The sequence below is a fragment of the Streptomyces tuirus genome (genome assembly GCF_014701095.1).
In the GTDB taxonomy this organism is placed as follows: domain Bacteria; phylum Actinomycetota; class Actinomycetes; order Streptomycetales; family Streptomycetaceae; genus Streptomyces; species Streptomyces tuirus.
On sequence record NZ_AP023439.1, the window covers coordinates 4,170,486 to 4,226,361 of the forward strand.

Sequence of the window (55,876 nt, forward strand, 5' to 3'; positions counted from 1 at the left end):
TGGGGCGGTGAACCGCCCGTGTCCGCCCAGGCCTCTCTGCACAACCACATCACCCGGTTGCGACGGCTGCTCGACGATCCCGGGCGGCTGCGCACCGTGCCCCCCGGGTATGTGCTGCGGATCGAGGAGGGCGAGCTGGACGTCCATGTCTTCGACGCCCACGTCTCCGAGGCACGGGCCGCGCACACCGGCCGGGACTGGCGGCGGGTCGTGCGCGAGTGCGCCGGCGCACTCGCCCTGTGGCGGGGCGCGCCGCTCGCCGGGCTGCCGCCCGAGGTGGGCGGTTACGCCTTCGCGCAGCGGCTGTGCGAGGCCCGGCTGCTGCTCCTGGAGTGGCGCTACGACGCCGAGTTGGCGCTGGGCGGCCCGCGGCTGCACGAGCTGGTGCCGGAGCTGGCGGCGTTGACCGGCGAATATCCGCTGCGGGAGGCGTACCACCGGCAGCTGATGCTCACCCTGCACCGCACCGGCCGCCAGGCCGAGGCCCTGGCCGTCCACCGCGAACTGCGCACCCGCCTCGTCGGCCGCCTCGGCATCGAGCCCGGGCCCGGGGTTCGGGAGGCACACGTGGAGGTACTCCGGGGAGCCGCGGGCGAAGGGGACTCCAAAGGGAACCCCAAGGGGGACTCCACGGGTTCGAGGGACTCCAAGGGGGACTCCACGGGTTCGAGGAACTCGAAGGGCGGCTCGGGCAAACCAGGCAGGCCGAACCCCTCACCCGCCCAACTCCCGCCGCCTCCACCCCATTTCATCGGCCGTACCGCCGTACGCGACGCCCTGCACCGCACGCTCACCGCACCCGATCCCCATCCCACCGCCGTCATCAGCGGCATGGCCGGTGTCGGCAAGAGTGCCCTCGCGCTGCACGTCGCCCATCAGCTGGCGAAACGTTTCCCCGATGGCCAGCTCCACCTCGCCCTGCACGGTGCCACCCCGGGCGTGGCCCCCCTCACCCCTGCCCAGGCCCTCACCACCCTGCTGCGTGACCTCGGCATCGAGCCCTGCCGGATCCCCGAAGAGCCGGAGGCCGCCGCCGCGTTGCTGCGTTCACTGCTCGCGCCGACCCGCACGCTCCTGGTGCTGGACGGCGCCTCGAGTGCCGCGCAGATACGGCCGCTGCTGCCGGGCGGTGCCGGCTGCGGGGTGATCGTCACCAGCCGTTCGCCGTTGACCGCCCTCGACGGTGCGGCCCGGTTCCCGCTCGCCCCGCTGTCGGACGACGACAGTGCCGAACTCCTGCGCACAGCTTCGCGACGCGACGGCCTGCACGGCACGGACGCCGCCCGGCTCCTCGTCGAACTCACCGGCCGGCTCCCGCTCGCCCTGCGGGTCGTCGCCGCGCGGCTCGCCGCCCGCCGGGCCCTGACCCCCGACGCCCTCGCCGGACAACTGGCCGCCGCGGACAGCCGGTTGCACCACCTGGAGTACGACGACCTGAGCGTCCGCCGCTCCCTGGCCGTCGCGCACGACGCGCTCGCCGCCTCCGAGCGCGAGGCCGACCGGGACGCGGCCCGCACCCTGGGCCATATCGGCGCGCTCGACCTGCCCACGTACGGCGCCCCCCTGCTCGCCCGGCTCGCGGGCACGGGCGAGCAGCGCACCGAGGCCGCCCTGGACCGCCTCCTCGACGTGGCCCTGCTGGAGGAGACGACCTTCGGCCGCTACGCACCGCACGACCTGGTCCGCGACTTCGCCCGTGAGCGGGCCGGAGAGCAGGACACCGCCGGTACCGCCGAGACCGCGCTGCACTGGTACGCCGCCGTCGCCGAGCGCGTCCTCGCCGCGATCGTGGAACCCGGCCCCGACCGGGACAACCGCCGCCGGCCCACCCCGAGCCGGCCGGGCGGCCATGCGGCCCACGTCGACACCGTCGCCTCCTTCGCCGGTGCCGAAGAGGCCTTCGCCTGGGGGGACGGGGAGCTGGAGAACGTCGTCGCACTGGCCGCGCGGTACGCGGACGACCCCTCGGAGCAGCGCGCGGGCTTGGTCTGCACGCTCGTCCGGCTGATCTTCCCGTACGCACATCGCCGGGGGCGGGTCGCCGAGATGGAGGTGCTCGGGCAGGCCGGCCTGCGGGTGGCCCGGCGACTCGGTGACGCGGCGGCCGAGGCCTACGCACTGGTCGACCTCGCCGGGCTGCACCTCCTGACCGGGCGGCACAACGACGCCCTTGCTCTCAACGACAGCGCGCTCGCCATCTGGCGGCGGCTCGACCACCCTTCCTGCATCCGTCGCTGCCTCGACAACCGCGGACTGCTGCTGGACGGGCTCGGCCGGCGCACCGAGGCGGGCGAAGCGCTGGAGCGTAGCCTGGAGTACGCACGGCGGCTGGACGACCCGTACGGTGAAGCCGTCACCCACGGCCACCTCGGCAACCTCGTCGAGCGCACCGACCCGCGGGCCGCCATCGAGCGGCACCGGCGTTCACTCGCCCTCGGGGAGGAGATCGGCGCCGTGATCGTGCGGCACTCCGCGCACTGCAACATCGGGCACGCGCATCTGCGGCTCGGTCAGCCGGCCGCCGCGCTGCCGCACTTCGAGGAGAGCCTGCGCATTCTCGGCGAGCACGGCGACTGGCACGGCGAGTCCCGGACCCGGCTCGGGCTGGTCCGGGCCCTGCGGCTGCTGGGGCGCGCCGGGCGGGCCGCCCGCGAGTGCGCCGAACTGCTCGGCCGGGCGGAGGCCCGCGCCGACCGCTACACCGGGGCTCTCGCCCGTCACCAGCACGGGCTGCTGCTGCGCGAGCGCGGGCACATCGGCGAGGCGCGCGAGGAGTGGAGCTCCGCGCTGGCGGCCCTGGAGGGCACGGACGACCAGGCGGTGGTCAGGGAGGCGGTGGTGAGGGAGCTGCGTGAGCTCCTGGCGCGTCCCGTTTGATCATTGAAGTGCGTGCGAGTCCGGTCTGGTCACTTGGCGTGCGTGCGTGCGGGTTCCGTCTGGTCACTTGGCGGGCGGGCGCGCCCCGTCTGGTCACTCGGCGTCTGCGCGCGTCCCGTCTGATCACTTGGCGTCCGCGTAGCACTCCACCACCGCCGTCGTGAAAGGGAACCGCACGGGGGTGTCCCCGAAGGTCAGCCGGCCGGCCAGGTCCGCCGCCTCGCGGATCGCCGCCACGACCGCCTCCGTCTCCTCCTCGGGGCAGTGCACGATCACCTCGTCGTGCTGGAAGAAGACCAGCTCGGCCGCCAGCTCCGCGCAGGTCTTGCGCAGCGCGGCGAGCAGGAGCAACGCCCAGTCGGCGGCGCTGCCCTGGACGACGAAGTTGCGGGCGAAGCGGCCGCGGGCGCGGGCGTTGGTGGACGCGTACCCGGGCACCCACTGCCCGCTGTCCGACTGGTCGTCCTCCCCGGAGCCGGAAGGCACGGGGGCCGTCGGGATGCCGGCCTCCTCGCTCGCGTCGTCCGTCCCCCGGGCCGCCGGCGGGCAGGTCCGGCCGAGCCAGGTCCGTACGAGCCGGCCCTCCTCACCGGCCCGGGCCGCGTCGTCGACGTACGCCACCGCCCTGGGGAAACGACGCCGAAGCGCGGCGAGGTTCTTCAGGCCGTCACCGGAGGTCTGGCCGTAGACCGCGCCGAGCACGGCGAGTTTGGCCTGGGAGCGGTCGCCGGAGAAGGCGCGGTCGGAGACGGACTGGTACAGGTCGGTTTCCCGGCCGGCCACCTCCATCAGCCCGGGGTCGCGGGAGATCGCCGCGAGGACGCGCGGCTCCATCTGGTCGGCGTCGGCGACGACGAGCCGCCAGCCCGGGTCGGCGACGACGGCCCGCCGGATCACCTTGGGGATCTGGAGCCCGCCTCCGCCGTTGGTGACCCAGCGCCCGGTCACGGTCCCGCCCGCGAGGAACTCCGGCCGGAAGCGGCCCTCGCGGACCCAGTCCTGGAGCCAGGACCAGCCGTGGGCGACCCAGATGCGGTACAGCTTCTTGTACTCGATCAGGGGTTCCACGGCGGGGTGGTCGACCGACTGGAGCTCCCAGCGGCGGGTCGAGGAGACCTTGATGCCGGCCTGGGAGAAGGCCTTGACCACGTCGGCGGGCAGGTCCGGGCGGACGCGTCTGCCGAACGCGGCGGACACCTCGTCGGCCAGCTCGGCGAGGCGCCGCGGCTCGCCGCCGCCCGCGTACCGCTCGCCCAGCAGGTCCTGCAGCAACGCGCGGTGCACGTCGGCGCTCCAGGGCAGCCCGGTGCGGTTCAGCTCGGCGGCCACCAGCATGCCCGCCGACTCGGCGGCCGTCAGCAGCCGCATGCGGTCGGGGTGCTCGGCCCTCGCATGCCGCCGTTGCTGCTCGGCGTAGACCGCGAGGAGGTCCGGCAGCGGCAGATGGACGCCCTGGGGCTCGAACAGCGAGGACTGGGAGCCCGGTTCGGCGGAGCGCTGTGGTGGGTCGGACGGCACGGGGCCGCCGCGCAGCCGGGCCAGGGCGGCCGCGGCCGAGCGCGGTTCCCCGTACCGCCCCTCGTGGCCGAGGAGGAGGGTCTCGGCGGCCTCGATGTCGTAGCACCGCTCGGCTCGCACCCCCGTGGCGAGCAGGCGCGGGTAGACCTCGGCGGTGGACCGCCACACCCACCGCGTGACGCCGGGACGGCTCCGGACGGCCTCGGCGGGGTCGGTCTCCCGCCGCACCGGGCCGGCGGGCAGCCCGTCCGGACCGAGGGGGGCGACGTCCACGCCACCGTCCTCGGCCGGAGCGAGTGCCCACCGGTCGGCCATGCTGCGAGTGTGCCAGGGGGGTCTGACAACGCCCTGCCGGTGCAGGCCCGACGTCAGGACTCGTCCAGTACCTCCTTCTGCGCCTGCACGATCTTCTTCAGCGCCGCCGCGACGTACCGCTCGGTCTGCTCCTTGGCGATGCCGAGGCCGCTGAGGACGCCCTCGCCGTTCTCGTGCTCCAGCAGCGCGAGCAGGATGTGCTCGGTGCCGATGTAGTTGTGGCCCAGGCGCAGGGCCTCGCGGAAGGTGAGCTCCAGCACCTTCTTGGCGGCCTGGCCGTACGGCACCAGCTCCGGGACCTCGTCGACGGCGGGCGGGAGCGCCGCCGTCGCCGCCTCACGGACCGTGTCGAGCGGCACGCCCTGTTCGACGATGGCCTTGGCGGCGAGGCCCCCGGGCTCGGCCAGCAGTCCGAGGACGAGGTGCTCGGGCACGCCCTCGGCGTTGCGCGCGGTCCTGGCCTCGCTGTGGGCGGTCATGACCACGTTCCGGGCGGGCAGGGTGTAGCGGCTGAAGCCCTGGCTGAGGTCGAGGTCGGCCGACTCCTTCGGCACGAACCGCTTCTGGGCGGCCTGCCGGGTGACGCCCATGGACTTGCCGATGTCGGTCCAGGACGCGCCGGAGCGCCGGGCCTGGTCGACGAAGTGGCCGATCAGGTGGTCGGCCACGTCGCCGAGGTGGTCCGCGGCGATCACCGCGTCCTGGAGCTGGTCCAGCGGCTCCTCGTGGACCTTCTTGATGGCCGCGATGAGGTCGTCGAGACGGATGGATGACGTCGGGTCGGGGTTCGTCATGTGTCAACCGTAGGTTGCGCCCCTAGGGGTGTCAACCGCGAGTTGACACTCGGTCGCGGCTACTTCGGTGAGGTCGCCACCAGACGCAGGGCGAGCCCGGTGAAGACCGTCCCGGAGACGATGTTCAGCCAGCGGTTCACCCGCGCACTGCGCCGCAGGAACAGGGACAGCCGCCCCGAGGCCAGACCCACGCTGCCGTCCCAGAGGAAGCCCATCACCACGAGCGTGACGCCGAGCAGCAGCAACTGGCCCTGAACGTGCCCGAGCGCGGGGTCCACGAACTGCGGCAGGAACGCCACGTTGAAGAGGATCACCTTGGGGTTCAGCAGATTGGTGATCGCGCCCTGCCAGAACGCCCGTCGCATCCCCGGCCCCACCGCCCCGGTCTCCTCCTCTCCCGGCACCGACCGGTCGCGGAACGCCTTCACCGCCAGGTAGAGCAGATATGCGGCACCCGCCCAGCGCAGCACGTGATACAGCGTCGGCAGCGCCGTGAACAGGGCCGACAGGCCCAGGGCCGCCGCGACCGAGTGCACGAGCATCGCGCACGCCACCCCGAACGCGGCCATCACCCCGGCGGCGGGCCCACCCCGCCCGCCCATCGCCACGATGAACATCATGTCGGGGCCGGGGGTGACGCAGAGCGCGAAGGCGGCGACGAGGAACGCCGCGTACAGAGACATGTCCACCATGCGAACCATGCTCGAAGCCGCGCCGCGCGGGGGCGAGCGAATTCCGGGGAGTGAGACGGGCGGGACGTGAGGCGGGCGGGACGTCCCGTTGTACGGGCATGAGGCGTACGGGCGCCCGTGCCGGGCCGGGCGCGGTGAGGTCGGGGGCCGGGCGAGGTCAGGTCGGGTGGGGCGGCGTGGCACCATCGGCCCGTGAGTACGTCCACCACCGTCGACCGCGCGTTCGAAGCTGCCCTCTACGAGACCGGCGAGACCGCCCTCGACACCGGCGCGTCCCTGCTCGCCTCCGACCCGGCGGCGGACGCCGAACTCGACCGGCGCGGGGAGGAGTTCGTCGCGGCGGCCTGGCGGCGCGGCTGGCAGCCCGCCGACGTCGTACGGATCGTGCGGCGCGAGCTGGACGACGTCCACGTACTCCTCGTGGCCGCGCTGATCCGCGCGCAGGCACCCGGCGACGGACCCCGGGGCCGCCGCTGGAACGCGCAGCTCGCGGAACTCCCCGCCGACACCCCGCCCCGCACCGACCGCTTCTCGTACGCCACCGCCGTGCTGGAGCTGTACCGCCTGCTGCTGCGGCTGCCCGCCCTCGAGGCGCTGGAGGAGGCGCCCGGGGAGGCACGGACCGAGTCCCGCATGCTCACCCGCATCCGCGCCCTGCTCGCCAAGGCCGAGGCCACCGGGTTCCCGGAGGAGGCGGAGGCGCTCAGCGCCAAGGCGCAGGAGCTGATGGCCCGGCACAGCGTCGACGAGGCGCTGCTCGCGGCGCGGGCGCCCTCCCCGGACACCCCCGGGGCCTGCCGGATCGGGGTGGAACCGCCGTACGAGCAGGCCAAGGCGGTGCTGCTGGACGCCGTCGCCGGCGCCAACCACTGCCGGGCGGTGTGGAACGAACCCCTCGGCTTCTCGACCGTCGTCGGCTTCGAAACCGACCTGGAGGCGGTCGAACTCCTCTACACCTCACTCCTGGTGCAGGCCACGACCGCGATGACGAAGGCGGAGGCCGCGCTGGGGGCGCCCCCTGCTCGAGCGCAGCCGAGAGCTCGGGGGAGGGCGGGCGGCCGCAAGCGCACCAAGACGTTCCGGCAGTCCTTCCTCGCGGCCTACGCCCACCACATCGGCACCCGCCTGGCCGCGGCCGCCGAGACCCAGGCGACCGACGACCTGCTCCCGGTGCTCGCCTCCCGCGAGGTCGCCGTCACCGGGCGGCTGGACCGGATGTTCCCGGAGACGACCACGACCCGGCTGCGCGGGGTGCGGGACGCGGCCGGCTGGACCGAGGGCGCGCAGGCGGCGGACCGGGCCCAGGTCCGGCACCGGCCGCCGCTGCACTGACCTGCCGTCGGTGCCGTCAGTCGCCCGACGTCTCGAAGCCGCTCACCGACGGCTTCTGGTCATCCGCCCAGGAGACCGCGCCGTACGACCACGTCAGTTCGTGCGGCGTCCTGGTGTCGCCGGGCAGGGTGAAGGACGCCTTGCGCACGGCGAGGCTCTCCGGGGAGCCCGTCTCGGCCCGGACGTAGGTGATCGTGAAGGACGTGGTTCCGCTCTTCCCGAGGGTCAGCGACTGGGCCTTCGCGCCCTCGTCCGGGGAGACGGAGGTCGTCTTGTCGTCGGCCTGCAGGTCGACGCCGGGGAAGCCCTTCAGCGTGCACTGCGCGCCCTTGTTGGTGAGCGTCACGGTGACGGTGCCGGTGTCGCCGGCGGCCGGGGCGGCGGCGGCGCCGACCTCCACGCCCATGTCACCGAGCGCGCAGGCCGAGTCGCTCGGCCGGTCCGCGTTCTTGACGTCGTCGCCACCGGCTGTGTCGTCGCTGCAGCCGGTCAGCAGGACCGTCGCGGCGAGGGCGGTGGCCAGGGTGAGGGGGTAGGTGCGCATGAGGTCCTCTGGACGTGTCGAACGAAAGCGGCATCGGGCCCCTGGATCATCACGCACGCGCCTGCCGAGGAGGCACGCACCCCCATCGATTCCCCCGAACGCCGGACGGGCCCTGAAGCCCCGGCTATTCTCCGCCCGCGGCCGGGCCCCTGGGCTCGGGTGATTCTCCGGCCGCGGACGGGCCTCTGGTCTCGCGGTGTTTCTCCGGCCGCGGGCGGGCCTCTGGGCTCGCGGTGATTTGCCGGGTGCGGGCGGGCTCCTGGTCTCGTGGTGATTGTCCGGACGCGGACGGGCCCCTGGGCCCAGGTGACTCCCGAATGCGAACGGGCCCTGCGCCCCCGGTGACTCCCGAACACCGACGAGCCCCTGACTGAGCCCCCGGTGACGTCCCGAGCACCCGACCGTCCCCGCTGCCCCCAGTCGATCCGCGGCCCGTCCGTACCCCGTCGGGTGTTCAGCCGAGGGCCGTCGGGTGTCAACCGAGGCCGCCGTCGGGCGTCAACCGAGGGCCGTCGGGTGTAACCCGAGGCCGCCGTCGGATGTCAGCCGAGGCTCGCCGTCGGCAGTCCCGTCGGGAGCTTGCCGCCCTCGGCCTTTCGGTAGGTCTCCGCGCCGAGACCGCCCTCCCACGTGACCTTCAGGCTGCTCGCGTTCACGGAGTCGACCATGCCGGTCGCCCGGTCCTTGGAGCCGTCCGTGCACTTCAGGCGGATCATGCGCATCCCGGACTCCTCGTCCGCCGTGCCGCTGCACACGCTCCCGCCGGTGCCGAACAGTGCCGCCTGCTTGCCGGTGATCACCAGGGCCACGGCCTTGCCGTCGGTCGTAGCGAGCCAGCTGCCCGCCAGTTCACCGCCGGCCGAGTCCCCGGAACCGGAACCCGGACCGGAGTCGCCGCCCGTGCCGGCGGACGCCGAGGCCGACGGGGCGGCCGGGCCGGAGGCCGCATCGTCGCCCGAACCGCCGTCGCTGCTGCACGCGCTCAGCGCGAGCGCGCCCGCGAGCCCCGCGGCCGCCGCCGCGACGCGCACGGCGCCGGAGCGGCGCGAGAAGATCACCGAAGTCACTGCAAGCCCCCAAGCTGTAGCCGACCGACCGACCGACCGACGACGACCGACCGACCGAACGGCACCCGGCCAGCCTCATGGCCGGAACGATCGCAGCAAGCTACCAGGGCCCGTCAAGGGCCCCCGGGGCCGCCTCTCACCAGGACGACTTGCGCACCCCGGGCAGATACCCCGCGTGCGCCTGCTCCCGCAGACTCACCCGGGACAGCCCGAACGCCCGGAAGTAGCCGCGCGGCCGGCCGTCGACGCCGTCGCGGTTGCGTACGCGCGTGGCGCTCGCGTCGCGCGGCTGCCTGCGCAGCTCCGCCTGCGCGGCGAGCCGTTCGGCCTCCGTCGAGGAGGGGCGCCGGATGATCTCCTTCAGTTCGGCCCGCCGGGCGGCGTACCGCGCGACGACCTCCTGGCGCCTGTCGTTCTTCGCGATCTTGCTCTTCTTGGCCATCAGACCCTCACTCCCCGGGCGCGGATCCGGGCGACGGCCGCCTCGATACCGATCGTGTCGACGGTCTTGATCCCCCTGACGCTGAGCCGGAGCCGTACGTACCGGCCCTCGCTCGGCAGCCAGTAGCGCTTGGACTGGATGTTGGGGTCGAACCGGCGCGACGTGCGCCGGTGGGAGTGCGAGATGCGGTTGCCGAAGCCCGGCCGGGTGCCGGTCAGCATGCAGTGCGCGGACATGGGTGGTGACGTACCTCTCTGCTCAGCCAGTGGAAATGGATGTCGTTTTCAGTATCATAGCGGCATGGCACGCAACGAACTCCGTCCGGTCATCAAGCTCCGGTCCACCGCCGGGACCGGCTTCACCTACGTGACCCGCAAGAACCGCCGCAACGACCCGGACCGCATGACCCTGCGCAAGTTCGACCCGGTCGCCGGCCGCCACGTCGACTTCCGAGAGGAGCGCTGACCATGCGCCATGGAATCCACCCGGAGTACGGCCCCGTCGTCTTCCGCGACCGCGCCGCGAACTACGCCTTCCTCACCCGCTCGACCCTGTCCGCCACGGCGGGCGAGAAGACCGTCGAGTGGGAGGACGGCACCACCTACCCGGTCGTCGACGTCGAGATCTCCGACGTGAGCCACCCCTTCTACACCGGCACGGCCCGCGTGCTGGACACCGCCGGCCGTGTGGAGCGCTTCGAGCGCCGGTACGGAAAGAAGGGCTGATTCCATGGCTGACCCCGTGGCTGTCCCTCCCGGCCTCCCCGTCGTGATCGTCGGCGGGCTGCACGCCGACGCCCGCAGGGCGGCCGTCGCCCGGCTGCTCGCCGACGTCCCCGGCAGTGTCGTCCTCCACCACGACCTGGCGACGGCCGCCGCGGGCACGGTCGTACGGACCATCAGGGACGCCTCCGGCATCCTCGACGCGGGGGAGGCGCCGCTGGTCAACGACTGCGCGTGCTGCGCCCTGCGCGAGGACCTGGTGCCGGAGCTGGAGCGGCTGCGGGACGCCGGCGGCACCCGGCTCGCCGTCGTCGAGCTGTGGGACTCGGTCGAGCCCAAGGCCATGGCCGAGGTCGTCACCGCGGGCGGGCTCACCGTCACCGGCGTGATCACCGCCGTCGACCCGGCCCTGGTCCTGCCGTACCTGGGCAACGGCGACGACCTGGCCGACGGCGGTCTCGCCGCGGCCGCCACCGACCAGCGCACCGTCGCCGACACCTTCGCGCGCCAGCTGGAGTACGCCCCCGTCCTCGCGATCGCCGATTCGGGCGCCGATTCGGGCGCCGACTCCCCGGAGGCCGACGACGAGGACCGCGAGCTGCTCAAGCAGCTGCACCCGACGGCCCGCCAGGTCCCGATCGGCCGGGGAGCCCCCGCGGGCCCGGTCGGCGACGGTCTGACGGTGCCGACCCCGCGTCTGCGCCCGCTCTCCCCGCTGGCCCAAGCCGCCCTGGCCGGCTTCGACGTCGAGGCGGCCGCCGCCGCCCAGCACCCGGCCTGCGCCCTGCTGCCCGCCGAGGCCGACGCGCACGGCGTCTCCACCCTGGTCTGGAACCGGCGCCGCCCCTTCCACCCGGAACGGCTGTACGCCGCACTGGAGGACCTGACCTGCGCGGCAGCCCGCAGCCGGGGCCGCTTCTGGCTCGCCGACAAGCCCGACACGCTGTTCCACTGGGACGCGGCGGGCGGCGCCCTGTGCGTGGAGAGCGCGGGCCCGTGGCTGGCCTCCCTGCCGGACGCGGCCTGGGAGATGGTCCCGCCGGTGCGCCGGGCCGCCGCCGCGCTGGACTGGGACGCCGAGCACGGCGACCGCTGCCAGCACCTGGTCTTCACCTCGCCCGGCCTCGACCGGGACGGCCTGGAGCGGTTGCTGGAGTCCTGCCTGCTGACCGACGCCGAGTACGCCGCCGGGCCCGACGCCTGGCAGCGGCTGCCGCACGCCTTCGACACCCTCCTGGAGGTCTGACCCCCCATGCCGCGCAAGCCCGACCGCAAGCCCGCCAAGGACCGGCCCAACCCCCTGGACCGGGCCGGGATCACGTACATCGACTACAAGGACACCGAGCTGCTGCGCACGTTCATCTCCGACCGCGGCAAGATCCGCAGCCGCCGGGTCACCCGGGTCTCGTCCCAGCAGCAGCGGCAGCTGGCCAAGGCGATCAAGAACGCACGCGAGATGGCGCTGCTGCCGTACGCCACCCGCTGAGCGGGTCCGGATCGGGTGAGGTTCCCCACGCTTGACGGGTGGGGAACCTCCCGCTCATGACGTGACGTGACGGGGCCGGTGGCCACGGCCGGCAGACGGCCGCGGCAGGGTCGCGACGGGCCGTCGGGACCGGGCCGGACGCAGGTCGGGCCTGCCGGACGGCGGTTACCGCCCGGGGCGGTTCGGGAGACGCGCCGCGTGGGTCGTGCGGGGCCGGACGCCGAGCGAGTGTCCGGCGATGGTCGGAGCACCGCACCGGCACAGAGGACGACCCATCCCTCCTGCGACCGGCGCATTTCTCCCCGTCCTCGCAGGCCGGAGCGGTGTTCCGGATGCCGGTCGGCAGGTCGAACGGCCGTCCCGCGGCCCCGCGCCTCAGCTCCCGCTTCTCCGGCACGGCCCCGCCGCGGCCACCCCGCACCGCCGCCGAGCGGATGTTCCGCCTCCACCGAACCTCCCCGAATCCGGCGACTTCCTCGCAGGCCGACGGGAACGACAGGCGGAGCCGGGCCGTCAGACAATCGAGAACTTCGGTCGAGCGGGTGTCCATGCTGTAACCGCGGGACCACCCCGCGTGCACGTGCATCTGCCCATGCATCTGCACATGAACAGAGCTATGATCCGGGTCAGTTGACCACTGCACCAATGGCCACACCAGCCAGTGCACCACCGGGGAGCGACCTGTGGATCACGACGTGTACAACGGTATGGCGGCCGCCGGGCTGCACGGTGTGGCCTGGCAGAAGAGCCGGCACAGCAACTCGCAGGGCTCATGCGTGGAGTTCGCCCGGCTGCCGGGCGGTGACGTGGCCGTGCGCAACTCGCGCTTCCCCGACGGGCCCGCGCTGGTCTACACCCGTGCGGAGATCGAAGCGATGCTGCTGGGCGTGAAGGACGGCGAGTTCGACCACCTGGTGGGCGGCTGACCATCCGCCGGGCCCCGGAGAAAACAGGGCAATCGGCACTCAACGCGCGGTGACGCGCGTAGAACCGCGACGCGAGGAAGCGTCGCGGTTTCTCATTCGCCGGCCGGCCGTGAACCGGTCCGCGGCAGCCGGAACAGCGCCCAGACCACCTTTCCGTCGAGCGCGCCCGCGAGGGGATGCCAGCCCCAGCTGTCGCTGAAGGAGTCGACGAGGAACAGCCCGCGGCCCGACTCGGCCGAGAAGTCGCCGGTCTCCCGGGCGACCGGGCTGTCATGACTGGGGTCGCGCACCGCGCACACCAGTCGCTCGGTCCACCGCATCAGGTGCAGCCGCACGGCGGCTTCACGGCCGCCGGCGCATCCGTTGCCGGCCGGGAGGCCGTGCCGCAGTGCGTTGGTGACGAGTTCCGAGACCACCAGGCAGACGTCGTCGAACCGCTCGCCCATGTCCCACTGGTCCAGGGTTCTGCGGGTGAACTTCCGTGCCTCGCGCACCGCTTCGTAGCGAGCGGGCAGAGCGCAGGAGGCGGCGTCGGACACGGCCGCGGGATCCAGCGGCGGAAGGCCCTGCCGTAACGGCTCGAGCATGGTCGATCCATTCGTCCCCATGCGAGGCACTCCCGGGAATTCGCGGTCGGTGCGATGCAGCGGTGGTGCGGGACCATGGTTTCGGATGCGTACAGCAGATGCAAGGGCAGATGCACGTGCACGTGACCGGAATGCGATGTCCCGTACCGCTTGTTGGTCAATTTTTCCGTCATCTTCGTGTCCGGCTTTGGCCGTTCACTTGCCTTCTTCTTGCTCCCGCGCGCGAGCGTCGACCGTCTCGATTCCGTTTCCGTAACCGGACGAGTACTGCTCGAAGTGCTTTAGTGGCAGACTGCGGCCCTTGAAGACGTTGGGGAGGCTGGCGAACGTGAGCGCGGGAGAGCCGGGATCGGTGGTGCGGCGCATGCTGCTCGGATCACAACTCAGGCGACTGCGTGAGGCGCGGGGCATCACGCGCGAGGCGGCGGGCTATTCGATCCGCGCCTCCGAGTCGAAGATCAGCCGCATGGAGCTGGGCCGGGTGAGCTTCAAGTCCAGAGACGTCGAGGACCTGCTCACCCTGTACGGCATCACGGACGAACAGGAACGCGCCTCCCTGCTGTCGCTGGCGAAGGAGGCCAACGTCGCCGGATGGTGGCACAGTTACTCGGACGTGCTGCCCAGCTGGTTCCCGACCTACGTCGGCCTGGAGGGCGCGGCCTCGCTGATCCGGGCGTACGAGGTGCAGTTCGTGCACGGACTGCTGCAGACCGAGGCGTACGCCCACGCGGTGGTCCGGCGGGGCATGCAGGGCGCGAGCGAGGCCGACGTCGAGCGCCGGGTCGCGCTGCGTCTGGAGCGGCAGAAGTACCTCGTCGACGAGCGCGCGCCCGACTTCCACATCATCCTGGACGAGGCCGCCCTGCGCCGCCCGTACGGCGACCGCGAGGTGATGCGGGGCCAGCTCCAGCACCTCATCGAGGTCTCCGAGCGGCCCAACGTGCGCCTCCAGGTGGTGCCGTTCAGCCTCGGCGGCCACTCCGGCGAGAGTGGCGCGTTCACGATCCTCAGCTTCCCGGAGTCCGACCTGTCGGACGTCGTCTACCTGGAGCAGCTCACCAGCGCGCTCTACCTGGACAAGGCCGAGGACGTCGCCCAGTACGAGAAGGCGCTCAAGGAGCTCCAGAGTGACAGCCCGGGCCCCTCGGAGAGCCGCGACCTCCTGCGGGGGCTTCTCCAGCTCTCCTGAAGTACCCCTCCAACTTGCCTGCGAGACAAGTACGATGACGTGTGATCAGATCGTGAAGGCGCGATCAGGGGTCTGCTTAGGGATCGAGGGATCACATTGTCGTCGTCCTGCTTCACCGACCTTGCACAGCAGTACATCGACGGTGAGTGGCGCCCGGGTACCGGTTCCTGGGACATCATCGACTTCAACCCGTACGACGACGAGAAGCTCGCGTCGATCACCATAGCCACGGCCGACGAGGTCGATCAGGCGTACCGGGCGGCGGCCCGCGCCCAGAAGCAGTGGGCCGCGACCAACCCCTACGCCCGCCGGGCGGTCTTCGAGAAGGCGCTGCGCCTGATCGAGGAGCGCGAGGCCGAGATCTCCGAGGCCATCATCGCCGAGCTCGGCGGCACCCGCCTGAAGGCCGCCTTCGAGCTGCACCTCGCCAAGGAGTTCCTGCGCGAGGCGGTCCACCTGTCACTGGCCCCCGAGGGCCGGATCCTCCCCTCGCCGGTGGACGGCAAGGAGAACCGCGTCTACCGGGTGCCGGTCGGTGTCGTGGGCGTGATCAGCCCCTTCAACTTCCCGTTCCTGCTGTCGATCAAGTCCGTCGCCCCGGCGCTCGCGCTCGGCAACGCCGTGGTGCTCAAGCCGCACCAGAACACCCCGATCGTGGGCGGTTCCCTGGTCGCGAAGCTCTTCGAGGACGCGGGGCTGCCCGGCGGGCTGCTGAACGTCGTCATCACCGACATCGCGGAGATCGGCGACGCCTTCATCGAGCACCCGGTCCCCAAGGTCATCTCCTTCACCGGTTCCGACGCGGTCGGCCGGCACGTGGCGACCGTCTGCGCCGGGCTGTTCAAGCGCTCCGTCCTCGAACTGGGCGGCAACAGCGCGCTGGTGGTCCTCGACGACGCCGACATCGACTACGCCGTCGACGCGGCGGTCTTCAGCCGGTACGTCCACCAGGGCCAGGTCTGCATGGCCGCCAACCGGATCCTCGTGGACCGGTCGGTCGCGGACGAGTTCACCGAGAAGTTCGTCGCCAAGGTCAAGACCCTCAAGGCGGGCGACCCGCGCGACCCGGAGACCGTCATCGGCCCGGTCATCAACTCCTCGCAGGCGGACGCCCTCTCCGGCGTGGTCGAGCAGGCACTCGCCGAGGGCGCCACCGCCCTGGTGCGCGGCGGGCGGACCGACAACCTCGTCGAGCCGTCCGTGCTGACGGACGTCCCCGCCGACTCGGCGCTGCTCAGGCAGGAGGTCTTCGGGCCGGTCGCGTTCCTGGTCCCGTTCGACGGCGAGGAGGAGGCCGTGCGCCTCGTCAACGACACCCCGTACGGCCTGAGCGGCGCCGTGCACACCGGGAACGTCGAGCGGGGTGTGGCGTTCGCCAAGCAGATCGACACGGGCATGTTCCACGTGAACGACGGCACCGTCCACGACGAGCCGATCGTCCCCTTCGGCGGTGAGAAGCACTCGGGCATCGGCCGGCTCAACGGCGACACGATGCTGGACTCGTTCACCACGACCAAGTGGATCTCGGTGCAGCACGGCCGGAGCGGATTCCCGTTCTAGAGGGTGTTGGAGGGTTCCGAGGCCTTCGTCATCCGGCGGAACCTGTGCGCCCCCGGGCCCTTGCGGACAGAACCTGGCCGCAAGGGTCCGTAGCTTTGCCGGTGTCGGGGGAGAGGCCCCCGGGTCTGGCGAAAGGCGGCGGGTCATGGTCACTCACGTTCCGGCGGAGGCACACGGCGATGAGCGCGGGGCGCTCCTGTCCTTCATCGCCGAGCAGCGCGGCGGTGTCCGCCGGGCGGTCCTCGGGCTGACGGACGAGCAGGCCTCGTCGCGGCCGAGTGCGAGTGAGCTGTCCCTCGCCGGGCTGGTCAAGCACGTCGCCGAGGTCGAGCAGATGTGGATCTCCCTGGCCAAGGGCGAGCCGCCGGCCGTCGTGCGGGACCAGAGCAACTGGCACGAGTGCTTCCGGCTGGTCGAGGGCGAGACGGTCGCATCGCAGCTGGCGTACTGGGAGAAGGTCGCCGCCGAGACGGAGGCGTACATCCGCTCGGTGCCGAGCCTCGACGACACCTTCGCGCTGCCGGCGCAGCCCTGGTTCCCGCCGGACGGCCGGGTCTCGCACCGCTGGCTCTGCCTGCACCTCATCCGCGAGACGGCCCGGCACTCCGGTCACGCCGACATCGTCCGCGAGTCCCTGGACGGCAGGACCGCCTTCGAGCTGGTGGCCGAGGAGCAGCGGGCGGTGGCCGAGGCGTAGTGGGCGGGGGCGGAGGCATAGCCTTGGCCGCATGTCAACGATCCGCCTCCTCGTGCTCGGCGCGGTCCGTATGCACGGGCGGGCCCACGGCTACCAGGTGCGCAACGACCTGGAGTACTGGGGCGCGCACGAGTGGTCCACGGCCAAGCCCGGCTCGATCTACCACGCGCTGAAGCAGATGGCGAAGCAGGGGCTGCTGCACGCGCACGAGATCGCCCCGTCCACGGCGGGCGGCCCGCCGCGCACGGAGTACGAGATCACCGGGCAGGGCACCGAGGAGTACTTCCGGCTGCTGCGCGAGGCGCTGGTCACCTACGACCAGCGCGGGGACATGAAGACGGCCGCCGTCGGCTTCGTCGTCGACCTGCCGCGGGCCGAGGCGGTCGCGCTGCTGAAGGAGCGGACCCTGCGGATCGAGCAGTGGCGGGCCGCCGTCCTGGAGCACTACGTGCCCGAGGAGGGGCCGGGGCAGCTCGGGCACATCGGCGAGATCATGAACATGTGGGTCCACACGGCCGACTCCGAGGCCGAGTGGACCCGCGGTCTCATCGAGCGCATCGAGGGCGGCGCCTACACCTTCGCCGACGAGGGCGACCCGTTCGTCGGTGTTCTGGCCGAGGACGAGGAGAACCCGTACGCGACGGGGGAGCGGCATCCCGGGGACGCTCACTAATCAAGTTTGACGAATAGCTCGGCCGGGTTTACGTTTGAGCCTGTAGTCAAGTTTGACTAGCGAGGGAGACTCAGTGGCCGACACGGCGATCACCGTCGAAGGCGCGGAGAAGGCGTACGGCGACAAGAAGGCGCTCGACGGGCTCGACCTCACGGTCGCGCGCGGCACGGTGCACGGGGTGCTCGGCCCGAACGGCGCCGGCAAGACCACCCTGGTGAGGGTCCTGTCCACCCTGCTGCGGCCCGACGCGGGCCGGGTCGAGGTGGCAGGACACGACGTGGTGCGCGAGGCGTACGCCGTGCGGCTGCGCATCGGCCTGCTCGGCCAGCACGCCGCGCTCGACGAGGAACTCGGCGGCCGGCAGAACCTGGAGCTGTTCGGCCGGCTGCACCACCTGGGCGCGCGGGGGGCACGCGCGCGTGCGGACGAACTCCTGGAGCGTTTCGACCTGGCCGGCACCGGCCGCAAGGCGGTCCGGCAGTACAGCGGGGGCATGCGGCGCCGCCTGGACCTGGCCGCCTCCCTGATCACCGAGCCGGAGGTGCTGTTCCTGGACGAGCCGACCACCGGCCTCGACCCGCGCGGCCGCGCCGAGGTGTGGGCGTCCGTCCGCTCCCTGGTCGGCGGCGGTACGACGGTCCTGCTGACCACGCAGTACCTGGAGGAGGCCGATCAGCTCGCCGACCGCATCTCGGTCGTCGACGCCGGCCGGGTCATCGCCGAGGGCACGGCGGACGAGCTGAAGGCCGAGACCGGCGGCGACCGCATCGACGTGATCCTGCGGCACGCCGGCCAACTGGGGGCCGCCGTCGCCCTGTTGCCGCTCACCGGCGTCAGCGTCGACACCGACCGCCGCCTGCTGAGCGCGCCGGTGACCGACCGCATGGAGGCGCTCTCCGGGGTCGTACGGGCCCTTCAGGAGGCCGGGATCGAGGCGGAGGACGTCGCGCTGCGCCGTCCGACGCTGGACGAGGTGTTCCTGCACCTCACCGGGGACGACCGCCGAGTGAAGGAGGCCGCGTGACCGCCTACGCCCTGACCGACTCCTGGACCATGACCCGCCGGGAACTCGCCCGCTGGGGACGGCAGCCCGTCCAGCTCGCCATCAATCTGATCTTCCCGGTGATGCTGCTGCTGATGTTCGGCTACCTGATCGGCGGCGGCCGGGGGGTGAGCGGCGAGTACCGCGACTACCTGATCCCCGGCATGCTCGCGCTCACCATGGCCTTCGGCCTGGAGGGCACGATGCTCGCCGTCACACAGGACCTCAACAAGGGCGTGATCGACCGCTTCCGCGCGATGCCCATGGCCAACGGTGCGGTGCTGGTGGGCCGTTCGGCCGCCGACATGCTCCAGTCGGCGCTGGCCCTGGTCGTGCTCATCGGCGTCGGTGCCGCGCTCGGCTGGCGTCCCGGCGGCGGCCCGGCGGCCCTCCTCGGGGCGATGGGCCTGCTGCTCCTGTTCCGGTTCGCCATGCTGTGGATCGGCATCCATCTGGCCCTGGTGGCGGGCAAGCCCGAGATGGTCCAGGCCGTGCAGATCCTGGTCTGGCCGGTCGGCTTCCTGTCCAACGCGCTGGCCGTCCCCGGCTCGATGCCCGGCTGGCTGGGCACGGTCGTCGAGTGGAACCCGATGTCCCACACCGCCACGGCCGTCCGGGCGCTGCTCGGCGTACCCGGCACGGAGTCGGGCCACACCTGGCCGGCCGTCCTGTGGCCCCTGGCCCTGCTGGCGGTGTTCTTCCCGCTGGCGGTACGCAGGTTCGCGCGGCTGAGCCGCTAGCCCGGGCGGGCGGGACACCGACGGTCTGCGCCGGCCCGGCGGAGCAGCCGCGTCGACAACCCTTCAGGCCGATACGGCTAGTGGTGGAAGCTCGTCGCCGCGCTCCTGTCCTCCGTCAGGGGGCGCGGCTGCCGGCGCAGGTCCGGGAGCAGACGTTCCAGGTCCTGGGCGAGCAGTTCCGCGAGGTCGCTGGAGAAGCCGTTGCGGCACACCACCCGCAGCACGGACAGGTCCTCCCGGTTGGCCGGGAAGGTGTACGCGGGCACCAGCCAGCCGCTCTCGCGAAGTCGCCGGGAGACATCGAAGACGTCGTACGCCTTCACGTCCGGCGCGGTCGTGAAGGCGAACACCGGCAGTTCGTCACCGCGGGTCAGCAGCTGGAAGTCGCCGAGCGCCTCGACCCGCCCGGCCAGCTCCGTCGCCACGTCGCGCGCGGCCTGCTGCACGGCCCGGTAGCCCTGCCGGCCCAGCCGCAGGAACGTGTAGTACTGCGCCACGACCTGCGCGCCCGGCCGGGAGAAGTTCAGCGCGAACGTCGGCATGTCGCCGCCCAGGTAGTTCACCCGGAACACCAGCTCCTCAGGCAGCGCCTCCGCGTCCCGCCACAGCGCCCAGCCGACGCCCGGGTAGACCAGCCCGTACTTGTGCCCCGAGGTGTTGATCGACGCCACCCTCGGCAGCCGGAAGTCCCACACCAGGTCCTCGTCGAGGAACGGCGCGACCATGGCCCCGGACGCCCCGTCGACGTGCACCGGGACGTCCAGCCCGGTCCGTTCCCGCAACGCGTCCAGCGCCGCGCACAGGTCCGCGATCGGCTCGTAGGACCCGTCGAAGGTGGAGCCCAGGATCCCGACGACCCCGATGGTGTTCTCGTCGCACAGCTCGGCGGCGGCCTGCGGATCCAGGTGGAACCGTTCGCCCTCCATGGGGACCAGCCGGGCCTCCACCTCCCAGAAGTTGCAGAACTTCTCCCAGCAGACCTGCACGTTCACGCCCATCACCAGGTTGGGCCGCGCCCCGGGGTAGCGGTCGGCGTTGCGCTGGGCCCAGCGCCGCTTCAGCGCCATCCCGGCGAGCATGCACGCCTCGCTCGACCCGGTCGTCGAACACCCCACGGCGGTCGCCGGGTCGGGCGCGTTCCACAGGTCCGCGAGCATCGCCACGCAGCGCCGCTCCAGCTCGGCGGTGCGCGGGTACTCGTCCTTGTCGATCATGTTCTTGTCGCGGCACTCCGCCATCAGGATCCCGGCCTCGGGCTCCATCCAGGTGGTGACGAAGGTGGCGAGGTTCAGCCGGGCGTTGCCGTCGAGCATCAGCTCGTCGCGCACCAGCTGGTGGGCCGTCGTCGGTGCCATGGGCTGGTCCGGGAGACGGTGCGTGGGCGGGGCCTCGGCCATGTCGCCGAGCGGGTTGGCGGGTCCGTAGAAGGGATTGACGGACAGGCGGCGTTCGGCGGCCTGGTGGGGACCTTCGTGGAGCGGCATGGGTGCCTCCAGGGGTGAGTTCCGCAGGGGGGATTTCGGCAGAGGGCGTCAGCGGACCGGCGTGCCGTCCTCACGCAGCTGCATCTGCGGCCGGCCCGTCACCAGCAGCCAGGCCGGCAGCGAGGCGATGCAGAGCAGGGCGATGACCGCCGGCTCGGCGACCAGCACCGCGGCGACGAACAGGCTGATCCAGCCCTGCCGCGTGATCGCCAGCAGCACCCCGAGCACACCGGCGGACACGCCCACCGAGGGATGCACCCCGGACACCAGGGCGTGCGCGCACAGCCCTAGGGCGGTGCCGGCGAACACGGCGGGGAAGATGCGCCCGCCGCGGAAACCGCAGGACGCGGCGACGACCAGCGCGGCCAGCTTCACCACCGTCATGACGGCGAACTCCCCGGCCGACCAGCCGTCCGGGTCGTGGGCCAGCGTGGCGATCTCGTCGAGCCCCTTGAACAGCGTCAGATGCCCGCCCACCGCCGCGAGGCAGCCGAGCACGACCCCGCCCGCCGGGAGCATCAGCATCGGGTGCCGCAGCCGCTGGAAGGCGCTGTGCGCGTACGGCAGGGCCCGCACGGCGCACATGGCGAGCAGCGCGCCCACCGCGGCGACCACGACGGACGCCAGCAGGTCGGACCACCCCGGCCGGCCGAAGGACGGCAGGCCCAGGTCGAAGGTCGGGTGGTCGAGGAGGGAGACGGTCAGGGAGCCGGCGGCCGCGGCGGTCAGCGGCGCGAAGAGGTTGTCCCACAGCCTGCCGCGGGTCTCCTGCGAGGCCAGCAGTTCGGAGATCGCCAGGGCGGCGGCGACCGGGGTGCCGAACAGCGCGCCGATGGTGGCGGCTTCCGCCAGCGCCGGCCAGATCCGGCCCGGTGCCCGGGGGATGAGCCGGCTGCCCAGCCAGACCGCGAGGCCCACGTTCACGGTGATGATCGGGTTCTCGGGGCCGAGGCTGGGCCCGCCGGCCAGCATCAGCGCGGTCACCAGCAGCAGCCCCGGCAGCACCACGGGCGGCAGGACGGGGGCGTCCAGGCCGATGGTGGCGGGATCGGGGCCCGCGTGCCCCGGCACCTTCCACACCACCAGCCCGACCGCGATGCCGGTCGCGATGAGGACGACGAACATCCATGCCACGGAGTACCGGCCGACCCCGAGCGCGTCCGGCACGGTCCGCCAGAGCACGTCCTCCAGCTGCTTGGCGGCGACCTCCACCCCCACCAGGATCAGGCTGCTGAGCACGCCCACGGCGACGGCGGGCACGATCGACGGCAGCAGGGTGCGGGCGGGCGTCGACGGACGGACGGCGGATGCCTGGTCTTCGGAGTCCTGGACCACGGGCACACGATAAGCGGATCAAACGGTACAAACAGGAAACACGCTTGCACCTCACGTGGCGTGAGGCCCGACCGTGGAGCACGGAAGAAGGGAGCGGAAGTGAACTACTCGGTGGGACAGGTCGCGGGCTTCGCCGGTGTCACGGTGCGCACGCTGCACCACTACGACGACATCGGCCTGCTCGTCCCGAGCGAACGCAGCCCCGCGGGCCACCGGCGCTACAGCGACGCCGACCTCGACCGGCTGCAGCAGATCCTGTTCTACCGGGAGCTCGGCTTCCCCCTCGAGGAGGTCGCCGCCCTGCTCGACGATCAGGCCACCGGAAAGGCAGACCCCCGCGCACACCTGCGCCGCCAGCACGAACTGCTGACCGCCCGGATCGAGAAGCTGCGGAAGATGGCGGCGGCCGTGGAACACGCCATGGAGGCACGCACGATGGGAATCGACCTCACGCCCGAGGAGCGGTTCGAGGTCTTCGGGGACAACGACCCGGAGCAGTACGCCCAAGAGGTGGAGGAGCGCTGGGGCGACACCGACGAGTACGCCGACTCGCAGCGCCGCACCGCGAGCTACACCAAGGAGGACTGGAAGCGCATCCAGGCCGAGGCCGCCGACTGGGGCGAGCGCTACGGCGCCCTGATGTCGGCGGACGAGCCGCCCACCGGCGAGGCGGCCATGACCCTGGCGGAGGAGCACCGGCAGCACATCTGCACGTGGTTCTACGAATGCTCCTACGAGATCCACCGCTGCCTCGGCGACATGTACGTCTCCGACGAGCGGTTCAAGGCGTTCTACGACGCGCTGCGCCCGGGCCTCGCCGAGCACCTGAGGGACGCGATCGCCGCGAACGCGGCACGTCACACCTCCTGATCCCCGGCCCGGGAGTGCCTCACTCCCGGGTCAGGACCACCGCCGTGCCGTACGCGCACACCTCGGTGCCCACGTCGGCCGCCTCCGTCACATCGAAGCGGAACGCGAGAATCCCGTTGGCGCCACGCGCGCGTGCCTGTTCGACGAGCCGCTCCATGGCCTGGTTGCGGGTCTGCACGAGCGTCTTGGTGAGCCCGCGCAGCTCGCCGCCGACCATCGACTTCAGCCCGGCGCCGATCTGGCTCCCCACATGGCGGGAGCGCACGGTCAGGCCGAAGACCTCGCCGATCACCTCCCGCACGTGGTAGCCGGGTACGTCGTTCGTGGTGACGACCAGGACCTCGGGCTCCGGGCCCTGTCCGCCGCCGTATTCGTCGATGCCCATGCTTCACAGCTTTGACCGGGGCCGGGCACAGTGCATCCTGAGTACGCCCATGGAACCTGGGCCACGACGGCTGCGTTGATACTTTGAGGCAGCCAGCCCGCCCGTCCCCACAGCAGCAGGAGCCACATCCCCGTGACCACGCTTGCGCTCGGCCCCGAGTGGCTCAGCCCGGACTACCTGATCTCCACGTTCAGCCTGCCCGGAATCCTGCTCATCGTCTTCGCGGAGTCCGGTCTCTTCGCGTTCCTGCCGGGTGACTCCCTGCTGTTCACGGCCGGCCTCTTCGTGGCCGAGGGCACCTACATCACCCAGCCGCTGTGGCTGGTCTGCGCGCTGATCGTGCTCGCCGCCGTCATCGGCGACCAAGTGGGCTACATGATCGGCAAGTTCCTGGGCCCGAAGCTCTTCAGCCGTCCCAACTCCAAGCTCTTCAAGCAGGAGAACCTGGACAAGGCCCACGAGTTCATGGAGAAGTACGGCCCCAAGGCGATCGTCCTGGCCCGCTTCGTCCCCATCGTGCGCACCTTCGCCCCCATCGTGGCGGGCGCCGGCCGCATGAAGTACCGCACGTTCCTCACGTACAACGTCATCGGTGGAGTCGCCTGGGGCACCGGCGTCACGCTCGCGGGTTACTGGCTCGGCCAGATCGGCTTCATCAAGAAGAACGTCGAGTCGATCCTCATCCTGATCGTCCTGCTCTCCGTCGTCCCGATCATCATCGAGTACCTGCGCGACCGCTCGAAGAAGAAGCGCGCGGCGGCCGAGGCTCCCGCGCAGCGGCAGCAGCCCGAGGCCATGGACGACGCGACGACCCAGCTCCGCCGCATCACCCCGGACGACCAGCCGCCCCACCAGCAGCCGCACAACGACCGGAACGGCTACAGCGACCAGCAGTACTACAACCAGTACCCGCAGGCCCCGGGCTACGGCCAGCAGCAGCCGTACGGCACGCAGCAGCCGCACGGTGGCACCCAGCAGCCGTACGGGACACAGCAGCCGCACGGTGGCACCCAGCAGCCGTACGGGACACAGCAGCCGTACGGCACGCGGCAGGGGCCCTACAACAACGGCTACTGAGCCGGCCTTCCCGTGGGGGCGCGCGGGGAACTGCGCGAACAGCCCCCACGGGCCCGCGGCCGCCGGCGGAGCCACTCGCCCCGACGCCGTAGGCACCCGGCGCTAGAAACCCCTGGTGCGCTTGGCGGCCCGCCGCTTCTCCGCGGACCCGATGCGCAGGAACATCCGGGAGATCTCCGACCCGAGGTTCACCCCGATGGCGATGGCCATGGCGAGCGCCACCGCCTTCGACAGCGACACCAGCCCCGCGTCCACCTCGTTCTGGGCGATCGCCAGCAGCCCGAAGTACGTCGCGGAACCGGGCAGCAGGGGCCCGATCGCCGCCGTCGTGTAGGGCAGGGCGGAGGCGAACCGGTACCGGGACAGCAACTGCCCGAACAGCCCCACCAGCCCCGCTGCCGCCGCCGTGGACGCCACCGGCGAGATGTCCCCCACGTAGTGCATCGCGCCGTAGACGACCCACGCGACCCCGCCGTTCAGCGTCACCCACATCACGGTGGACCGGTCCTGCTGGAGCAGCACCGCGAACGCCAGCGACAGCAGCATCGACGCCCCGATCATCATCACCGGGTCGTCGGAGGCGCCGAGCGCCTGGTCGGGATTGAGCCGCGCGCCCAGCTGCACGCCGAAGTACAGCACCACCAGCACACCCGCGACGATGCCGACGAAGAAGTACATGACCTCCAGCAGCCGCGCGGACGCGGTGATGTAGAAACCGGTCAGCCCGTCCTGCACCCCCGCCACCAGCGCCCGCCCCGGCAGCAGCGCGAACAGCCCACCGGTGATCACCGCGGACGCCTTCACATCCACATGGCCCAGCGTCAGCGCGACCCCGATCGCGGCCGGCGGCATCGCGGCCACCGTGAACTGGTAGAACTCCGGCAGCCCGCGCCCCGCGCACAGCCACGCCAGCCGGTCACCGAGCATCGCGCCCAGCGCCGCGGCGACGAACACGATCAGATCACCGCCCACCAGCACCGAGGCCGCACCGGCCAGCAGCCCGCTCGCCCCGGTCAGCGCCCAGCCGGGGTAGGGGTGCCGGTTACGGCGGATCTCCGCCAGCCGCCGGTAGGCCTCCTCCAGCGAGACCGCCGTCTCGGGGTCGCTGATGTCGTCCACCAGCTGGTACACGGCCGCCAGCCGCGTGTAGTCGGTGCCCCGCCGGCGCACCGTCCGCGACGCCGTGACCGGGTCGTCGACGAGGGACGGCTGGTAGGAGACCGCCAGCAGAGTGAAGGTGACGTTCGGCTCGCAGCGGTCGAGACCGTAGGACCGGCAGACGGCGAACATGGCCGCCTCCACGTCCTCGGCGCCCTCGCCGCCCGCCAGCAGCAGCTCCCCGATACGCAGCGTCAGGTCGAGCACACGCGGCACCGCGGGCCCCGACTCGTCGCCGTGCCGCTGGATCGTCTCCGGCGCCGGCCGCTCCGCCACCGGCATGCGCAGCATCGTGCGCATCCGGTCCTGCCAGGGCACGTCCTTGGTCAGACTGACCACGGGGACCCCGCTCGGCGGCGTGAAGGCCGTCGGGGCGTGCTTCGAGCTGTACGTGCTCGGCGGGGTGAACGCCGACCCCTCCTGCTCCGCCGCGGGCGCCGCCTGGACGTCCAGGCCCTGCGGCACCGCGAACTCGGACGTCGTCTCGGACTCCGCACCGGCCGCCTTGTGCACAGCCAGCCCGTCCGGGATCGCGAACTCCGACGTCGTCGACATGTCCCCGTCGACGCCGGTCCCGGCCGGAGGCAGAAACGCACTCCTCGCCTCGTCCGATGTCGGCTTGCGGTCCTCCGCGTCCGTCACTGCCTGGCGCTCCCTGTACGACACGTGGGCCTCGTACCCCCCACAGCCTCAGTATGCGCACAGACGGACGAACGGGCCGCACACGCAGGCGTGCGGCCCGTCAGCATCAGGAGAGGAGGTCAGTGACCGCCCTGGTCCTTGAAGCGCTTGTAGGACCGCTCGATCTCGGCCTCGGCCTCCGTGCGGCCCACCCAGTCGGCACCCTCGACCGACTTGCCGGGCTCCAGGTCCTTGTACACCTCGAAGAAGTGCTGGATCTCCAGGCGGTCGAACTCCGACACGTGGTGGATGTCCCGCAGGTGCTCCACACGCGGGTCCGTCGACGGCACGCACAGCAGCTTGTCGTCGCCGCCCGCCTCGTCCGTCATGCGGAACATGCCGATCGCGCGGCAGCGGATCAGACAGCCCGGGAACGTCGGCTCGTCGAGGATGACCAGCGCGTCCAGCGGGTCGCCGTCCTCGCCGAGGGTGTTCTCGACGAAGCCGTAGTCGGTCGGGTAGGCGGTCGAGGTGAAGAGTCGCCGGTCCAGGCGGATACGACCGGTCTCGTGGTCCACCTCGTACTTGTTGCGCGAACCCTTCGGAATCTCGATCGTGACGTCGAACTCCACCGGTGGCTCCTCCATGATCAACACATAGTTCTGGTGGTTAAGTGTCCCTCACGCAGGTGTGTGATCGCGAAAGGGGCTGGTGGTCGTGCCAGAGCTGAGGCCTTGGCGGGCCGCGAAACCGCACGTGGTGCGCCTCGCGGATGCCGTACGACCACGCCTGGCCCGGGTCGCGGCAGCCACGAAACCACAGGTCGCGCGGCTCACCCGAGCCGGGAAACCGCAGGTCGCGCTGCCCAAGACCTGGCAGTACACCGCGGGTGCCGCCACCGCCGGACTCGCACTCGCCGCCGGTGTGGTGACCGCCGCCGGTCCCTGGGACTCCTCCGGTCAGCGTACGGCCGAGCGCGACCGGGCAGTGGCCCTGGGCCGCGCGGGTGGCACAGATCACGGCAGCGCCCCCGGCGCCCCCGGCCGCCCCCGGCCCGCCCCCAGCGCCGGACCCGTGCTGACCGGCCTCGGCGGCGTCAGCACCGTGAAGTCCGCCCCGGACGGCAAGGCCCTCGCCGGCGCCCTCGACCCGCTGCTGAAGGACCCCGCCCTCGGCTCCCGGCCCGCCGCGTCCGTCATCGACATGACCACCGGCAGGCGCCTGTACGGCTCCGGCAACGGCACCGGACTCACCCCCGCCTCCACCACCAAGGTCGCCACGGCCGTCGCCGCCCTGTCCGCCCTGGGCACCGACCACCGCCTCACCACCCGCGCCGCCCTCGAACCCGACACCAGGGAAGTCGTCCTGGTCGGCGGCGGCGACCCCACCCTCACGGCCCGCGAGAAGGCCCAGGGCTCCGCGAGCCTGCGCACCCTCGCCGCCGGCACGGCCGCGGCCCTCGCCGACCAGGGCGTCCGCGAGGTCACCCTCTCCTACGACACGACCCTCTGGGCGGGCGACGAGAACCACCCGATCGGAGTCGACGGCAACCTCGCCCGCGTCACCCCCCTGATGGCCGACGAGGGCCGCACCAACGACTCCACGAGCGGCCCCGCCGAACGCGTGCCGGACCCGGCGGCCGACGCCGCCCGCCGCTTCGGGGACTTCCTGAAGTCCCACGGCATCAAGACCACCGCCCCCGGTCCCTCCAAGGCCACCACCCGCGCCACGACCCTCGCGACGGTCTCCTCGCCCCCGCTCTCCGCCCTCGTCGAGCGCATGCTGACCAACAGCGACAACGACATCGCCGAAGCCCTCGCCCGCCAGACGGCGATCGCCACCGGCGACCGCGCCGACTTCGCCGGCGCCGGCAAGGCCATCGGCGCCCAGCTGCGTGAACTCGGCCTCCCCGTCAAGGGCGCCGCCTTCAAGGACGGCAGCGGCCTCAACCGCGCCGACCGGCTCACCCCCGACCTCCTCACCGCCCTGCTCGCCAAGGCCGCCGACCCCGCCCACCCCGAACTCCGCCCGGCCCTCACCGGCCTGCCCGTCGCCGGCTTCACCGGCACCCTCAGCAGCCGCTACACGGACGGAGCATCCGGCGTCGTCCGCGCCAAGACCGGCACCCTCTCCGGCGTCCACACCCTCGCGGGCACCCTCGTCGACCAGGACGGCCGCCTGCTCGCCTTCGCCTTCATGGCCAACGGCACCGACCGCATCCTCCCCACCACGACCCAGAAGGCCCTGGACCGGATCGCCACCACCCTGGCGGCATGCGGCTGCCGGTGACGGACCCGCCCACCCGCCCGCCCGAACCGGCCGGAGCCGGCCCCCCGCCCTCGCCGCCCTGCCCCGGCGGCGAGCGCTCACGTACGGTTGACGCATGACGAGCATCGGTGGTGCTTCAACCGGCATGGTCGACTGGAACCTCGCGGTCGCGACCGCGACCCGGCTCGTACGGCCGGGCCCCGAGGTCAGTCGCGACGAGGCCCGCGCCGTCGTCGCGGAGCTGCGCCGGCATGCCAAGGCCTCGGAGGAACACGTCCGCGGATTCACCCGCCTGGGCACCGAGGAGGGCCACGACACCCCCGTCCTGGTCATCGACCGCCCCGGCTGGATCCGGGCGAACGTCGCCGGGTTCCGGGAACTCCTCCGGCCCCTCCTCGACAAGATGCAGGAACGGCGCGGCAACACCCCGGGCGGCTCGGTCATGAGCGCCGTCGGCGGCAAGGTCACCGGCGTCGAACTGGGCATGCTGCTCTCCTTCCTGTCCTCCCGCGTCCTCGGCCAGTACGAGACCTTCGCCCCCGCCACCCGCGAACTCCCCAGCGGCGGCAACGGCGGCGGCCGGCTCCTGCTCGTCGCCCCGAACATCGTCCATGTCGAGCGCGAACTCGACGTCGACCCCCACGACTTCAGGCTCTGGGTATGCCTGCACGAGGAGACCCACCGCACCCAGTTCACCGCCGTGCCCTGGCTGCGCGACCACCTTGAGGGTGAAATCCAGTCGTTCCTGCAAGAGACCGACGTCGACCCCATGACCGTCCTCGAACGCGTCCGGGAAGCCGCCCAGACCCTCGCCGGAGGCCGCCCCGAGGCCGAGGAGGACGACGGCGGCCGCTCCCTCGTCGAGATCGTCCAGACCCCCGCCCAACGCGAGATCCTCGGCCGCCTCACGGCCGTCATGTCCCTGCTGGAAGGCCACGCCGACTTCGTCATGGACGGCGTCGGCCCGTCCGTCGTGCCCTCCGTCGGCGAGATCCGCGAGAAGTTCCAGCAGCGCCGCGCCAAGGGCGCCTCCCGCCTCGACCTCGCCCTGCGCAAACTCCTCGGCCTGGACGCCAAACTCCGCCAGTACCGGGACGGCGAACGCTTCGTCCGGGCCGTCGTCGACGAGGCCGGCATGGACGGCTTCAACCGCGTGTGGACCTCGCCCAACACCCTCCCCACCAAGGCGGAGATCGCCAAACCGGCGGACTGGGTCGCACGGGTGCACCGCAGGGCCGAGTAGTGAACATCGCGGGAAGGTCGTGAAAGGAAACCGGCCCACGGCAGGCGAACGCCCCTCCAATCACCCGTCCGAGGGACCGTGAGGCAGGGGTAGGCGTGCAATGCTCGGGGAACGGCCCGGTTCTGTCACCATCTACACACTCTGCGTGACCGACACGCGGGCTCACCCCCCGAAAACTTCATGAAGGGAACCGGACATGGGTCCCCATCCTGCGGTCGCGGCGATACGCCTGGCGGTCCGCCGCGTCCTCCACGACCTCCTCACCGAACACCACCGCACCCCCGCCGCGGTGACGCACGCCCCCACGCACGAGCCTCCCCCAAGCTCCCGGCTGCGCCCGAGCAGGGAGGTACCCCCACCCCCGCCGCTCGTGCTCGTGGCATGCTCCGGCGGCGCCGACTCCATGGCCCTCGCCTCCGCCCTCGCCTTCGAATCCCGCAAACTCGGCATCAGAGCCGGCGGCATCACCGTCGACCACGGCCTCCAGTCCGGCTCCGACGCCCGCGCCGCGGAAGTCGTCCAGCGCCTGCGCGAACTCGGCCTCGACCCCGTCGACTCCGTCGCCGTCACCGTCGGCCGCACCGGCGGCCCGGAAGCCGCCGCCCGCGACGCCCGCTACGCCGCACTCGACACCGCGGCCGAACGCCACGGCGCCGCCGCCGTCCTGCTCGGCCACACCCGCGACGACCAGGCCGAAACCGTGCTGCTCGGCCTCGCCCGCGGCTCCGGCATCCGCTCCCTGTCCGGCATGGCCGCGGTCTCGGGGGCCGGCGGCCGCTACCGGCGCCCCTTCCTGGAACTCGACCGGCAGACCGCCCGCAAGGCCTGCATGGTCCAGTCCCTGCCCGTCTGGGACGACCCCCACAACGCCGACCCGGCCTACACCCGCTCCCGGCTGCGCCACGAAGGCCTGCCCGCCCTGGAGAAGGCCCTCGGCAAAGGCGTCGTCGAAGCCCTCGCCCGCACCGCCCAGCTCTCCCGCGACGACGCCGACGCCCTCGACTCCTGGGCGGGCCAGGCCGAGGCCACCGTCCGCGACGCCGCCGGACTCCTGGAATGCGCCAAGCTCTACGCCCTGCCGCCCGCCGTACGCCGCCGCATCCTGCGCCGCGCCGCCATCGCGGCCGGCGCACCCGCCGGATCACTCTTCGCCCGCCACATCGAGGAAGTCGACCGGCTGATCACCGGCTGGCGCGGTCAGGGAGCCATCAACCTCCCCGGCAAAGTCGTGGCCCGGCGGCAGGGTGGCAGACTGGTGATTCGGCAAGGCTGAACCACGACCCCTCCCCGCAGCCTGGCGGAGGGGCCGATCGGCCGGTGGGACGACCGAAAGTGATGCGGGTGGACGCGAAAGACATGGGTGCCGACCTCGAGAAGGTACTCATCACCAAGGAAGAGATCGACGCCAAGCTCGCCGATCTGGCAGCGAAGATCGACGCGGAGTACGCGGGCAAGGACCTGCTCATCGTCGGAGTCCTCAAGGGCGCGGTGATGGTCATGGCCGACCTCGCCAGGGCGCTGTCCACCCCCGTCACCATGGACTGGATGGCCGTATCCTCGTACGGGGCGGGCACCCAGTCCTCCGGTGTGGTGCGGATCCTCAAGGACCTCGACACCGACATCAAGGGCAGGCACGTCCTGATCGTCGAAGACATCATCGACTCCGGCCTGACCCTGTCCTGGCTGCTCTCCAACCTCGGCTCGCGCGAGCCCGCATCCCTCAAGGTGTGCACCCTGCTGCGCAAGCCCGAGGCCGCGAAGGTCGCCATCGACGTGGAATGGGTCGGCTTCGACATCCCCAACGAATTCGTCGTGGGCTACGGCCTCGACTACGCCGAGAAGTACCGCAACCTCCCGTTCGTCGGTACGCTCGCGCCCCACGTGTACGGCGGCTGAAACCCCCGGCCGCAGTGCCGTCACGGTGATCGGGAACCCCAGCGGGCCTCCCGCCGTTGGAGCAGGCGTAGGCGGATCGCCAGCCGTCCCACGCGGCTTCAGGTGACAATGCTGGGGTACCGTCCGAAGAACAGTCTTTATCAAACTCACTATGGCAGGAGGGACGGGGCGGCACCGCTCCGTATGGATGGACGTGAAGCGATACTTCCGTGGGCCGGTCATGTGGATCGTGCTGGCCGTCCTTGCCGTGGTCGTGTTGATGCAGGTCGTCGGCTCGTCCGGCGGCTACAAGACGGTGGACACCGGCCAGGTCGTCCAGGCGATCAACCAGAACAAGATCGAGTCGGCCAAGCTGACCACCGGTGACGAGCAGACCATCAAGGCCACGCTCAAAGACGGTGTGAAGGTCGAGGGCAGCTCGAAGATCCAGGCGAGCTACATCGGCGACCAGGGCGTCGACATCGCCAACACGCTGCAGAACAAGTACCAGGACAAGCAGATCCCGGACGGCTACACCGTTTCGCCGTCCAAGCAGAACCCGTTCGTCGGCATCCTGCTCTCCCTGCTGCCCTTCGTGCTGATCGTGGTCGTGTTCCTGTTCCTGATGAATCAGATGCAGGGCGGCGGCTCCCGCGTCATGAACTTCGGGAAGTCCAAGGCCAAGCTCATCACCAAGGACACCCCCAAGACCACCTTCTCCGACGTCGCCGGATCCGACGAGGCCGTCGAGGAGCTCCACGAGATCAAGGAGTTCCTCCAGGAGCCGGCCAAGTTCCAGGCCGTCGGCGCCAAGATCCCCAAGGGCGTCCTGCTCTACGGGCCTCCCGGCACCGGCAAGACCCTGCTCGCGCGCGCCGTCGCGGGCGAGGCGGGCGTCCCCTTCTACTCGATCTCCGGTTCCGACTTCGTCGAGATGTTCGTCGGTGTCGGTGCCTCCCGAGTCCGTGACCTGTTCGAGCAGGCCAAGGCGAACGCCCCGGCGATCGTCTTCGTCGACGAGATCGACGCGGTCGGCCGCCACCGCGGCGCCGGCCTCGGCGGCGGTCACGACGAGCGCGAGCAGACCCTCAACCAGCTCCTCGTCGAGATGGACGGCTTCGACGTCAAGGGCGGCGTGATCCTCATCGCCGCGACGAACCGGCCCGACATCCTCGACCCGGCGCTGCTGCGCCCCGGCCGTTTCGACCGGCAGATCGCCGTCGACCGCCCGGACATGCAGGGCCGTCTGGAGATCCTCAAGGTTCACCAGAAGGGCAAGCCGGTCGCGCCCGACGTCGACCTGTCGGCCATGGCCCGCCGTACGCCCGGCATGACGGGTGCCGATCTGGCCAACGTCCTGAACGAGGCCGCTCTGCTGACGGCCCGCAGCGACAAGAAGCTGATCGACAACCACATGCTGGACGAGGCGATCGACCGTGTGGTCGCCGGCCCGCAGAAGCGGACCCGGATCATGTCGGACAAGGAGAAGAAGATCACCGCCTACCACGAGGGCGGACACGCCCTGGTCGCGGCGGCCTCCCCGAACTCCGACCCCGTCCACAAGATCACGATCCTGTCGAGAGGCCGCGCCCTCGGCTACACGATGGTGCTGCCGGACGAGGACAAGTACTCGACCACGCGCAACGAGATGCTGGACCAGCTGGCCTACATGCTGGGCGGCCGCGCGGCCGAGGAGCTCGTCTTCCACGACCCGACCACGGGTGCCGCCAACGACATCGAGAAGGCCACGGGCCTGGCCCGCGCGATGGTCACGCAGTACGGCATGACCGAGCGTCTCGGCGCGATCAAGTTCGGCGGCGACAACACCGAGCCCTTCCTCGGCCGTGAGATGTCTCACCAGCGCGACTACTCGGAAGAGGTCGCCGCGCTCGTGGACGAAGAGGTCAAGAAGCTCATCGAGACCGCGCACAACGAGGCCTGGGAGATCCTGGTCGAGAACCGCGACGTCCTCGACAACCTCGTGCTGCAGCTGCTGGAGAAGGAGACGCTGGGCAAGGAGCAGATCGCCGAGATCTTCGCCCCCATCGTCAAGCGCCCGCCCAGGCCCGCCTGGACCGGCTCCTCCCGCCGCACGCCGTCCACCCGTCCGCCGGTCCTCTCCCCCAAGGAGCTGGCCCTGACGAACGGCGCGAACGGCGCGACACCGGCCATCTCCACCGCCAAGAGCACCGCGGCGGACCCCGCCCCGGCGGCGCCCGAGCGGACCCCGGAGGACCGCCCCGAGAGCTGACCGAGCTCTCCCGGCGGCCCACCGCCCCGGAATGGATGCCGCGCCCCCCAGGTTTTAGCCTGGGGGGCGCGGCTTTTCGCCATTTCAGCAGGCCGCACCGTGAAGGACACAGGAACGAGGCATCAGATGACCGACCCCGTGACGCTGGACGGCGCCGGCCATATCGGCGAGTTCGACGAGAAGCGCGCCGAGAACGCCGTACGCGAACTCCTGATAGCGGTCGGCGAGGACCCGGACCGCGAGGGCCTCCGGGAGACGCCGGCGCGGGTGGCTCGGGCGTATCGGGAGTTGCTCGCAGGGCTGCGGCAGGAGCCCGAGGATGTTCTGACGACGACGTTCGACCTGGGGCACGACGAGATGGTCCTGGTCAAGGACATCGAGATCGTGAGCCTCTGTGAACATCACTTGCTGCCGTTCCACGGTGTGGCGCATGTGGGTTACATCCCGGCCGAGACCGGCAAGATCACCGGTCTGTCGAAGCTTGCCCGTCTCGTCGAGGTGTTCGCTCGGCGGCCGCAGGTGCAGGAACGACTCACCACGCAGATCGCCGACTCGCTGATGAAGATCCTCGAGGCGCGGGGCGCCATCGTCGTGATCGAGGCGGAGCACATGTGCATGTCCGTGCGCGGCATTCGCAAGCCGGGGGCCAAGACCACGACATCGGCGGTCCGTGGTCAGCTTCGGGATGCAACGACCCGGTCCGAGGCGATGAGCCTGATACTGGCGCGCTGACCCGATTGTCAGTGGTGCCCGATACCGTCCCTGATCAATGAGGTAATCGCTGATCAGGGGGGTCGCGGTGGAATGTGGGCTGCCGAGCAAGCAGCTGGTGAGCGTGGTCGGCGGGGGGCGTCAGGCCCGGAACGTCGAGGTGGGATCGAAACTGTGGAGCCTGGACGGCACGCGAACCGTTCAGACGACCGTCGTCGGAATCTCGGCCGTGAAGGCGCGTGAGGTCGTTGACGTGGTCACCGACCGTGTCACCTTCACCGTCGCCCCGCAGCAGGAGCTGCACACGGCCGAGGGCTGGGTTCCCGCAGTTCACGCCGCGGGCACCATGATCGCCTGGACACCCGCCCGGAAGTTGTGCCGTGTGCGACCGGCGATCGTGGCCGGGTACGAGTTCGGCTATTTCATCGGGGCCACGTGTGCTGACGGCACAGTCGGCAAGAACTACGTGTCTCTCGTCGTCAATGACGAGTCCTTCGCCATGCGGTACGCGGAGTGTCTCACCGAGGCCACCGGGCTGGCCGCGCGCCTCGAACCGGTGACGCGGCCCTCCGGGTTTCTCGGGCGGGACGTCCCGGGTTTCCGTGTACGAGTGGTGTCGTCGTATCTCTCTGACGCTCTGCGGCAGTACGTGGGGGGCGACGCTCATCACATGCGGCAGAGGTTCCCGCGAGTGGTTCTTCGCGACCTCTGCACCTTCGAGGGCTTTCTGGACGGTTACGTCGAAGGAGACGGCTTCCGTCACAAGAAGTGGGACGGGCGCACAGTGGTCAGTGCCAACGTGCCCTTCTTGCAGGAGCTGGCCCTGATCATCGGAGCGAGGTTCACACCCAGGCCGAAGGGGACCGCCTCCGCGCTCGTCATCGCAGACCGATGGCCGGCTCGCGGAACCTTCACAGCCGAATGGCACCCGCTGGAGCCCGTCGAATCCACATGGGTCGAGGTTCGCGACGCCCGGTTACGCCGAGCCGCCGGCACGAAACCCTTCACCCTCTACAGCTACCGCCTCGATCCCCACCCCGGCTTCCTGGTCAACGGGCATCTCGCCCGGCAGGTCTGGTGAGCCCGGGTGCGTCAGACCGTCGGGGCGACCCCCGTGCCGTCGTTTTCGTCGTCTTCGGGGAGTTTGCAGACGCGTTCCAGGAAGATCGCTGCCGCTATGACGCCGATGCCCGCGACGACGGAGAGGCCGGCGTAGATGGCCTGGTCGCGGCGGGCGGGGATGTCGAGGGATTCCAGGAGGAAGACGCCGGTGCCGCCGTACATGCCGGCGACCAGGGCGGCGACCAGGGCGCTGGCGTGGCCGAAGACGACCGCGCGGGCCGCCATGAGGGGGTCGACGCCCTTGGCCTCGGGGTGGCGCTCGCGCTGGGCCTTGAGGCGGGCGCGGATCGAGAGGGCCGTGGCCAGCAGGACCACGGCGATCACGGCGAGGACGATGGGGGCGGCCAGGGGGACGCTGGGGAGCGTTCCGACCGAGTTCCACAGGCGGGCGCCCGCCCAGGACAGGAGGGCGGACACGACGAAGACGCCGGCCAGCACCCTGATACGCAGCTCTCTCACGGTGTCCCTTCGGTTCCCCCGGTTCGCGGCCCGGTTCGCGGCCGTCTTGACCTTAACGGCTACTCGGGCAGCCGGAGTTCCAGGTCCTGGCGGGGCGCCACGCCGTCGCGGGTGACGGTGTCCAGGAGGCCGGCGACGGGTCCGCGGCCGGGCAGTTGCGCCTCGGGGTCGAGGTCGTGCCAGGGGGCCAGGACGAAGGCGCGTTCGTGGGCGCGGGGGTGGGGGAGGGTGAGCTGCGGGTCGTCGGAGACGACGTCGGCGTAGGAGACGATGTCGACGTCGAGGGTGCGTGGGCCCCAGTGTTCGTCCCGGACGCGGTGGAAGGCTTCCTCGACCGCGTGGGCGCGCTCGAGGAGCGAGGACGGCGGGAGGGTGGTCTTGAGGACCACGACGGCGTTGAAGTAGGCGGGCTGGCTGCCGGGGTCGACGCCCCAGGGCTCGGTCTCGTAGACGGGGGAGACGCCCTTGATGCGCAGGCCGGGCGTGTCGCCGAGGGCGTCGACGGCTCCCTGGAGGGTCTCCAGGCGGTTGCCGAGGTTGGAGCCGAGGGCGATCACGGCCCATTTGGGGTTGGACAGGGTGGTGTCGGCGGCGTCGACCTTCTCGACGACGGAGGCGGGTACCGGCTGTGAGGTCGGGTCGCTGGGACCCTTGATGAAGGGCGCGGTCATGCTCGGCTCCGGGTGATGGTGACGGTCACGTCGTCGAAGGGGACGGTGATCGGGGCGTCCGGTTTGTGGACGCAGACCTCGACCTCCTGTACTCCCTCGTGCTTCAGACAGACCTGGGCGATGCGCTCGGCGAGCGTCTCGATGAGGTCGACGGGCTCGCCCTGGACGACGGCCACGACCTCCTCCGCCACGATGCCGTAGTGCACGGTCTTCGCCAGGTCGTCGTCGGCCGCGGCCGGTCGGGTGTCGAGGCCGAGGACGATGTCCACGATGAAGGTCTGGCCCTCTTCGCGTTCCCTGGGGAACACGCCGTGGTGCCCGCGGGCCTTCAGGCCGCGCAGCGCGACACGATCCACGCGAATCACTCCTGCAATCGTCGGTCAGGGCCGGTCGGTGCCGTGTGCGGTCGGCACACCGGCCTCGGTCGAATCTACCTGCGCGCACGGGCGGGGCCGGGCCACGGGGTGGGGGCTGTGGCCGGGCCCGGCAGGATTCATCCGGCGTTTCCCCTGGGGAATCCGCCGGTGCACAGGTTGGTAGCCGCCCCTACCCGGGCGTCCGTGATTCCAACCACTTCCTGTCGCCTACCCACTCAGGCGGGGGTGTCGTCCTGTTCGTCCTCGTCGGTTTCGGCGAGGACGGGGGAAGCGTGGTGCGACCAGAGTTTCCACCCCTGGGGCGTGCGCCGGAACACATTGGTGGCGACCACGAGCTGCCCGACGAGCGGGCCGAGCTCCTCGCCGGCTCCTTCGGGGGCGGGGCCGCCGCTGAGGATGTTCTCGGTGCAGTTGACCAGGGCGGTGTCGCCGGTGACGGAGACGTGCACGTCGGTCAGGAAGAACTGGATGTAGTCGGTGTTCGCCATGATCAGCGCGTAGGACCGGAGGACTTCGCCGCGGCCGGTGAGGACGGGCCAGCCGGGGTGGACGCAGGAGACCACGCCGGTGTCGGCCGGGTCGTGGTACGACTCGTCGACGCCCAGGTCGGCGGGGGTCAGCCAGAGCGACGCCAGTTCCTCGAAGTCGCCCTGTTCCAGTGCCTCGTAGAAGGCGGTGTTGGCGGCCTCGACCTGTTCGACGTCGGTGTGCGGGGCGCTCACCGGGCTCCTTCTGCGCCGGTGCCCGTGCCGCGCGCTGCCGCGATGGCGCGGGCGACCCGGACGGCGTCGGCGGTGGCGCGTACCTCGTGGACGCGGACCGCCCAGGCGCCGGCGTGTGCGGCGAGTGCGGAGACGGCGGCGGTGGCGGCGTCACGTTCGCGTGCGGGGGGTGGGGGGCCGTCGGGGCCGGCGAGGACCCGGCCGAGGAAGCGCTTGCGGCTGGCGGCGACGAGCAGCGGGTGGCCGAGGGCGAGGAGCCGGTCGAGGCCGGCGAGGAGGGCGAGGTCGTGTCCGGCGTTCTTGGAGAAGCCGAGGCCGGGGTCGACGACGATGCGCTCGGGGGCGATGCCGCCCGCCAGGACGGCCTCCACGCGCGCGTGCAGCTCGTCGACGACTTCCGTGACGACGTCGGTGTACTCGCCCCGGACGTTGCCGCCCTGGAGGAAGCCGCGCCAGTGCATGACGACGAAGGGGGCGCCGGTGTCGGCGACGGCCGGGATCATGCGGGGGTCGGCGAGGCCGCCGCTGACGTCGTTGACGAGGGCGGCACCGGCCGCGAGGGCCCGTTCGGCGACGGAGGCGCGCATGGTGTCGACGGAGACGGTGACGCCCTCGGAGGCCAGGCCGCGGACGACGGGGACGACGCGGCGCAGTTCCTCGTCCTCGTCGACGCGGGTGGCGCCGGGGCGGGTGGATTCGCCGCCCACGTCGACGAGGTCGGCGCCTTCGGTGACCAGGTCGAGGCCGCGTTTGACGGCGGCGGTGGTGTCGAAGAAGCGGCCGCCGTCGGAGAAGGAGTCGGGGGTGACGTTCACGACTCCCATGACCGCGCAGCGGTCCCATTCCGGTAGGCCCGCCACGCGCCCGCGTCCGCTCTGGTTGCTCATATGTTCAGCGTAGGCCCCGGTGGGGGCCGTCAGGCGTTGCGGCCCGTGCGGCGGCCCCTGTGCGACGGCGTGATCATGCCGCTCGGACGTTCGGTTCGGCTCTGGTGGTGTGGGCGCAGGGGCGGGGGGTGGTGGGGCGTCGGCGGCGCAGGAGGCGCGGCAGGGGCAGGGCGAGGGTGACGAAGCCCTCGGCCTGCATGGCGGCGAAGCCGATGCGGGGCAGGTCGGCGGAGGCGCGGTAGACGACGAAGCGGGGTTCCCAGCGTGGCCGGAACTTGGCGTTGAACTTGTAGAGGGACTCGATCTGGAACCAGCGGGAGAGGAAGACGAGCAGTCCGCGCCAGGCGCGCAGCACGGGTCCGGCTCCGATTTTCTCGCCGCGGGCGAGGGCCGCGCGGAACATGGCGAAGTTGAGGGAGACGCGTGCGATGCCCAGTCTGGGGGCGGCCTGGAGGGAGGCCACGATGAGCAGTTCGTTCATGCCGGGGTCGGCCGTGCGGTCGCGGCGCATCAGGTCCAGGGAGACGCCGTCGGTGCCCCAGGGCACGAAGTGCAGGATCGCCTTGAGGTCGCCGTGGGGGCCGGGGTGTTCTTCCTGTTTGTGGGCGGTGGCGATGAGGCAGTCGCCGTCGGCGGGGTCGCCGACGCGGCCGAGGGCCATGGAGAAGCCGCGTTCGGTGTCGGTGCCGCGCCAGTCGTCGGCGGCCCGGCGGATGCGGTCCAGTTCGGCTTCGCCGAGGTCACGGACTCGTCGTACCCGGGTTTCGTAACCGGCGCGCTCGATGCGCTTGACCATCTGGCGCACGTTGCGCATCGCGCGGCCGGCGAGGGAGAAATCCGCGACGTCCACCACCGCCTCGTCGCCCAGTTCGAGGGCGTCGAGCCCGGTTTCGCGGGTCCACACCTCGCCGCCGGTCTCGGAGCAGCCCATGACGGCGGGGGTCCAGGAGTGGGCCTTGGCCTCGTCCATGAAGCGTTCGATGGCGCCGGGCCAGGCCTCGACGTCGCCGATGGGGTCGCCGCTGGCGAGCATCACGCCGGAGACGACGCGGTAGGTCACGGCCGCTTTGCCGCTGGGGGAGAAGACGACGGCCTTGTCGCGGCGCAGGGCGAAGTGGCCGAGGGAGTCGCGGCGTCCGTGCTGGTCCAGCAGGGCGCGCAGCCGGGTCTCGTCCTCCTCGGTGAGCTGTGCGGCGGGGTGTTCGGGGCGGAAGGCCAGGTAGACGGTGGTGACGGCGGTGAGCAGGCCGAGGGCGCCGAGGGAGAAGGCGACGGTCCAGGAGGTGTCGCCCTGGTAGTCGACGGGGCCTTCGAAGCCGAAGAGGCCGTAGATGACGTGGGTGATGCGGTCGGCGAGGCTGGGGTCGCCGATGATGTGCTCGCCCTGGACGCTGACGACGATCAGGCCGAGCAGGAGTGAACCGGCGCTCATGAGGACGAAGTTGGCGAGGGCCCGCCAGCGGCTGCGTGGGTCGGGCAGGGCGTTGAACTGGTCGCGGTGGCGCAGCAGGGGTGCCAGCAGGGCGAGGGAGATCAGCGTGCCGACGAGCGAGTGCCGGTAGGTGAACTGGGCGACGGCGCCGGCGGGCAGGAGTGCCACCGCCGCTCGCCAGGCCCGGCGCTTGCCGCGTTTGAGGCCGTGGGCGAGGAGGAGCAGCAGCACGCCGGTGCTGAGGGACAGGGCGGCCGCGAAGGGGCCGAGTGCGCCGGGCAGGACCTCGGCGATGGCGTGCATCCTGCTGTGCCGGAAGCGGGGGAAGACGCCTGCGGCGATGTCCAGGACGCCCACCAGGGCGCAGGCTCTGCCGACGAGGACGGGGACGGCCTCGGGGCGTGGCCCGCGCAGTATCCGGCTCGTCCGGCCCGGACGGGCCGTGCCGCTGCCGCGACGCGGAACCTCGCCCGACATTTCCTCATCTGTCCTGACAGACATCGCATCCCGTAGTTGTGCGAGAGACCTTGGATCCGGTGCCGATTCGGGCATCCGGCGACATTGCGCCCTCTAGGACGGTGTCTCGGGGGAAGAGGTTCACTCCCCACGTCAAAGCCGTTTCAAAGGCCGAGGAAAGTCCGGGACAAGCCCTTGCGAAGGGTTGAACGCGAGGGCCCGGACGGAGAGCGCGAGCAGGTAGCCGACGTATGGGTCTGACGAGCAACAAGGTGCTGTTCCTGGTGGTGTTGTCCGCCGTGCTGCTGTTCGCCGGCACCGTCTGGGTCTGGCCGCGGCTGGCCCGGCGCGGTTGGCGTGCCGTGGGCGGGCGGGTCGGTCTGCTGCTGGCCACCCAACTGGCGCTGTTCGCCGCGGTGGGCCTGGCCGCCAACCAGGCCTTCGGGTTCTACGCGAGCTGGGCCGACCTGTTCGGGCAGGAGAAGGAGCAGGGGGTGGTCGTCGACCACACGCCGGGCGGTGGCCCGCTGGAGGTGGTCGGCTCGCGCCGGGTGCCGGGGGCGGGCGGTGCGCTGCCGCAGGCCGGCGGGCGGGTGCAGCAGGTCGGCATCGTGGGCCGGACGACGCGCATCGCCACGCGCGCGTACGTCTATCTGCCGCCGGAGTACTTCCAGTCGCGGTACCGCACCCACCGGTTCCCGGCGGCGGTGGTGCTGACGGGGTATCCGGGTACGGCGTCGGCGCTGGTGGAGAAGTTGCGTTATCCGCGTACGGCACTGGAGCTGGCGCGGGCGGGCCGGGCGGAGCCGATGATCCTGGTGATGCTGCGTCCGACGGTGGCGCCGCCCCGGGACACGGAGTGCGTCGACATCCCGGGCGGGCCGCAGACGGAGTCGTTCTTCGCGAAGGATCTCCCCGACGCGTTGCGCACGCACTACAGGGTGGCGGAAAAGCCGGGAGGTCTGGGGATCATCGGTAACTCCACGGGTGGCTACTGCGCGTTGAAGATCGCCCTGCACCATCCCGATGTGTACGCGGCGGGGGCGGGCTTGTCCGCGTACTACAAGGCGCCGATCGACGCGACGACGGGCGATCTCTTCCAGGGCGACAAGGCGCTGCGCAATCGCGCCGATCTGCGGTGGTACGTCGCGCACATGCCCGCTCCCGATACCTCCCTGCTGGTGACCAGCAGCAAGCGGGGAGAGGGCAACTACAAGGACACGCTGGAGTTCATCGAGCGGGTGGAGGGCAACGGGCGGACGCGGATCTCGTCGATCATCCTGGAAAGCGGCGGCCACAACTTCAACACGTGGCGGCGTGAGATTCCGGCGGCGCTGGAGTGGATGAGCGGGCGGCTGGACGGGCGTTGAAATGATCTTGGGAATTGGACGAGCGGTCGATTCCGCTTCTTCCCGAGTTCTGATGTGGTGTGAACGTTTCGGTGTGGCTTTGTTTTTGCGGGGTGGGTCACCATGATTCGCCTACGCGCGGTAAGTTTCTGGCCATGCCACGTGGACGTCACCGTCATTCCCCGCCCCTGCACAGGATGCTCCCCCCGTCGGCGATCGCAGGCGTCTCCCTCGTCTGCGCCCTGGGGCCCTGGGTGTTCACGGAGCCGCTGGTGCTCCGCGGCCTGGCCGCCGCCGCCGCGGCGACGGCGGTCATCGGGGCGGTCGTGCTGCGCCGTTGGGACGCCCAGGCGGGCAAGCGCGTCGCCGACCTCACGCGCGCGCGTGCGAGCGACGAGTGGCGCTTCGAGGAGCGGGTCGCCGAACTGGAGGCCGACCTCGAGGAGTCGCGCGAGCTGCGCGGAAAGCTGGAGCAGCGGCTGCGCGCCAAGCGCACCGAACTGGCCGGGCTGCGCAACGAGCACGCCGCGCTCCTGCGCCGGTACGCCACGTCGGAGACCGAACGCGCGAGCGTCCTGGAGGAACGCCGGGTGCTCGAGATAGAGGCGACGGCTCCGGTGCGGGCCGCGCTTCCGGCGGGTACGTCGGGCACGGCGGACGCCGCGCCGGAGCCGGACGAGGCGGCCGACGCCCTCACCGTCGAGGAGGGGGCCGAGGTTCCCGCGGTGTTCTCGCCCGAGGGTTCCCGGCTGTTCCTGCGGGCCGCCGCCGCGCTCGCCCGGTTCGACGGCGAGACGGTGCCGGACCCGGACGGTGGCGGCGACGGCGACGGCGACGGCGTCCCGAACGGCGAGGACGCGGAGGCCGCGCAGGAGCCGAAGCAGGAGCAGGAGCGGGCGGAGGAGCGGGAGCAGGAGCAGGAGCAGGCGCCGGAGGGCGAGGCCGGGACCGGGGCGCAGGAGCGCTCCGAGGCGGCCGACGGGCACGAGCGGGCGACGGCCGAGACGGGTGGCGAGCGTTCCGCGCAGGCCGTCGACACCCCCGAGGCGGCTGCCGAGCCGGCGGCGTCGGACGCCGCCCCCGTGCAGTCCGGTGGCCCTGGGCAACTCCCGGAAGCCGCGCGGGCCGACGTCACGGACCGGCCCGGGCATCCCAAAGGCCGGCTCTCCGGCCACTTCACCGTGCCCACCGCCGTGGCCGTCCCGCCGCAGGCGCCCGTGCGGCGTCCGTCGGCCGGGGGCGGGTTCGACTTCTTCGGCACGAAGGCCGGGTCGTCCCGGGCGGCGCTGGAGGCCGTGCAGAACGAGGACCTCGCCGATGTCGTCGGCCAGGAGGCGCTCGCCCTGCACAAGGCCGAGACCGAGGCCCGCTACAAGCCGGTCGACGAGGAGTCGCGCGGTATCGGCCAGGTCATCGACCTGACGGCGCACGACGAGACGGAGCAGATCGACGTACAGGGGCTGCGCAGCGCGGTGTCCTGAGGCGCGTTCGGACGCGTGTTCCGACGGAGGGCCCCCGGCTGCGGCCGGGGGCCCTCCGCGCGTCGGGGGTCACGCCATCCAGCGGTCCGGCCGTGCGTCCCTGCGCCCCGTCCGGGACCGCTCCGCCTGTGCCGCCAGCAGCTCGCGCGCCTCGGCCGCGTCCCGCAGCCGGGCCCGCACCGTCTTGTTCGCGCCCGTGTCCACGCACACGTCGGCGACGCCCCGGGCCCGCTCCCACGGCCCCTGCGTCATCCGTACGCTCTGCACCTTGGCGTGCGGCACCAGCGCGAGGCTGCGCCGCAGCAGCCCGGACCGGGACGCGAACACCGCGTCCGTGACGGCGAGTCCGTAGCCGCGCCACCACAGCGGCACGCACCAGCGGGCCCCGCGCGGCGCCGGTGACAGGGCCGCGGGCTCCGGCACGCTCACTCCGGGCAGCACGCGGGCGACGACGTCCTCGGCGATCTCGCGCGGAGCGACCGGCACCAGCACGGAGTTGGACGAGCCGGCCACGTCCAGCTCGACGCGCACCCATCCGCGCCGCCGCCACAGCAGCGGTTCCACGAGCCGTACGCTCTGGACGCGTCCGGGCGGTACCGTCTCGTGAGCCCGGTCCAGCAGCCCGTGGTCGATGCGCAGCCCGTCGGGCGACTCGCCCACCGTCCAGTCGTACTCGGCGATGAACCGGCCGACGCTGCTCGCGCCCGCCGCGCCCAGCAGCGGCAGGGCGACCGCGAGGACCGTCCACAGGCTGTGGGTGAGCAGCCACAGCACCGGCGGGACGACGAGCGCCGCGGCCAGCGACCCCCAGGTCGCGCCCGTCAGCACCAGCGACAGGGCGAGCACCCGGGGCGGCACCCGCAGCAGCTGCCGGGACGGGGCCTCGCCGACCTCGTGCGCGGTCTCGGGGGCGAAACCGGCCGCCCTGGCGAGCAGTTCGGCCCGCAGCGTCCGTGCCTCGTCGGCGCCGAGGAAGGCGAGCTCGTCCTTCTTGTCGGTGCCTATGACGTCGAGTTTGAGCTTGGAGACGCCCGCGACCCGGGCCAGCAGCGGCTGGGTGATGTCGATGGCCTGGATCCGCTCCAGCCGGATGTGCGCGGTGCGCCGGAAGAGGAGCCCGGTACGGATGCGCAGTTCGCTGTCGGTCACCGCGAAGTGCGTGAACCACCAGGAGCAGAAGCCGTAGAGGGCGGCGGCCGGGACGAGCACGGCGAGGCCGATGAGCAGGGTGGTCGTCGTCAGCCGGGTCAGCTGGCGCTGTGCCCCGTCGGGGTCGTGCACGGCCCAGCCGATGAGCACGGCGACCGGTGCCCAGGCGCGGCGCAGCGGGGTGACGGGGTGCAGCCGCCGCTCGGTGACCTCGGCGGCGGTCCCGGAGGCCTCGGCGGCCTCGGGCGCCGTCACAGCCCCGCCGACCGGGCTTCGCCGAGCTCGGTGAGCCGGTCGCGCAGTCGTTCCGCCTCGGCCGGGTCCAGGCCCGGGATCGTCGCGTCGGTCGCTGCGGCGGCCGTGTGCAGCTGCACGCTGGCCAGCCCGAAGTGCCGCTCCACGGGCCCGGAGGTGACCTCGACCAGCTGCATCCGCCCGTACGGCACGACCGTCTCCTCGCGCCACAGCACACCCCGGCTGATCAGCAGGTCGTCGGCCCGCTCGGCATAGCGCCAGGAACGCCAGTTGCGCTCGGTCATCACCCAGCCCCAGACCATCAGCGCCAGCGGCGGCAGCGCGAAGGCGGCCCAGGCGGGACCGGCCAGCAGCCCCGGCAGCAGCCCGGCGGCCAGGGCGACCAGCCCGAGCCACACGACCAGCAGCAACCGGCGCATCTTCAGCAGGCCGGGCGGCAGCGCGATCCACACCGGCTCGTCCCCGGCGTCCTCGATCGTGCCCTGCGGCCCGTCCGGCCCCGTGTTCTGCGGACTCCCCGTCTCCATGGGGCCAGCGTACGTAGGGGAGACTGTGTCCATGACTCCTACGACGGAGACCATGGTCGGAATCGGCGGCGCCGCGGAGAGCACCGACATGGTGCTCAACATCGGGCCGCAGCACCCGTCCACCCACGGTGTGCTGCGGCTGAAGCTCGTCCTGGACGGCGAGCGCATCAAGCACGCGGAGCCGGTGATCGGCTATATGCACCGCGGCGCGGAGAAGCTGTTCGAGGCGCGCGACTACCGCCAGATCATCATGCTCGCCAACCGCCACGACTGGCTGTCGGCGTTCTCCAACGAGCTGGGCGTGGTCCTCGCCGTGGAGCGGATGCTCGGCATGGAGGTCCCCGAGCGCGCGGTGTGGCTGCGCACGCTGCTCGCCGAGCTGAACCGGGTGCTCAACCACCTGATGTTCCTCGGCTCGTACCCGCTGGAACTCGGCGGGATCACGCCGATCTTCTACGCCTTCACCGAGCGCGAGGAGCTCCAGCACGTGATGGAGGAGGTCTCCGGCGGGCGGATGCACTACATGTTCAACCGGGTCGGCGGCCTCAAGGAGGACCTGCCGGCCGGGTGGACCACCCGCGCGCGCACGGCCGTCGCCGACGTGCGCTCCCGGATGGACCGCTTCGACGACCTGGTGCTCGGCAACGAGATCTTCCGCGGCCGCACCCGGGGCGTGGGCACCCTCACCGCCGAGGCCGTGCACGCCTACGGGGTCAGCGGGCCGATCGGGCGTGCCTCGGGCGTCGACTTCGACCTGCGCCGGGACGAGCCGTACCTGGCCTACGGCGAGCTGGCCGATGTCCTGAAGGTGGTCACCCGGCAGGAGGGCGACTGCCTGGCCCGCTTCGAGTGCCTCCTGGAGCAGACCCACAACGCGCTCGACCTGGCCGACGCCTGCCTGGACCGGCTCGCCGAGCTGCCGCCCGGGCCGGTCAACCAGCGGCTCCCGAAGGTCCTCAAGGCGCCCGAGGGCCACACGTACGCGTGGACCGAGAATCCCCTCGGCATCAACGGCTACTACCTCGTCAGCAAGGGCGAGAAGACCCCGTACCGGCTGAAGCTGCGCTCGGCGTCGTACAACAACATCCAGGCGCTGACGGAGCTGCTGCCGGGGACGCTGGTGGCGGACATGGTGGCGATCCTGGGGTCGATGTTCTTCGTGGTGGGGGACATCGACAAGTAGCCCTCAAGCCTCCGGCGCTTCGAAGGGGTCCTCGACGCCGATGGGCTGCACCAGCCAGCCGAAGTCGCCGAGCCCGCCCGTCGCGGTGAGCTCGGCGGCCTCTCCGGCGCTCGCCAGGGCGCGTACGTAGGCGGCGGGGTCGGTGGAGGCCAGTGTGAGCGGGGGGCGTGCGCCGGTCACGCCCAGGGTGCGCAGTGCCTCGCGCTGGCGGAGCACGCGCCCTCCGGGCAGCGCGCACGCGTCCAGGGCCACATGCGCGGTGATGTCGCAGGAGCCGTCCGGGACCGCCGTCGTCTCGCGGCCCTCGCGAAAGCCGGTCAGCGTCCCGAACGGGGGCCGGGTGTCCGCCGTGTGCGCATAGTCCACCGCGACGGCGAGCCCACGCCCGAGCGTCGCGACCACCGCGGCCCACGCCTCGTCCCGGGGCAGGCCGATCTCGGCCCGCCGTCCCTCCTCGCCGGGCAGCGGCCACCACCGCTCCAGCCACCGCGCCCGCGCCCCGTCCACCGGCTCCCCGAGCCGCTCGCTCCCGTCCTCCCGGACCAGCACCAGCCGCGGGACGCCCGCGGCGTCCACCTCGGCGACCTCCAGGGGCACGTTGTCCAGCCACTCGTTGGCGAACAGCAGCCCCGTCGTCCCCCGCGGCGGCTCGGCCAGCCACTCGATCCGGTGATCGAGCCCCGCGGGCCGCCCGGCGATCTCGACGGCGCGCACGCGCGTGCGGGCCGCCACGTCCGGGGGCAGCGCGGCGAGCACCCCGCCGGCCAGCTCGCCCCGCCCGGCCGCCATGTCGACGAAGTCCAGCACCGCGGGCCGCCCCAGTGCCTCGTCGACCCGGCACAGCAGCCGCGCCACGGCACGGGCGAACAGGGGCGAGGCGTGCACGGACGTCCGGAAATGCCCGGCCGGTCCCTCCGCGCGCCGGTAGAAGCCCCCCGGCGCGTACAGGGCGTCCTGCGCCGCCGCACGCCACCCGCGCCACTCCTGCCACTCGTCCCTCGTCCCTGACGTCACCGGGCCAGGCTAAGCGGACACAACGAACGCAACTCCACCTTGCGGAGTACGCGCGCCCGGTACGGATCGGCCCTCCGGTTGACCCCTGCACCTATCCCGCTTCCCTACGCTGGGTTACGTGCAGCGCCTCTATGACTTCCTCCGCAGGCACCCGACGTGGGTCGACGGCTTCTGGGCCGTGGTCCTCCTCGGGATTTCGGTCGTGGGCGGGGCGGCGGGCGAGCAGGTCGGCCCCTGGACCGTGGTCGTTCCGATCACGCTGCTGCTGAGCCTCGTGGTCGCGCTGCGCCGCCGCATGCCGGAGAAGATGCTGCTGCTCGCGGCGGCGGTCGGTGTGGCGCAGCTGGTCACCGACGTCGCGGTCCTGCCCGCCGACTTCGCCATGCTGGCGATCGTCTACACCGTCGCCGCGGAAGGCGCCCGCTGGGCCTCCCGCTTCGCGCTGGTGGCCGGCCTGTGCGCGGCCCCCCTGGCGCAGCTGCGCTGGCCGAACGAGCAGACGGGGGTGGCCGGCGACATCGCCCTGGCGGTCCTGCAGACTGTCCCCTTCGCCCTCGCCTGGGTGCTCGGCGACTCCATCCGCACCCGCCGCGCCTACTTTGCGCAGCTGGAGGAGCGTGCCGCCCGCCTGGAGAAGGAGCGCGAGGCCCAGTCCAAGGTCGCCGTCGCCGCCGAGCGCGCCCGGATCGCACGCGAACTGCACGACGTCGTCGCCCACAACGTGTCGGTGATGGTCGTCCAGGCCGACGGCGCCGCCTACGTCCTCGACGCCGCGCCCGACCAGGCGAAGAAGGCCCTGGAGACCATCTCCTCCACCGGCCGCCAGGCCCTCGCCGAGATGCGCCGCCTGCTCGGCGTGCTGCGCACCGGCGAGCACCAGGAGGCCGGCGAGTACGTGCCACAGCCCGATGTGCAGCAGATCGAGGACCTCGTCGAGCAGTGCCGCACCTCCGGACTGCCCGTCGACTTCAAGGTCGAGGGCACGCCCCGCCCGCTGCCCAGCGGCGTCGAACTCACCGCCTACCGCATCGTGCAGGAGGCGCTCACCAACACCCGCAAACACGGCGGGGCCAACGCGGGCGCGAGCGTGCGACTGGTCTACTTCGACGACGGACTCGGCCTGCTCGTCGAGGACGACGGCAAGGGCGCCCCGCACGAGCTGTACGAGGACGGCGGGTTCGACGGCCAGGGCCACGGCCTGATCGGCATGCGCGAGCGGGTCGGTATGGTCGGCGGCACCCTGGACGCCGGCCCGCGCCCGGGCGGAGGATTCCGCATCAGTGCCCTGCTGCCGCTCAAACCGGCGCACTGACACCGGCGCACGCCCCCGGTTGACACCTGTAACGACCCCCTTATGGAAGAGGCCCGATGACGATCCGCGTGATGCTCGTCGACGACCAGGTGCTGCTGCGCACCGGGTTCCGGATGGTGCTCGCCGCCCAGCCGGACATGGAGGTCGTGGCGGAGGCGGGCGACGGCGTCGAGGCCCTCCAGGAACTGCGGACGACCGAGGTCGACGTGGTGCTGATGGACGTCCGTATGCCCAAGCTCGACGGGGTGGAGACGACCCGCCGGATCTGCGCCGACACCGACCCGCCCAAGGTGCTCATCCTGACCACCTTCGACCTCGACGAGTACGCCTTCTCCGGGCTGAAGGCGGGCGCCTCTGGCTTCATGCTCAAGGACGTGCCGCCCGCCGATCTCCTGGCCGCCATCAGGGCCGTGCACAGCGGTGACGCGGTCGTGGCGCCCTCCACCACCCGGCGGCTCCTGGACCGCTTCGCGCCGATGCTGCCGGGCACCAAGCAGCCCCAGCACAAGGAGCTGGAGCGGCTCACCGAGCGCGAGCGCGAGGTCATGGTGCTGGTCGCGCAGGGCCTGTCCAACGGCGAGATCGCGGCGCGGCTGGTGCTGTCGGAGGCGACCGTGAAGACCCACGTCGGGCGCATCCTGACCAAGCTCGGGCTCAGGGACCGGGTGCAGGTCGTGGTGCTGGCCTACGAGACGGGGCTGGTGCGGGCCGGCCGACACGGCTGATCCCGCGGACCGGCGGACACTGATCCCGCGGACCGGCGGACACTGATCCCGCGGACCGGCGGACACGGCTGATCCCGCGGGCCGGCGGACACGGCTGATCCCGCGTACCGGCCCCCCTCCCGGGCTACCTGAGGATCCCTTCCAGGAACTCGCTGCCGAGCCGGGCCACCACCGTCACGTCCAGCTGGTGCAGGACGTAGCGCCCGCGGCGGCGGGTGGTGATCAGGCCCGCCTTCTTCAGCACGGCCAGATGCCGGGATATCTCCGGGGCCGTCATGCCGTGCGCCTGCGCCAGCTCGCTGGTGGTGTGCGCGCTGCGGGCCAGATGGCGGCACATGCGCATCCGGACCGGGTGGGACAGCGCGGTCATCCGCATGGCCAGCTGCTCCAGGGTCTGCGGTGCGGCGAGCTCCGGGGAGCCGACCGGGTAGTGCAGCACCGGCTGCCAGCCGGGCCGGTGCAGGACCATCAGATGCGGCCAGCCCAGGCTGGTGGGGACGAGCAGCAGGCCGCCGTCGCCCGTGGCCGTACGGCCGTCGCCCAGCTTGTCGACCGTGATCCGCCCGGCTGCCTCGTCGAGCGTGATCGCCGGGGACACCGCGGCCAGCGCCTCCGCCAGGCCCTTGCGGCGCAGCAGGTCCGTCTTGTGCCGGGCGTCCGCCGCGAGCTGGTGACGCAGCCGGGCCCAGACCTCCGCGAAGAACGCCTCGTCGCAGTCCCGGAGGAACTGCCGCAGCCACGCCCGGATGCGGGGCGGGTCGGCCAGCAGCCGCTCCCCGAAGTGCAGCTGCCGCGGTCCGCGCGCGGCGGCCAGGTCCAGCGCCCGGCGGCGCGTGTCCGGGTCGGACAGGGGCGTCGGCCCGTGCTCGCCGTAGCCCGTGGCACAGGTGAACTCCAGCGCCGCGTCCACGAACTGCTCGTCGGACAGCTTGTCGAGCTGGTCCAGCTCCTCGGCGAGGGTGGCGCCCGGGAGCGCGCGCCGGTCCGGCAGGCCCGCCCAGGGCAGGAACAGGTCCGAGAACGTCGTCCGCCACAGGAAGTCCGCCTCGCACATCCGGTCGGCCAGATGCGGGTCGAGCCGGGCCGTCACGCCCGTCACCCAGCCCTGCAGACCCGGGTGGTGCGCCGGTTCGGACAGCGCGTGCAGCGCCATGCCCAGCTCCGCCAGGGGCGAGGGCACGACAGCGGCCTCCTGCGGCCGCAGCCCCGCGATGTCGATGTGCACGCTCATGCCCTCATGGTGCACCCGCCCACTGACAACGCCCCGCCGATTGACGGCCCCCGTCAATCGGCGCGACGCCGTCCCCGGCACGGGCGCACGGTGGGACCACCGGGGCAGCCGCGGAGCCTTCGGACCTCCATCACCCCGTCCCGCAGAGGCGATTCACCATGAGCGTCACACAGCAGCACCTCCTCGACACCCACCGCGCCCTGACCCTCGGCGAGCCGGCCCCGCCCGCACCGGGCACGCACGGCCGGCCGGCCCTACGGGAGCGGCGCGGCGAAGGGCGCTCCCGCGCGGGCCGCCACGGGCTCCGGGACGCCCTGAGCCGGTGGTGGCGGCGCCCTACCTGACCTGCTCGGGCAGCCGGGCCGTGAACTCCGCCACCGCCGCCTTCACGTCCTCGGCGGTCCACTCCAGCCCGTCGGCCCGCACATGCACCTCCGTGAGCGCCAGGCCGGGCCCGCCCCGGTCCCAGGCGCCTGCGAACAGGACCACCCCGGTCTCCTCGGCCGTGCGGACCGCCGCCTCCGCGAGGACCTCCGGCTCGTACGGCAGCCACACCTGGAAGTCGTGGGTGTGCGGCACCTCCGGGTGCACGCGCGCCCACGGCACCCCGGCCGCCGCGAACCCCTCGCGCAGGGCGGCGGCCACCACGCGCGCGTGGGCCACGTACTCCGGCAGCCGGGGCAGCTGCCGCTCCAGCCCGACCAGCGCCGACAGCGCCGTGGGGAACTGCTGGAAGACCGTCCCGCCGTACCGGTGCCGCCAGGTCCTCGCCTCCTCGACGAGCTCCCTCGGGCCGGCGAGCGCCGCGCCGCCGAAGCCCTCCAGGGACTTGTAGAACGACACGTAGACGCTGTCGGCCAGGCCCGCGATCTCCTCCAGCGGCCGGCCGAAGTGCACGGTGGACTCCCACAGGCGGGCCCCGTCGAAGTGCACCACCGCGTCCCGTTCCCGCGCGGCCTGCACGACCTCGGTGAGCTCCTGCCAGGTGGGCAGGACGAAACCGGCGTCCCTGAGGGGCAGTTCCAGCATCAGCGCCCCGAACGGCTCCTCGAAGTCGCGCACCTCGGCGGCGGTCGGCATCCGCGGCTCCCCGGTCAGCCGCACCGGGCGCAGGCCGCCGACCTCCCTGAACGCGTTCCGCTCGTGCACCTCGGGATGGCTGAGCGCGTGCAGGGCGACCGTCGGGTTCCCGGTGCGGCCCGCCCAGCAGCGCAGGGCCACCTGCTGGGCCATCGTGCCCGTCGGGAAGAACACGGCGGCCTCGGTGCCGAGCAGCCCCGCCACCTTCGTCTCCAGCGCCTCGACGACACCGTCGCCGTACACGTCGGACAGCTCGTCCAGGTCGTGCACGCCCTCCGCCTCCTCCAGCAGCGCCAGCCGCTCGCGGAGGGTGCGGTGGAAGCCGAAGCGCGCGAACACGCGCCGGGCCGTGCGGTGGGCGGCCAGCCGCCGCTCCCGCAGCCGTGCGCCCCGGTCCTCGTCCGTCACGTGATCACCGTGTTCCGCCGTATCGGTCATGCCCGGATCCTCCCTCGCGCGCGTGCCGCCGGGCATCCGCATTTCCGTCGGCCGTTCCGGGAACGCCGTACAGGTGTGCACAGCCTGTGGACAACCGAAGCCTGTGGACGACCGAACGCCCCTCGAACCGATCGCGTTAACATGACGAGAAATCGTCCGGTACCCGGAGCGGACTGGAACGGGAAGGCCGCCGTCGAGTGAACACAACCCCACAGCCAGACCCCAAGGACCGCCCCGCGCGGCTCACCGTCGGCGTCGTCGGCGCCGGCCGCGTGGGGCCCGCGCTGGCGGCAGCCCTGCAACTCGCCGGGCACCGCCCGGTCGCCGTCTCCGCCGTCTCGGAGGCCTCCCGGCGCCGCGCCGGGCAACTGCTTCCCGACGTACCGGTGATGCCGCCCGCCGAGGTGCTCCAGCGGTCCGACCTGGTCCTGCTGACCGTTCCCGACGACGCCCTGCCCGACCTGGTCACCGGCCTCGCCGACACCGGATCCGTCCGGCCCGGACAGCTCCTCGTCCACACCTCCGGGCGGTACGGCGCCCGGGTCCTGGACCCGGCCCTGCGCGCGGGCGCCCTGCCGCTCGCCCTGCACCCCGCGATGACCTTCACGGGCACGCCCGTCGACGTCCAGCGGCTGGCCGGCTGCTCCTTCGGCGTCACCGCCCCCGAGGAGCTGCGCCTGGCCGCCGAGGCCCTCGTCATCGAGATGGGCGGCGAGCCGGAGTGGATCGCCGAGGAGAACCGGCCGCTCTACCACGCGGCGCTCGCGCTCGGGGCCAACCACCTGGTCACGCTGGTCGCCCAGTCCATGGAGCTGCTGAGCGCGGCCGGCGTCGCCGCCCCCGACCGGATGCTCGGCCCGCTGCTCGGCGCGGCCCTGGACAACGCCCTGCGCTCCGGCGACGCCGCCCTCACCGGCCCGGTCGCGCGCGGCGACGCGGGCACGGTCGCGGCGCATGTGACCGAACTGCGCCGGCACGCCCCGCAGACCGTCGCCGGCTACCTGGCGATGGCCCGCGCGACCGCGGACCGGGCCCTCGCCCACGGCCTGCTGAAGCCGGAGCTCGCCGAGGACCTCCTCGGGGTACTCGCCCACGGGACCGACGGCACCGAAGGGGACGCCCGATGACCACCACCCTGCTGCGCACCGCGGGCGAACTGCACGCACGCACGCGTACCGGCCGGCGCGCCGTGGTGATGACCATGGGGGCGCTGCACGAGGGCCACGCCACGCTGATCCGCACCGCGCGCGGCATCGCCGGGCCGGACGGCGAGGTCGTCGTCACCGTCTTCGTCAACCCGCTCCAGTTCGGCCAGGGCGAGGACCTCGACCGCTACCCGCGCACCCTGGACGCCGACCTCGCCCTCGCGCAGCGCTCGGGCGCGGACGTCGTGTTCGCCCCGGCCGTGGACGAGGTCTACCCGGGCGGCGAGCCCCAGGTCCGCATCACCGCGGGCCCCATGGGCGAGCGCCTGGAGGGCTCCTCCCGCCCCGGCCACTTCGACGGCATGCTCACCGTCGTCGCCAAGCTGCTGCACCTGACCCGCCCCGACGTCGCCCTGTACGGCCAGAAGGACGCCCAGCAGCTCGCCCTGATCCGCCGCATGGTGCGCGACCTGAACTTCGGCGTGGAGATCGTCGGCGTGCCCACCGTCCGCGAGGAGGACGGCCTCGCCCTGTCCAGCCGCAACCGCTACCTGTCGGCCGCCGAGCGGCGCACCGCCCTCGCCCTGTCCGGGGCCCTGTTCGCGGGCCAGGACCGGCACGCCGCGCAGGAGGCACTGCGCGCCCGGGCCCGTGAAGTGCCCGCCACGCGCGCGCGTGCCGAGGCGCTCAGCGCCATAGGGGAGTCCCGCGCGGCGGCCGACGCGCACGCCGTGGCAACGGCCGTCCCGGGCGGCCCGGCGGCCGTCCGCGCGGCCGCCCGCCAGGTCCTCGACGAGGCCGCCCGCCTTGATCCGCCGCTCGTGCTGGACTACCTCGCCCTGGTCGACCCGTCCGACTTCACCGAGATCGGGGACGACTTCACCGGCGACGCGGTCCTCGCCGTCGCCGCCCGGGTCGGGGCGACCCGGCTGATCGACAACGTCCCGCTCACCTTCACACGCTTCGGAGCCGCCTCGTGACCACCACAGGCATACGACTGCACGCGCCCGCCCCCGGCTGGTCCATCGCCGCGGACGTGGTCGTCGTGGGCTCCGGCGTCGCCGGCCTGACCGCCGCCCTGCGCTGCGAGGCCGCGGGCCTGCGGACGGTCGTCGTCACCAAGGCCCGGCTCGACGACGGCTCCACGCGCTGGGCCCAGGGCGGCATCGCCGCGGCCCTCGGCGAGGGCGACACCCCCGAGCAGCACCTCGACGACACCCTGGTCGCGGGCGCCGGACTGTGCGACGAGGACGCGGTCCGCCTCCTGGTCACCGAGGGCCCCGGCGCCGTACGCCGCCTCATCGAGACCGGCGCCCGGTTCGACGAGTCCTCCGAGGGAGCTCTGGAGCTCACCCGTGAGGGCGGCCACCACCGCCGCCGCATCGCCCACGCCGGCGGTGACGCCACCGGCGCCGAGATCTCCCGCGCCCTGGTCGAGGCCGTCCGCGCGCGGGGCATGCGCACCGTCGAGAACGCGCTCGTCCTGGACCTCCTCACGGACGCGCAGGGCCGCACCGCCGGTGTGACCCTGCACGTCATGGGGGAGGGCCAGCACGACGGCGTCGGCGCCGTCCACGCCCCCGCGGTGGTCCTCGCGACCGGCGGCATGGGGCAGGTCTTCTCCGCCACCACCAACCCGTCGGTGTCGACGGGCGACGGCGTGGCGCTCGCGCTGCGGGCCGGCGCGGAGGTCAGCGACCTGGAGTTCGTCCAGTTCCACCCGACCGTGCTGTTCCTCGGCCCGGACGCGGAGGGCCAGCAGCCCCTGGTCTCCGAGGCCGTGCGCGGCGAGGGCGCCCACCTGATCGACGCCGACGGCGTGCGCTTCATGGTCGGACAGCACGGACTCGCCGAGCTCGCCCCCCGCGACATCGTCGCCAAGGGCATCCTGCGCCGCATGCTGGAGCAGGACACCGAGCACGTGTACCTCGACGGCCGGCACTTCGGCGCGCAGATGTGGGAGCACCGTTTCCCGACGATCCTGGCCGCCTGCCGCGCCCACGGCATCGACCCGGTCACCGACCCCATCCCGGTCGCCCCGGCCGCCCACTACGCCTCCGGCGGCGTCCGCACCGACTCCCACGGCCGTACGACCGTCCCCGGCCTGTACGCGTGCGGCGAGGTCGCCTGCACCGGGGTGCACGGCGCCAACCGGCTGGCGTCCAACTCCCTGCTCGAAGGCCTCGTCTACGCCGAGCGCATCGCGGGCGACATCGCGGCGAACGGCCTGCACGCGCGCGTGCCCCAGCCGGTCGCGCACCCCGAGATCCCCGAGCACCCGCTGCAGGCCCCCGAGGCCCGCTTCACGATCCAGCGGATCATGACGGGCGGGGCGGGCGTCCTGCGCTCGGCGGGGTCCCTCACCAAGGCCGCCGACCAG

56 protein-coding genes (2 of these 56 only partly in view) are annotated in these 55,876 nt (G+C 72.3%); 31 read left to right on the forward strand and 25 right to left on the reverse strand.

Translation table 11 applies throughout. The features are described 5' to 3' along the window. A protein-coding gene (locus IGS69_RS19170) for an AfsR/SARP family transcriptional regulator (protein WP_269783178.1) crosses the window boundary here: on the forward strand, positions 1-2,877 show its 3' portion. It extends 387 nt beyond the left edge of the window; only the last 2,877 of its 3,264 coding nucleotides appear in the window; its start codon lies beyond the left edge, outside the window; it ends in the stop codon at positions 2,875-2,877. A 123-nt stretch (positions 2,878-3,000) separates the two neighbouring features. Here the strand turns inward: IGS69_RS19170 and IGS69_RS19175 are convergent, their stop codons facing one another. Genes IGS69_RS19175 through IGS69_RS19185 form a run of 3 tightly spaced genes read right to left on the reverse strand, consistent with a single transcriptional unit; the run spans position 3,001 to position 6,196 of the window. Next, the gene (locus IGS69_RS19175) at positions 3,001-4,710 is read right to left on the reverse strand and encodes a bifunctional 3'-5' exonuclease/DNA polymerase (protein ID WP_190901463.1); all 1,710 of its coding nucleotides are present in this window, start codon (positions 4,708-4,710) and stop codon (positions 3,001-3,003) included. A gap of 53 nt (positions 4,711-4,763) precedes the next feature. Beyond that, positions 4,764-5,504, reverse strand: coding sequence for a Clp protease N-terminal domain-containing protein (locus IGS69_RS19180; RefSeq protein ID WP_190901465.1), 741 nt, complete (start codon positions 5,502-5,504; stop codon positions 4,764-4,766). A 59-nt stretch (positions 5,505-5,563) separates the two neighbouring features. Next, on the reverse strand, positions 5,564-6,196 hold the full coding sequence (locus IGS69_RS19185) for a LysE family translocator (protein ID WP_190901467.1): 633 nt from the start codon (positions 6,194-6,196) through the stop codon (positions 5,564-5,566). Between the two features lie 192 nt (positions 6,197-6,388). Here IGS69_RS19185 and IGS69_RS19190 point away from each other — a divergent pair, with 192 nt between their 5' ends. After that, positions 6,389-7,528, forward strand: coding sequence for a DUF2786 domain-containing protein (locus IGS69_RS19190; RefSeq protein WP_190901469.1), 1,140 nt, complete (start codon positions 6,389-6,391; stop codon positions 7,526-7,528). A gap of 16 nt (positions 7,529-7,544) precedes the next feature. On the opposite strand, the gene IGS69_RS19195 is transcribed toward IGS69_RS19190, so the two are convergent. The 4 genes from IGS69_RS19195 to rpmB all read right to left on the reverse strand — a co-directional run bounded on the left by IGS69_RS19195 (position 7,545) and on the right by rpmB (position 9,817). Then, positions 7,545-8,072 (reverse strand): DUF4232 domain-containing protein, encoded by a 528-nt coding sequence (locus tag IGS69_RS19195; RefSeq protein ID WP_190901471.1) that lies wholly within the window; start codon positions 8,070-8,072, stop codon positions 7,545-7,547. Between the two features lie 542 nt (positions 8,073-8,614). After that, positions 8,615-9,130: a hypothetical protein gene (locus IGS69_RS19200; protein WP_232543776.1), complete on the reverse strand. Its 516-nt coding sequence runs from the start codon at positions 9,128-9,130 to the stop codon at positions 8,615-8,617. Between the two features lie 145 nt (positions 9,131-9,275). Then, positions 9,276-9,581: a 30S ribosomal protein S14 gene (gene rpsN / locus IGS69_RS19205; RefSeq protein ID WP_185012381.1), complete on the reverse strand. Its 306-nt coding sequence runs from the start codon at positions 9,579-9,581 to the stop codon at positions 9,276-9,278. Continuing rightward, positions 9,581-9,817, reverse strand: a complete 237-nt coding sequence (gene rpmB / locus IGS69_RS19210) for a 50S ribosomal protein L28 (protein WP_190901473.1) — start codon at positions 9,815-9,817, stop codon at positions 9,581-9,583. Before rpmB ends, rpsN begins: the two co-directional genes overlap by 1 nt. Before the next feature lie 64 nt (positions 9,818-9,881). On the opposite strand from rpmB, the gene rpmG reads away from it, so the two are divergent. The 5 genes from rpmG to IGS69_RS19235 all read left to right on the forward strand — a co-directional run bounded on the left by rpmG (position 9,882) and on the right by IGS69_RS19235 (position 12,715). After that, complete coding sequence (gene rpmG / locus IGS69_RS19215) at positions 9,882-10,046, forward strand: 50S ribosomal protein L33 (protein ID WP_030846000.1); 165 nt, start codon at positions 9,882-9,884, stop codon at positions 10,044-10,046. 2 nt (positions 10,047-10,048) lie between these two features. Next, positions 10,049-10,306, forward strand: a complete 258-nt coding sequence (locus tag IGS69_RS19220) for a type B 50S ribosomal protein L31 (RefSeq protein WP_190901475.1) — start codon at positions 10,049-10,051, stop codon at positions 10,304-10,306. 4 nt (positions 10,307-10,310) lie between these two features. Then, complete coding sequence (locus IGS69_RS19225; RefSeq protein WP_190901477.1) at positions 10,311-11,549, forward strand: CobW family GTP-binding protein; 1,239 nt, start codon at positions 10,311-10,313, stop codon at positions 11,547-11,549. A gap of 6 nt (positions 11,550-11,555) precedes the next feature. Then, positions 11,556-11,789: a 30S ribosomal protein S18 gene (gene rpsR, locus IGS69_RS19230; protein WP_097218584.1), complete on the forward strand. Its 234-nt coding sequence runs from the start codon at positions 11,556-11,558 to the stop codon at positions 11,787-11,789. Between the two features lie 707 nt (positions 11,790-12,496). Then, positions 12,497-12,715 carry a DUF397 domain-containing protein gene (locus IGS69_RS19235; protein ID WP_045296613.1) on the forward strand — a complete coding sequence of 73 codons (219 nt, stop codon included), beginning with the start codon at positions 12,497-12,499 and terminating at the stop codon, positions 12,713-12,715. Between the two features lie 92 nt (positions 12,716-12,807). Here the strand turns inward: IGS69_RS19235 and IGS69_RS19240 are convergent, their stop codons facing one another. Together IGS69_RS19240 and IGS69_RS19245 are read right to left on the reverse strand one after the other, a co-directional pair. Beyond that, a complete protein-coding gene (locus tag IGS69_RS19240; RefSeq protein WP_190901478.1) occupies positions 12,808-13,323 on the reverse strand; it encodes an ATP-binding protein in 516 nt (171 codons plus the stop codon). 174 nt (positions 13,324-13,497) lie between these two features. Further along, positions 13,498-13,668: a hypothetical protein gene (locus IGS69_RS19245; RefSeq protein ID WP_190901480.1), complete on the reverse strand. Its 171-nt coding sequence runs from the start codon at positions 13,666-13,668 to the stop codon at positions 13,498-13,500. Here IGS69_RS19245 and IGS69_RS19250 point away from each other — a divergent pair. From IGS69_RS19250 to IGS69_RS19275, 6 genes are all read left to right on the forward strand, one after another. Continuing rightward, positions 13,667-14,491, forward strand: coding sequence for a helix-turn-helix domain-containing protein (locus IGS69_RS19250; protein WP_190901482.1), 825 nt, complete (start codon positions 13,667-13,669; stop codon positions 14,489-14,491). The two genes, IGS69_RS19245 and IGS69_RS19250, sit on opposite strands and share 2 nt — an antisense overlap. Positions 14,492-14,587: 96 nt before the next feature. After that, entirely contained in the window at positions 14,588-16,051 is a 1,464-nt protein-coding gene (locus tag IGS69_RS19255; protein WP_190901484.1) for an aldehyde dehydrogenase family protein, read from the forward strand. A gap of 145 nt (positions 16,052-16,196) precedes the next feature. Continuing rightward, positions 16,197-16,748: a DinB family protein gene (locus tag IGS69_RS19260; protein ID WP_190901486.1), complete on the forward strand. Its 552-nt coding sequence runs from the start codon at positions 16,197-16,199 to the stop codon at positions 16,746-16,748. A gap of 31 nt (positions 16,749-16,779) precedes the next feature. Next, positions 16,780-17,421 carry a PadR family transcriptional regulator gene (locus IGS69_RS19265; RefSeq protein WP_190901488.1) on the forward strand — a complete coding sequence of 214 codons (642 nt, stop codon included), beginning with the start codon at positions 16,780-16,782 and terminating at the stop codon, positions 17,419-17,421. Between the two features lie 73 nt (positions 17,422-17,494). Then, positions 17,495-18,445, forward strand: a complete 951-nt coding sequence (locus tag IGS69_RS19270) for an ATP-binding cassette domain-containing protein (RefSeq protein ID WP_190901490.1) — start codon at positions 17,495-17,497, stop codon at positions 18,443-18,445. Beyond that, a complete protein-coding gene (locus tag IGS69_RS19275) occupies positions 18,442-19,203 on the forward strand; it encodes an ABC transporter permease (protein WP_190901491.1) in 762 nt (253 codons plus the stop codon). Before IGS69_RS19270 ends, IGS69_RS19275 begins: the two co-directional genes overlap by 4 nt. A 77-nt stretch (positions 19,204-19,280) precedes the next feature. Here IGS69_RS19275 and IGS69_RS19280 read toward each other — a convergent pair whose 3' ends face one another. Further along, positions 19,281-20,687, reverse strand: a complete 1,407-nt coding sequence (locus tag IGS69_RS19280; protein WP_190901493.1) for a glutamate decarboxylase — start codon at positions 20,685-20,687, stop codon at positions 19,281-19,283. Positions 20,688-20,735: 48 nt separating this feature from the next. Beyond that, complete coding sequence (locus tag IGS69_RS19285; RefSeq protein WP_232543578.1) at positions 20,736-22,022, reverse strand: ion channel protein; 1,287 nt, start codon at positions 22,020-22,022, stop codon at positions 20,736-20,738. Between the two features lie 99 nt (positions 22,023-22,121). Here IGS69_RS19285 and IGS69_RS19290 point away from each other — a divergent pair, with 99 nt between their 5' ends. After that, positions 22,122-22,892, forward strand: a complete 771-nt coding sequence (locus tag IGS69_RS19290) for a MerR family transcriptional regulator (RefSeq protein ID WP_190901497.1) — start codon at positions 22,122-22,124, stop codon at positions 22,890-22,892. A gap of 19 nt (positions 22,893-22,911) precedes the next feature. On the opposite strand, the gene IGS69_RS19295 is transcribed toward IGS69_RS19290, so the two are convergent. Next, on the reverse strand, positions 22,912-23,277 hold the full coding sequence (locus IGS69_RS19295) for a YbjQ family protein (protein ID WP_031110265.1): 366 nt from the start codon (positions 23,275-23,277) through the stop codon (positions 22,912-22,914). Between the two features lie 132 nt (positions 23,278-23,409). On the opposite strand from IGS69_RS19295, the gene IGS69_RS19300 reads away from it, so the two are divergent. Beyond that, entirely contained in the window at positions 23,410-24,354 is a 945-nt protein-coding gene (locus IGS69_RS19300) for a DedA family protein (protein ID WP_190901499.1), read from the forward strand. Positions 24,355-24,456: 102 nt separating this feature from the next. Here IGS69_RS19300 and IGS69_RS19305 read toward each other — a convergent pair whose 3' ends face one another. Further along, positions 24,457-26,154: a threonine/serine exporter family protein gene (locus IGS69_RS19305; RefSeq protein ID WP_190901502.1), complete on the reverse strand. Its 1,698-nt coding sequence runs from the start codon at positions 26,152-26,154 to the stop codon at positions 24,457-24,459. A 119-nt stretch (positions 26,155-26,273) separates the two neighbouring features. Next, entirely contained in the window at positions 26,274-26,765 is a 492-nt protein-coding gene (locus IGS69_RS19310) for an inorganic diphosphatase (RefSeq protein ID WP_003975424.1), read from the reverse strand. Between the two features lie 79 nt (positions 26,766-26,844). Between IGS69_RS19310 and dacB the strand changes: the two genes are divergently transcribed. The 7 genes from dacB (at position 26,845) to IGS69_RS19345 (ending at position 35,562) form a co-directional block, all read left to right on the forward strand. Then, a complete protein-coding gene (dacB, locus tag IGS69_RS19315) occupies positions 26,845-28,422 on the forward strand; it encodes a D-alanyl-D-alanine carboxypeptidase/D-alanyl-D-alanine endopeptidase (RefSeq protein WP_190901504.1) in 1,578 nt (525 codons plus the stop codon). A gap of 94 nt (positions 28,423-28,516) precedes the next feature. Beyond that, positions 28,517-29,644: a zinc-dependent metalloprotease gene (locus IGS69_RS19320; RefSeq protein ID WP_190901506.1), complete on the forward strand. Its 1,128-nt coding sequence runs from the start codon at positions 28,517-28,519 to the stop codon at positions 29,642-29,644. A gap of 196 nt (positions 29,645-29,840) precedes the next feature. Beyond that, positions 29,841-30,917 (forward strand): tRNA lysidine(34) synthetase TilS, encoded by a 1,077-nt coding sequence (gene tilS, locus IGS69_RS19325; protein ID WP_190901516.1) that lies wholly within the window; start codon positions 29,841-29,843, stop codon positions 30,915-30,917. 62 nt (positions 30,918-30,979) lie between these two features. Further along, complete coding sequence (hpt, locus tag IGS69_RS19330) at positions 30,980-31,540, forward strand: hypoxanthine phosphoribosyltransferase (protein WP_190904560.1); 561 nt, start codon at positions 30,980-30,982, stop codon at positions 31,538-31,540. A gap of 187 nt (positions 31,541-31,727) precedes the next feature. Next, positions 31,728-33,770, forward strand: coding sequence for an ATP-dependent zinc metalloprotease FtsH (gene ftsH, locus IGS69_RS19335; protein ID WP_190901518.1), 2,043 nt, complete (start codon positions 31,728-31,730; stop codon positions 33,768-33,770). Between the two features lie 126 nt (positions 33,771-33,896). After that, on the forward strand, positions 33,897-34,502 hold the full coding sequence (folE, locus tag IGS69_RS19340; RefSeq protein WP_190901520.1) for a GTP cyclohydrolase I FolE: 606 nt from the start codon (positions 33,897-33,899) through the stop codon (positions 34,500-34,502). Between the two features lie 67 nt (positions 34,503-34,569). Then, positions 34,570-35,562, forward strand: coding sequence for a hypothetical protein (locus IGS69_RS19345; RefSeq protein ID WP_232543579.1), 993 nt, complete (start codon positions 34,570-34,572; stop codon positions 35,560-35,562). An 11-nt stretch (positions 35,563-35,573) separates the two neighbouring features. Here IGS69_RS19345 and IGS69_RS19350 read toward each other — a convergent pair whose 3' ends face one another. The 6 genes from IGS69_RS19350 to IGS69_RS19375 all read right to left on the reverse strand — a co-directional run bounded on the left by IGS69_RS19350 (position 35,574) and on the right by IGS69_RS19375 (position 40,628). Beyond that, entirely contained in the window at positions 35,574-36,062 is a 489-nt protein-coding gene (locus IGS69_RS19350) for a DUF3180 domain-containing protein (RefSeq protein ID WP_190901522.1), read from the reverse strand. 59 nt (positions 36,063-36,121) lie between these two features. Next, on the reverse strand, positions 36,122-36,733 hold the full coding sequence (gene folK / locus IGS69_RS19355; protein WP_190901524.1) for a 2-amino-4-hydroxy-6-hydroxymethyldihydropteridine diphosphokinase: 612 nt from the start codon (positions 36,731-36,733) through the stop codon (positions 36,122-36,124). After that, a complete protein-coding gene (gene folB / locus IGS69_RS19360; RefSeq protein ID WP_190901527.1) occupies positions 36,730-37,089 on the reverse strand; it encodes a dihydroneopterin aldolase in 360 nt (119 codons plus the stop codon). Before folB ends, folK begins: the two co-directional genes overlap by 4 nt. A 236-nt stretch (positions 37,090-37,325) precedes the next feature. Continuing rightward, positions 37,326-37,832 (reverse strand): nuclear transport factor 2 family protein, encoded by a 507-nt coding sequence (locus tag IGS69_RS19365; protein ID WP_031106701.1) that lies wholly within the window; start codon positions 37,830-37,832, stop codon positions 37,326-37,328. Next, positions 37,829-38,719 (reverse strand): dihydropteroate synthase, encoded by an 891-nt coding sequence (folP, locus tag IGS69_RS19370; RefSeq protein WP_190901529.1) that lies wholly within the window; start codon positions 38,717-38,719, stop codon positions 37,829-37,831. The genes IGS69_RS19365 and folP overlap by 4 nt, the downstream gene beginning before the upstream one ends. 73 nt (positions 38,720-38,792) lie before the next feature. Continuing rightward, positions 38,793-40,628, reverse strand: a complete 1,836-nt coding sequence (locus IGS69_RS19375) for a phosphatidylglycerol lysyltransferase domain-containing protein (protein ID WP_190901531.1) — start codon at positions 40,626-40,628, stop codon at positions 38,793-38,795. A gap of 230 nt (positions 40,629-40,858) precedes the next feature. On the opposite strand from IGS69_RS19375, the gene IGS69_RS19380 reads away from it, so the two are divergent. Both IGS69_RS19380 and IGS69_RS19385 read left to right on the forward strand, forming a co-directional pair. Then, positions 40,859-41,977 (forward strand): alpha/beta hydrolase, encoded by a 1,119-nt coding sequence (locus tag IGS69_RS19380; protein WP_190901533.1) that lies wholly within the window; start codon positions 40,859-40,861, stop codon positions 41,975-41,977. A gap of 176 nt (positions 41,978-42,153) precedes the next feature. Next, positions 42,154-43,437, forward strand: coding sequence for a hypothetical protein (locus IGS69_RS19385; protein WP_385864916.1), 1,284 nt, complete (start codon positions 42,154-42,156; stop codon positions 43,435-43,437). Positions 43,438-43,506: 69 nt separating this feature from the next. Here the strand turns inward: IGS69_RS19385 and IGS69_RS19390 are convergent, their stop codons facing one another. Both IGS69_RS19390 and IGS69_RS19395 read right to left on the reverse strand, forming a co-directional pair. Then, positions 43,507-44,841 carry a PH domain-containing protein gene (locus IGS69_RS19390; protein WP_190901546.1) on the reverse strand — a complete coding sequence of 445 codons (1,335 nt, stop codon included), beginning with the start codon at positions 44,839-44,841 and terminating at the stop codon, positions 43,507-43,509. Next, positions 44,838-45,368, reverse strand: coding sequence for a PH domain-containing protein (locus IGS69_RS19395; RefSeq protein WP_190901556.1), 531 nt, complete (start codon positions 45,366-45,368; stop codon positions 44,838-44,840). The genes IGS69_RS19390 and IGS69_RS19395 overlap by 4 nt, the downstream gene beginning before the upstream one ends. Before the next feature lie 31 nt (positions 45,369-45,399). On the opposite strand from IGS69_RS19395, the gene IGS69_RS19400 reads away from it, so the two are divergent. Continuing rightward, positions 45,400-46,551: an NADH-quinone oxidoreductase subunit D gene (locus IGS69_RS19400; protein ID WP_190901558.1), complete on the forward strand. Its 1,152-nt coding sequence runs from the start codon at positions 45,400-45,402 to the stop codon at positions 46,549-46,551. 3 nt (positions 46,552-46,554) lie between these two features. On the opposite strand, the gene IGS69_RS19405 is transcribed toward IGS69_RS19400, so the two are convergent. Next, positions 46,555-47,565: an SAM-dependent methyltransferase gene (locus IGS69_RS19405; protein WP_190901560.1), complete on the reverse strand. Its 1,011-nt coding sequence runs from the start codon at positions 47,563-47,565 to the stop codon at positions 46,555-46,557. A 118-nt stretch (positions 47,566-47,683) separates the two neighbouring features. Here IGS69_RS19405 and IGS69_RS19410 point away from each other — a divergent pair, with 118 nt between their 5' ends. Continuing rightward, on the forward strand, positions 47,684-48,877 hold the full coding sequence (locus tag IGS69_RS19410; RefSeq protein ID WP_190901562.1) for a sensor histidine kinase: 1,194 nt from the start codon (positions 47,684-47,686) through the stop codon (positions 48,875-48,877). 56 nt (positions 48,878-48,933) lie between these two features. Further along, the gene (locus IGS69_RS19415) at positions 48,934-49,602 is read left to right on the forward strand and encodes a response regulator (protein WP_190901564.1); all 669 of its coding nucleotides are present in this window, start codon (positions 48,934-48,936) and stop codon (positions 49,600-49,602) included. Between the two features lie 124 nt (positions 49,603-49,726). On the opposite strand, the gene IGS69_RS19420 is transcribed toward IGS69_RS19415, so the two are convergent. Then, the gene (locus IGS69_RS19420; protein ID WP_190901566.1) at positions 49,727-50,833 is read right to left on the reverse strand and encodes a DUF5937 family protein; all 1,107 of its coding nucleotides are present in this window, start codon (positions 50,831-50,833) and stop codon (positions 49,727-49,729) included. 158 nt (positions 50,834-50,991) lie between these two features. Here IGS69_RS19420 and IGS69_RS19425 point away from each other — a divergent pair, with 158 nt between their 5' ends. Then, positions 50,992-51,177, forward strand: a complete 186-nt coding sequence (locus tag IGS69_RS19425) for a hypothetical protein (protein ID WP_190901568.1) — start codon at positions 50,992-50,994, stop codon at positions 51,175-51,177. Here the strand turns inward: IGS69_RS19425 and IGS69_RS19430 are convergent. Beyond that, positions 51,170-52,351 (reverse strand): threonine aldolase family protein, encoded by a 1,182-nt coding sequence (locus IGS69_RS19430; protein ID WP_232543580.1) that lies wholly within the window; start codon positions 52,349-52,351, stop codon positions 51,170-51,172. The genes IGS69_RS19425 and IGS69_RS19430 overlap by 8 nt on opposite strands. Before the next feature lie 197 nt (positions 52,352-52,548). Between IGS69_RS19430 and IGS69_RS19435 the strand changes: the two genes are divergently transcribed. The 3 genes in view from IGS69_RS19435 to IGS69_RS19445 are tightly spaced (each overlapping or abutting the next) and all read left to right on the forward strand, a layout consistent with a single transcriptional unit that may run on beyond the window. Further along, positions 52,549-53,478 carry a Rossmann-like and DUF2520 domain-containing protein gene (locus IGS69_RS19435; RefSeq protein WP_190901572.1) on the forward strand — a complete coding sequence of 310 codons (930 nt, stop codon included), beginning with the start codon at positions 52,549-52,551 and terminating at the stop codon, positions 53,476-53,478. Further along, positions 53,475-54,476: a pantoate--beta-alanine ligase gene (panC, locus tag IGS69_RS19440; RefSeq protein ID WP_190901574.1), complete on the forward strand. Its 1,002-nt coding sequence runs from the start codon at positions 53,475-53,477 to the stop codon at positions 54,474-54,476. Before IGS69_RS19435 ends, panC begins: the two co-directional genes overlap by 4 nt. Beyond that, positions 54,473-55,876, forward strand: partial view of an L-aspartate oxidase gene (locus tag IGS69_RS19445; protein WP_190901576.1) — the 5' portion only. 306 nt of this gene lie beyond the right edge of the window; 1,404 of the gene's 1,710 nt are visible here — the first part of the coding sequence; it begins with the start codon at positions 54,473-54,475; its stop codon lies off the right edge, out of view. The genes panC and IGS69_RS19445 overlap by 4 nt, the downstream gene beginning before the upstream one ends.

Excerpts from the sequence above, each read along its gene's own strand:
- IGS69_RS19175 (WP_190901463.1), bottom strand. The coding sequence starts at position 4,710 with ATGGCCGACCGGTGGGCACTCGCTCCGGCCGAGGACGGTGGCGTGGAC.
- IGS69_RS19180 (WP_190901465.1), bottom strand. The coding sequence starts at position 5,504 with ATGACGAACCCCGACCCGACGTCATCCATCCGTCTCGACGACCTCATC.
- IGS69_RS19185 (WP_190901467.1), bottom strand. The coding sequence starts at position 6,196 with ATGGTGGACATGTCTCTGTACGCGGCGTTCCTCGTCGCCGCCTTCGCG.
- IGS69_RS19195 (WP_190901471.1), bottom strand. The coding sequence starts at position 8,072 with ATGCGCACCTACCCCCTCACCCTGGCCACCGCCCTCGCCGCGACGGTC.
- rpsN (WP_185012381.1), bottom strand. The coding sequence starts at position 9,581 with ATGGCCAAGAAGAGCAAGATCGCGAAGAACGACAGGCGCCAGGAGGTC.
- rpmB (WP_190901473.1), bottom strand. The coding sequence starts at position 9,817 with ATGTCCGCGCACTGCATGCTGACCGGCACCCGGCCGGGCTTCGGCAAC.
- rpmG (WP_030846000.1), top strand. The coding sequence starts at position 9,882 with ATGGCACGCAACGAACTCCGTCCGGTCATCAAGCTCCGGTCCACCGCC.
- IGS69_RS19220 (WP_190901475.1), top strand. The coding sequence starts at position 10,049 with ATGCGCCATGGAATCCACCCGGAGTACGGCCCCGTCGTCTTCCGCGAC.
- IGS69_RS19225 (WP_190901477.1), top strand. The coding sequence starts at position 10,311 with ATGGCTGACCCCGTGGCTGTCCCTCCCGGCCTCCCCGTCGTGATCGTC.
- rpsR (WP_097218584.1), top strand. The coding sequence starts at position 11,556 with ATGCCGCGCAAGCCCGACCGCAAGCCCGCCAAGGACCGGCCCAACCCC.
- IGS69_RS19235 (WP_045296613.1), top strand. The coding sequence starts at position 12,497 with ATGGCGGCCGCCGGGCTGCACGGTGTGGCCTGGCAGAAGAGCCGGCAC.
- IGS69_RS19240 (WP_190901478.1), bottom strand. The coding sequence starts at position 13,323 with ATGGGGACGAATGGATCGACCATGCTCGAGCCGTTACGGCAGGGCCTT.
- IGS69_RS19250 (WP_190901482.1), top strand. The coding sequence starts at position 13,667 with ATGCTGCTCGGATCACAACTCAGGCGACTGCGTGAGGCGCGGGGCATC.
- IGS69_RS19245 (WP_190901480.1), bottom strand. The coding sequence starts at position 13,668 with ATGCGCCGCACCACCGATCCCGGCTCTCCCGCGCTCACGTTCGCCAGC.
- IGS69_RS19260 (WP_190901486.1), top strand. The coding sequence starts at position 16,197 with ATGGTCACTCACGTTCCGGCGGAGGCACACGGCGATGAGCGCGGGGCG.
- IGS69_RS19265 (WP_190901488.1), top strand. The coding sequence starts at position 16,780 with ATGTCAACGATCCGCCTCCTCGTGCTCGGCGCGGTCCGTATGCACGGG.
- IGS69_RS19280 (WP_190901493.1), bottom strand. The coding sequence starts at position 20,687 with ATGCCGCTCCACGAAGGTCCCCACCAGGCCGCCGAACGCCGCCTGTCC.
- IGS69_RS19295 (WP_031110265.1), bottom strand. The coding sequence starts at position 23,277 with ATGGGCATCGACGAATACGGCGGCGGACAGGGCCCGGAGCCCGAGGTC.
- IGS69_RS19320 (WP_190901506.1), top strand. The coding sequence starts at position 28,517 with ATGACGAGCATCGGTGGTGCTTCAACCGGCATGGTCGACTGGAACCTC.
- tilS (WP_190901516.1), top strand. The coding sequence starts at position 29,841 with ATGGGTCCCCATCCTGCGGTCGCGGCGATACGCCTGGCGGTCCGCCGC.
- hpt (WP_190904560.1), top strand. The coding sequence starts at position 30,980 with ATGCGGGTGGACGCGAAAGACATGGGTGCCGACCTCGAGAAGGTACTC.
- ftsH (WP_190901518.1), top strand. The coding sequence starts at position 31,728 with ATGGACGTGAAGCGATACTTCCGTGGGCCGGTCATGTGGATCGTGCTG.
- folE (WP_190901520.1), top strand. The coding sequence starts at position 33,897 with ATGACCGACCCCGTGACGCTGGACGGCGCCGGCCATATCGGCGAGTTC.
- folK (WP_190901524.1), bottom strand. The coding sequence starts at position 36,733 with ATGACCGCGCCCTTCATCAAGGGTCCCAGCGACCCGACCTCACAGCCG.
- folP (WP_190901529.1), bottom strand. The coding sequence starts at position 38,719 with ATGAGCAACCAGAGCGGACGCGGGCGCGTGGCGGGCCTACCGGAATGG.
- IGS69_RS19375 (WP_190901531.1), bottom strand. The coding sequence starts at position 40,628 with ATGTCGGGCGAGGTTCCGCGTCGCGGCAGCGGCACGGCCCGTCCGGGC.
- IGS69_RS19380 (WP_190901533.1), top strand. The coding sequence starts at position 40,859 with ATGGGTCTGACGAGCAACAAGGTGCTGTTCCTGGTGGTGTTGTCCGCC.
- IGS69_RS19385 (WP_385864916.1), top strand. The coding sequence starts at position 42,154 with ATGCTCCCCCCGTCGGCGATCGCAGGCGTCTCCCTCGTCTGCGCCCTG.
- IGS69_RS19395 (WP_190901556.1), bottom strand. The coding sequence starts at position 45,368 with ATGGAGACGGGGAGTCCGCAGAACACGGGGCCGGACGGGCCGCAGGGC.
- IGS69_RS19400 (WP_190901558.1), top strand. The coding sequence starts at position 45,400 with ATGACTCCTACGACGGAGACCATGGTCGGAATCGGCGGCGCCGCGGAG.
- IGS69_RS19415 (WP_190901564.1), top strand. The coding sequence starts at position 48,934 with ATGACGATCCGCGTGATGCTCGTCGACGACCAGGTGCTGCTGCGCACC.
- IGS69_RS19420 (WP_190901566.1), bottom strand. The coding sequence starts at position 50,833 with ATGAGCGTGCACATCGACATCGCGGGGCTGCGGCCGCAGGAGGCCGCT.
- IGS69_RS19425 (WP_190901568.1), top strand. The coding sequence starts at position 50,992 with ATGAGCGTCACACAGCAGCACCTCCTCGACACCCACCGCGCCCTGACC.
- IGS69_RS19430 (WP_232543580.1), bottom strand. The coding sequence starts at position 52,351 with ATGACCGATACGGCGGAACACGGTGATCACGTGACGGACGAGGACCGG.
- panC (WP_190901574.1), top strand. The coding sequence starts at position 53,475 with ATGACCACCACCCTGCTGCGCACCGCGGGCGAACTGCACGCACGCACG.